General features: G+C 69.2%; 46 protein-coding genes and 3 pseudogenes (2 of these 49 only partly in view). 26 read left to right on the top strand and 23 right to left on the bottom strand.

Translation table 11 applies throughout. The annotated features are described in order from the left end of the window. From ACZ4SA_RS22105 to ACZ4SA_RS22090, 4 genes are all read right to left on the bottom strand, one after another. Positions 1–565, bottom strand: the 5' portion of a protein-coding gene (locus tag ACZ4SA_RS22105; RefSeq protein ID WP_468277093.1) for a non-ribosomal peptide synthetase. It extends 14,306 nt beyond the left edge of the window; only the first 565 of its 14,871 coding nucleotides appear in the window; the start codon lies at positions 563–565; its stop codon lies beyond the left edge, outside the window. A 336-nt stretch (positions 566–901) separates the two neighbouring features. Beyond that, positions 902–4,690 (bottom strand): SDR family NAD(P)-dependent oxidoreductase, encoded by a 3,789-nt coding sequence (locus ACZ4SA_RS22100; RefSeq protein ID WP_468277090.1) that lies wholly within the window; start codon positions 4,688–4,690, stop codon positions 902–904. After that, entirely contained in the window at positions 4,687–5,469 is a 783-nt protein-coding gene (locus ACZ4SA_RS22095; RefSeq protein ID WP_468277087.1) for a thioesterase II family protein, read from the bottom strand. The genes ACZ4SA_RS22100 and ACZ4SA_RS22095 overlap by 4 nt, the downstream gene beginning before the upstream one ends. Before the next feature lie 13 nt (positions 5,470–5,482). Next, positions 5,483–11,632, bottom strand: coding sequence for an amino acid adenylation domain-containing protein (locus ACZ4SA_RS22090; protein ID WP_468277084.1), 6,150 nt, complete (start codon positions 11,630–11,632; stop codon positions 5,483–5,485). 438 nt (positions 11,633–12,070) lie between these two features. Here ACZ4SA_RS22090 and ACZ4SA_RS22085 point away from each other — a divergent pair, with 438 nt between their 5' ends. The 5 genes from ACZ4SA_RS22085 (at position 12,071) to ACZ4SA_RS22065 (ending at position 18,808) form a co-directional block, all read left to right on the top strand. After that, positions 12,071–12,781 carry a thioesterase II family protein gene (locus ACZ4SA_RS22085; RefSeq protein WP_468277082.1) on the top strand — a complete coding sequence of 237 codons (711 nt, stop codon included), beginning with the start codon at positions 12,071–12,073 and terminating at the stop codon, positions 12,779–12,781. Between the two features lie 20 nt (positions 12,782–12,801). Next, positions 12,802–13,632: an SDR family oxidoreductase gene (locus ACZ4SA_RS22080; protein ID WP_468277079.1), complete on the top strand. Its 831-nt coding sequence runs from the start codon at positions 12,802–12,804 to the stop codon at positions 13,630–13,632. 50 nt (positions 13,633–13,682) lie between these two features. Continuing rightward, on the top strand, positions 13,683–16,604 hold the full coding sequence (locus tag ACZ4SA_RS22075; protein ID WP_468277077.1) for a non-ribosomal peptide synthetase: 2,922 nt from the start codon (positions 13,683–13,685) through the stop codon (positions 16,602–16,604). A 162-nt stretch (positions 16,605–16,766) separates the two neighbouring features. Continuing rightward, positions 16,767–17,315 carry a hypothetical protein gene (locus ACZ4SA_RS22070; RefSeq protein WP_468277076.1) on the top strand — a complete coding sequence of 183 codons (549 nt, stop codon included), beginning with the start codon at positions 16,767–16,769 and terminating at the stop codon, positions 17,313–17,315. An 806-nt stretch (positions 17,316–18,121) separates the two neighbouring features. Continuing rightward, complete coding sequence (locus ACZ4SA_RS22065; protein WP_468277073.1) at positions 18,122–18,808, top strand: LmbU family transcriptional regulator; 687 nt, start codon at positions 18,122–18,124, stop codon at positions 18,806–18,808. 130 nt (positions 18,809–18,938) lie between these two features. Here ACZ4SA_RS22065 and ACZ4SA_RS22060 read toward each other — a convergent pair whose 3' ends face one another. Next, a complete protein-coding gene (locus ACZ4SA_RS22060; protein WP_468277070.1) occupies positions 18,939–19,583 on the bottom strand; it encodes an FMN-binding negative transcriptional regulator in 645 nt (214 codons plus the stop codon). A gap of 325 nt (positions 19,584–19,908) precedes the next feature. Here ACZ4SA_RS22060 and argJ point away from each other — a divergent pair, with 325 nt between their 5' ends. The 8 genes and pseudogenes from argJ to ACZ4SA_RS22020 all read left to right on the top strand — a co-directional run bounded on the left by argJ (position 19,909) and on the right by ACZ4SA_RS22020 (position 28,939). Next, complete coding sequence (gene argJ, locus ACZ4SA_RS22055) at positions 19,909–21,063, top strand: bifunctional glutamate N-acetyltransferase/amino-acid acetyltransferase ArgJ (protein ID WP_468277068.1); 1,155 nt, start codon at positions 19,909–19,911, stop codon at positions 21,061–21,063. After that, positions 21,060–21,935, top strand: a complete 876-nt coding sequence (argB, locus tag ACZ4SA_RS22050; RefSeq protein ID WP_468277065.1) for an acetylglutamate kinase — start codon at positions 21,060–21,062, stop codon at positions 21,933–21,935. Before argJ ends, argB begins: the two co-directional genes overlap by 4 nt. After that, positions 21,932–22,515: pseudogene (locus ACZ4SA_RS22045) on the top strand (aminotransferase class III-fold pyridoxal phosphate-dependent enzyme); the annotation flags it as partial. The gene argB and the pseudogene ACZ4SA_RS22045, both read left to right, overlap by 4 nt. Positions 22,516–22,902: 387 nt before the next feature. Then, complete coding sequence (locus ACZ4SA_RS22040; protein WP_468277062.1) at positions 22,903–23,493, top strand: hypothetical protein; 591 nt, start codon at positions 22,903–22,905, stop codon at positions 23,491–23,493. A gap of 109 nt (positions 23,494–23,602) precedes the next feature. Beyond that, the gene (locus ACZ4SA_RS22035; RefSeq protein WP_468277059.1) at positions 23,603–25,849 is read left to right on the top strand and encodes an MMPL family transporter; all 2,247 of its coding nucleotides are present in this window, start codon (positions 23,603–23,605) and stop codon (positions 25,847–25,849) included. 642 nt (positions 25,850–26,491) lie between these two features. Then, entirely contained in the window at positions 26,492–26,752 is a 261-nt protein-coding gene (locus ACZ4SA_RS22030; RefSeq protein WP_468277057.1) for an isocitrate/isopropylmalate family dehydrogenase, read from the top strand. A gap of 605 nt (positions 26,753–27,357) precedes the next feature. Then, complete coding sequence (locus tag ACZ4SA_RS22025; protein WP_468277055.1) at positions 27,358–27,633, top strand: helix-turn-helix transcriptional regulator; 276 nt, start codon at positions 27,358–27,360, stop codon at positions 27,631–27,633. 496 nt (positions 27,634–28,129) lie between these two features. Then, positions 28,130–28,939, top strand: coding sequence for a hypothetical protein (locus ACZ4SA_RS22020; protein ID WP_468277052.1), 810 nt, complete (start codon positions 28,130–28,132; stop codon positions 28,937–28,939). Here the strand turns inward: ACZ4SA_RS22020 and ACZ4SA_RS22015 are convergent. The 8 genes from ACZ4SA_RS22015 to ACZ4SA_RS21980 form a co-directional block, all read right to left on the bottom strand. Continuing rightward, positions 28,936–29,334, bottom strand: a complete 399-nt coding sequence (locus ACZ4SA_RS22015) for a 5-carboxymethyl-2-hydroxymuconate Delta-isomerase (protein WP_468277049.1) — start codon at positions 29,332–29,334, stop codon at positions 28,936–28,938. The genes ACZ4SA_RS22020 and ACZ4SA_RS22015 overlap by 4 nt on opposite strands. 62 nt (positions 29,335–29,396) lie before the next feature. Then, entirely contained in the window at positions 29,397–30,503 is a 1,107-nt protein-coding gene (locus ACZ4SA_RS22010) for a prephenate dehydrogenase (RefSeq protein WP_468277047.1), read from the bottom strand. Between the two features lie 86 nt (positions 30,504–30,589). After that, positions 30,590–31,528 carry a DMT family transporter gene (locus ACZ4SA_RS22005; RefSeq protein ID WP_468277044.1) on the bottom strand — a complete coding sequence of 313 codons (939 nt, stop codon included), beginning with the start codon at positions 31,526–31,528 and terminating at the stop codon, positions 30,590–30,592. Further along, a complete protein-coding gene (locus ACZ4SA_RS22000; protein WP_468277114.1) occupies positions 31,525–32,772 on the bottom strand; it encodes an aminotransferase-like domain-containing protein in 1,248 nt (415 codons plus the stop codon). Before ACZ4SA_RS22000 ends, ACZ4SA_RS22005 begins: the two co-directional genes overlap by 4 nt. A 61-nt stretch (positions 32,773–32,833) precedes the next feature. Beyond that, positions 32,834–33,754 carry a phytanoyl-CoA dioxygenase family protein gene (locus ACZ4SA_RS21995; protein ID WP_468277042.1) on the bottom strand — a complete coding sequence of 307 codons (921 nt, stop codon included), beginning with the start codon at positions 33,752–33,754 and terminating at the stop codon, positions 32,834–32,836. Then, positions 33,751–34,920 carry an alpha-hydroxy acid oxidase gene (locus ACZ4SA_RS21990; protein ID WP_468277041.1) on the bottom strand — a complete coding sequence of 390 codons (1,170 nt, stop codon included), beginning with the start codon at positions 34,918–34,920 and terminating at the stop codon, positions 33,751–33,753. Before ACZ4SA_RS21990 ends, ACZ4SA_RS21995 begins: the two co-directional genes overlap by 4 nt. Then, entirely contained in the window at positions 34,917–36,026 is a 1,110-nt protein-coding gene (gene hppD / locus ACZ4SA_RS21985; protein ID WP_468277040.1) for a 4-hydroxyphenylpyruvate dioxygenase, read from the bottom strand. Before hppD ends, ACZ4SA_RS21990 begins: the two co-directional genes overlap by 4 nt. 566 nt (positions 36,027–36,592) lie before the next feature. Beyond that, positions 36,593–37,357 carry a DeoR/GlpR family DNA-binding transcription regulator gene (locus ACZ4SA_RS21980; RefSeq protein WP_468277038.1) on the bottom strand — a complete coding sequence of 255 codons (765 nt, stop codon included), beginning with the start codon at positions 37,355–37,357 and terminating at the stop codon, positions 36,593–36,595. Between the two features lie 168 nt (positions 37,358–37,525). Between ACZ4SA_RS21980 and ACZ4SA_RS21975 the strand changes: the two genes are divergently transcribed. The 4 genes from ACZ4SA_RS21975 (at position 37,526) to ACZ4SA_RS21960 (ending at position 40,395) form a co-directional block, all read left to right on the top strand. After that, on the top strand, positions 37,526–38,758 hold the full coding sequence (locus ACZ4SA_RS21975) for an MFS transporter (RefSeq protein WP_468277036.1): 1,233 nt from the start codon (positions 37,526–37,528) through the stop codon (positions 38,756–38,758). A gap of 3 nt (positions 38,759–38,761) precedes the next feature. Further along, the gene (locus ACZ4SA_RS21970; protein ID WP_468277033.1) at positions 38,762–39,376 is read left to right on the top strand and encodes an HAD family hydrolase; all 615 of its coding nucleotides are present in this window, start codon (positions 38,762–38,764) and stop codon (positions 39,374–39,376) included. Continuing rightward, the gene (locus ACZ4SA_RS21965; protein WP_468277031.1) at positions 39,373–39,960 is read left to right on the top strand and encodes a GPP34 family phosphoprotein; all 588 of its coding nucleotides are present in this window, start codon (positions 39,373–39,375) and stop codon (positions 39,958–39,960) included. Before ACZ4SA_RS21970 ends, ACZ4SA_RS21965 begins: the two co-directional genes overlap by 4 nt. A gap of 273 nt (positions 39,961–40,233) precedes the next feature. Next, positions 40,234–40,395: a hypothetical protein gene (locus ACZ4SA_RS21960; protein WP_468277028.1), complete on the top strand. Its 162-nt coding sequence runs from the start codon at positions 40,234–40,236 to the stop codon at positions 40,393–40,395. Between the two features lie 275 nt (positions 40,396–40,670). Here the strand turns inward: ACZ4SA_RS21960 and ACZ4SA_RS21955 are convergent, their stop codons facing one another. Next, on the bottom strand, positions 40,671–42,818 hold the full coding sequence (locus ACZ4SA_RS21955) for a DUF1996 domain-containing protein (RefSeq protein ID WP_468277026.1): 2,148 nt from the start codon (positions 42,816–42,818) through the stop codon (positions 40,671–40,673). Positions 42,819–43,552: 734 nt separating this feature from the next. Then, on the bottom strand, positions 43,553–44,164 hold the full coding sequence (locus tag ACZ4SA_RS21950) for a TetR/AcrR family transcriptional regulator (protein ID WP_468277023.1): 612 nt from the start codon (positions 44,162–44,164) through the stop codon (positions 43,553–43,555). 80 nt (positions 44,165–44,244) lie between these two features. Between ACZ4SA_RS21950 and ACZ4SA_RS21945 the strand changes: the two genes are divergently transcribed. Continuing rightward, positions 44,245–44,667 carry a DUF1707 SHOCT-like domain-containing protein gene (locus tag ACZ4SA_RS21945; protein ID WP_468277021.1) on the top strand — a complete coding sequence of 141 codons (423 nt, stop codon included), beginning with the start codon at positions 44,245–44,247 and terminating at the stop codon, positions 44,665–44,667. Between the two features lie 183 nt (positions 44,668–44,850). Here the strand turns inward: ACZ4SA_RS21945 and ACZ4SA_RS21940 are convergent, their stop codons facing one another. The 4 genes and pseudogenes from ACZ4SA_RS21940 to ACZ4SA_RS21925 all read right to left on the bottom strand — a co-directional run bounded on the left by ACZ4SA_RS21940 (position 44,851) and on the right by ACZ4SA_RS21925 (position 48,092). After that, positions 44,851–45,324: a diadenosine tetraphosphate hydrolase gene (locus ACZ4SA_RS21940; RefSeq protein WP_468277018.1), complete on the bottom strand. Its 474-nt coding sequence runs from the start codon at positions 45,322–45,324 to the stop codon at positions 44,851–44,853. Positions 45,325–45,597: 273 nt separating this feature from the next. After that, complete coding sequence (locus ACZ4SA_RS21935; RefSeq protein WP_468277017.1) at positions 45,598–46,692, bottom strand: hypothetical protein; 1,095 nt, start codon at positions 46,690–46,692, stop codon at positions 45,598–45,600. 365 nt (positions 46,693–47,057) lie between these two features. Then, positions 47,058–47,267, bottom strand: a complete 210-nt coding sequence (locus tag ACZ4SA_RS21930; RefSeq protein WP_468277015.1) for a DUF397 domain-containing protein — start codon at positions 47,265–47,267, stop codon at positions 47,058–47,060. Beyond that, positions 47,249–48,092, bottom strand: a pseudogene (locus tag ACZ4SA_RS21925) (helix-turn-helix domain-containing protein). The gene ACZ4SA_RS21930 and the pseudogene ACZ4SA_RS21925 overlap by 19 nt, the downstream one beginning before the upstream one ends. A 216-nt stretch (positions 48,093–48,308) precedes the next feature. On the opposite strand from ACZ4SA_RS21925, the gene ACZ4SA_RS21920 reads away from it, so the two are divergent. From ACZ4SA_RS21920 to ACZ4SA_RS21910, 3 genes are all read left to right on the top strand, one after another. Continuing rightward, positions 48,309–48,557 (top strand): hypothetical protein, encoded by a 249-nt coding sequence (locus ACZ4SA_RS21920; RefSeq protein WP_468277012.1) that lies wholly within the window; start codon positions 48,309–48,311, stop codon positions 48,555–48,557. After that, the gene (locus tag ACZ4SA_RS21915; protein WP_468277010.1) at positions 48,554–48,784 is read left to right on the top strand and encodes a hypothetical protein; all 231 of its coding nucleotides are present in this window, start codon (positions 48,554–48,556) and stop codon (positions 48,782–48,784) included. The genes ACZ4SA_RS21920 and ACZ4SA_RS21915 overlap by 4 nt, the downstream gene beginning before the upstream one ends. A gap of 629 nt (positions 48,785–49,413) precedes the next feature. After that, a complete protein-coding gene (locus ACZ4SA_RS21910) occupies positions 49,414–50,580 on the top strand; it encodes a PP2C family protein-serine/threonine phosphatase (RefSeq protein ID WP_468277008.1) in 1,167 nt (388 codons plus the stop codon). Positions 50,581–51,041: 461 nt separating this feature from the next. Here ACZ4SA_RS21910 and pspAB read toward each other — a convergent pair whose 3' ends face one another. The 4 genes from pspAB to ACZ4SA_RS21890 are packed head-to-tail and all read right to left on the bottom strand — an operon-like array spanning position 51,042 to position 53,035. Next, a complete protein-coding gene (gene pspAB / locus ACZ4SA_RS21905) occupies positions 51,042–51,620 on the bottom strand; it encodes a PspA-associated protein PspAB (RefSeq protein WP_468277005.1) in 579 nt (192 codons plus the stop codon). A 19-nt stretch (positions 51,621–51,639) separates the two neighbouring features. Beyond that, positions 51,640–52,563, bottom strand: a complete 924-nt coding sequence (gene htpX / locus ACZ4SA_RS21900; protein WP_468277112.1) for a zinc metalloprotease HtpX — start codon at positions 52,561–52,563, stop codon at positions 51,640–51,642. 29 nt (positions 52,564–52,592) lie between these two features. After that, positions 52,593–52,871: a PspA-associated protein PspAA gene (gene pspAA, locus ACZ4SA_RS21895; RefSeq protein WP_468277002.1), complete on the bottom strand. Its 279-nt coding sequence runs from the start codon at positions 52,869–52,871 to the stop codon at positions 52,593–52,595. After that, on the bottom strand, positions 52,868–53,035 hold the full coding sequence (locus tag ACZ4SA_RS21890) for a hypothetical protein (RefSeq protein ID WP_468276999.1): 168 nt from the start codon (positions 53,033–53,035) through the stop codon (positions 52,868–52,870). Before ACZ4SA_RS21890 ends, pspAA begins: the two co-directional genes overlap by 4 nt. A 648-nt stretch (positions 53,036–53,683) precedes the next feature. On the opposite strand from ACZ4SA_RS21890, the pseudogene ACZ4SA_RS21885 reads away from it, so the two are divergent. The 5 genes and pseudogenes from ACZ4SA_RS21885 to ACZ4SA_RS21865 all read left to right on the top strand — a co-directional run. After that, positions 53,684–53,844 (top strand): annotated as a pseudogene (locus ACZ4SA_RS21885) (Lrp/AsnC family transcriptional regulator); the annotation flags it as partial. 58 nt (positions 53,845–53,902) lie between these two features. Then, positions 53,903–54,550, top strand: coding sequence for an ABC transporter permease (locus tag ACZ4SA_RS21880; RefSeq protein ID WP_468276996.1), 648 nt, complete (start codon positions 53,903–53,905; stop codon positions 54,548–54,550). Continuing rightward, positions 54,543–55,829 (top strand): ABC transporter ATP-binding protein, encoded by a 1,287-nt coding sequence (locus ACZ4SA_RS21875; protein WP_468276993.1) that lies wholly within the window; start codon positions 54,543–54,545, stop codon positions 55,827–55,829. Before ACZ4SA_RS21880 ends, ACZ4SA_RS21875 begins: the two co-directional genes overlap by 8 nt. Positions 55,830–55,927: 98 nt before the next feature. Then, complete coding sequence (locus tag ACZ4SA_RS21870) at positions 55,928–56,695, top strand: ABC transporter permease (protein WP_468276991.1); 768 nt, start codon at positions 55,928–55,930, stop codon at positions 56,693–56,695. Beyond that, on the top strand, positions 56,695–57,671 hold the 5' portion of the coding sequence (locus tag ACZ4SA_RS21865) for a glycine betaine ABC transporter substrate-binding protein (protein ID WP_468276988.1). 13 nt of this gene lie beyond the right edge of the window; only the first 977 of its 990 coding nucleotides appear in the window; its start codon is at positions 56,695–56,697; its stop codon lies beyond the right edge, outside the window. The genes ACZ4SA_RS21870 and ACZ4SA_RS21865 overlap by 1 nt, the downstream gene beginning before the upstream one ends.

Raw genomic sequence — 57,671 nt, 5'->3', positions numbered from 1 at the left:
GCACGCTCCCCGGATCGTCGGCCTCGCCGAGCACCTCCCGCTGCCACAATGTGTAGTCGCCGTACTGCACGGGCAGTTCGGGCCACTGCGGCTCCTCGGACCGCAGGCGGGCCGCGTAGGCGGAGGCCAGGTCCCGGCCCAGCGGCACCATCGACTCGCCGTCGGCGGCGGCGTGGTGCACGACCAGCACCAGCACATGCTCCTCGGGGCCGCTGCGCAGCACCTGTGCCTGCACCGGGATCTCGGTGGAGAGGTCGAACCGGTGGGACGCCGCCCGGGCCACCAGGGCGTCGATGCCGTCGGACCCCACGTCGACGACCGGCACGGCCGACAGCAGGCCCTCGACCGGCTGGACCTGCTGCACGGGCATGCCGTCGCCGTCCTCGACGAACAGCGTGCGCAGGCTCTCGTGCCGGGCGACGACATCGCGCAACGCCGCCGACAGCGCACCCACGTCCAGCGCTCCGCTCAGATGCAGCACGAACGGGATGTTGTACGTCGCTGAAGGTCCCTCGAACCGGTCTATGAACCACAACCGCCGCTGCGCAAAGGACAGAGGGATCATTTCGTGTCTACTCCTCGATCGGTCATCCTGCGCGGACGTGGACGGCGGCCCGGTCACACGCAGGCCTCGGCGCCGATCGCGCGTGACAGTTCGACGGTCGTGGGTTGTGGAAGTTCGAGTGAATGAAAGCCCGGATTCCCGTTTCACATCGCACTGCGCCGCATCTTCGATTTCGGGGACGGCAGTGGGATTCCCACGTCGAATACTTTCCGGTCTGCGCGCTGTGGGGTCAAGCGCATTCGCCGCGGACGAGCGCCCTGCCCGGCCGGCTCATGTCCTGTCGACAGGACGCCGTTCCCTGCAGGGCTGCTCACCCGCGGCCGTTGTGCGGGGCGTTCAGTTCGCTCCCTGCCGCGCAAGGATCTCCGCCATCCCTGCCACGGTCGGGTTCTCGTAGAGTTCCTGCGTCGAGACACGGACCGCGAACGTGTCGTCGACCAGCGCGAGCAGACGCGTTGCCCGGATCGAATTGCCGCCGAGGTCGAAGAACGAATCCTCCCGGCCGATTTCGGGGCGGTTGAGTGAGTTCGACCAGAGGAACGCGATACGGCGCTCCAGAACGGTCTCGGGTGCCGTGAACCGGCGCCCCGGCTTGTCGGACGCGGCATCGAGCAGCAGCTGGGCGGTGTCGACACCACCGCTCATGTCCCGCGGGATGTGCGGCACTTCGACCAGGCGCACCGGCACCGAACTGTCACGTATGCTCGGTGCCACGGCCGCGCGGACGGCCTCCGGTTCGACGCCGTCGGCGGTGTAGGCGACGACAAGCTCACTGGCCCGCAGTTGTTCCGGCACCAATTCGTCGACAATCGACGGATTTGCCAGGTCGAGGCCGACGATCAGACTGTGGTGGGGCGCCGCGATCGAGTCGAGAAACAGCCGCAATCCGTCAGCCGGTTCGATGGAACGGAATCCACGACTGTGGGCCGGCGTGGCCGACTGCGTACGGTTCATTCCGATGCCGGTCCACATGCTCCAGGACAGACAATGCACCCTGCGGTGGCGTTCGTGGTACCAGTGGTCGGCGAATCCGACGAGGAAACCGTTGGCCGCGGAATAAGCGCCGAACGAATGCCCGCCGAATTCCCCGTTGACGGAACCGAAGAGCACCAGCGAGGCGTCCGGGCGTGCGGCGAGCACCTCTGCCACGGCGACTGTGCCGGCGACCTTGGCGCGATACTGCGCGGCGAAGTTCTCCGCCGACTCGTTGGCGACCGTGTGCTGTTCGAGGTCGGCCCACTGTGCTGTCGGGTCCGCTCCCGCCAAGTGCAGTGCGCCGTCGAGCGGGCGCCCCCAGCGTGCCTCGGCGGCGGCGACCGCCGCTGCCAGCGCGGCCGCGTCGGCGACATCGAGCTGCTGGTACACGACATCGCCGAGTGCGGCCAGTTCGGCGAGCCGGCCGGCCTTCTCGCCGTCGGCCGGCGAGCGGCCCACGAGCAGCAGGCGCGCCCCGTAGGCGGCGACCAGGTAGGACGCGATGTCGTGCGCGATGCCTCCGAGCCCGCCGGTGACCAGGTACGTTCCGCCCGCGATCAGGGACGGTGCCGCGGTGTTCGGTCCGCTGTCCTCCTCGACGGGCGACAATCGCGGCTGCCACCGCCGTCCTTGCCGTGCGGCGATGATCCCGGCGTGGTTCCGGTCGGCGAGTTCGGTGCGTACGGCCTGCGCCCATGTGCTGGTGTCGGCCGGCAGGTCGAGCTGGCGGACGACGAGTGACGCGCTCTCACCGACGGCGGTCCGTACGAGCGCGGGCAGGGCGCAGGTACCGAGGTCGACGGTGTCCCCGTCGTGCACATGGACCGCGCCCGCGCTGAGGACGAGCAGCAGCGGACGGTCGAACTTTCCATCGTCGAGCGCTCCGACCAAGGAGGTCAGCTCCGCGGTCGCCGTCGTCAGCCGGGTGAGGGGGTCGCCGCCGGGAGCCAGGGGCAGGGCATGGACGACGGTCGACACCGGACCGTGCGCCGAGGTCACAGCCGTGAGCAGCCGCCGCACGTCCCCACGGTCATCGGTTCTGATGCGGTAGCGGTCCGGCGCCTCCTCGGTGAACACCTCGCCCCGGCGGACGGCGACGAACGGCCCGTCGAGGCCCAGGCGCCTCAGGTCGTCGTCCTCGGCGAACACGAGCCGGACCCCGGAGTCGCCCGTCGCCTCGTCGGCCCGGGGTACTTCGGCCCACTGGCGCCGAAAGAGCCAGGTGTCCGCCTGCTCCTGCTCCGGCCGGGTGCCGACCACGCGGCCGTCGAAGGTGCCGGCACGCAACTCGTCGACGAGCGCGCCCCGTTGAATCTTGCCGCTCCCTGTCTTCGGGAACTCCGTCTCGGTGACGGGGACCAGCAGGTCGGGTGCGGTGCCGACTTCGCGTACGAGGGTGGCCCGTACCGCCTCGGTGGTACCGGCGAGGGCGTCGGTGTCCCACTGGAGCGGCACGAAGAAAACCACGAGCTGATCGGAGCCCGCGCCGGGCTCACGCACCCCGGCGGCGGCCGCGAAGGTGACCCGCACCCCGGCGACCTGCTCGACGACGCTCTCGATCTCGTGCGCCATGTAGTTGATGCCGCGCACGATGATCTGGTCTTTCTTGCGGCCCGCGATCACGACCTCGCCGTTGTGCACGAACGCGAGGTCGCCGGTGCGGAACCAGCCGTCCTCGTCGTACGACTCGCGGTTGGCGTCCTCGTTCGCGAAGTAGCCGTGCATCATCGTCAGGCCGCGGATGCGCAGCTCGCCCAGCCGCCCCTCGGGCACCACCGCACCGGTGTCGTCCACGACGCGGATCCGCACCCCGGGAAGGGGCCGCCCCACCGAGGAGAGCACAACGGCGTCCTTGTCGTGCGGGTCGACGTGGCGGATGTTCCCGCTCAGCGACGAGGGGTCGACGGCGACGGTGCCCGCGGCCCTGTCGTCGAGGTGCTGGCGGGCGTACGTGACTCCCGAGCAGGTCTCGGACATGCCCCACACCGGACGCATCGCGTCGGCGGGCAGGCCGTGCGGCGCCAGCAGCTCCAGGAACCGGTGGCTGGTCGACGCGACCACCGGTTCACCGGCGTTGGTGATCTCGCGCAGGCAGGACAGGTCCCACGATCGCTGCGTACGGATCTCCTCGGCGTGTTCGTTGGCCATGGCGAAGGCGAAGTTCGGTGCCCAGGTGTTCGTGGCGCGGTAGCGGTCGACCCAGTCGAGCCACAGCAGCGGGTCGCCGAGGGAGTGCTCGATCTTTGCGTTGATGTGCATGCACCGCAGGAACACGTCGCGGACGTTGTACATGGCGACCGTGACATGGTCGAACGGCATCCAGATGAGGCTGATGTCGTCGCCGGTCAGACCGCAGTGCTCGGCGACGGCCAGCGACCTGGCGACGACGCTCGCGTTGGTGTGGTGCACGCACTTGGGCACCCCGGTGCTCCCCGAGGTGAGGAGGTTGAGCACCGGCGATTCGGGCGTGGCCTCGAACCACGCGGTGTCCGGCGGGAAGGCGGCCAGCTCGCCGACCGTCAGGATCCGCACCTCCGGCTCGCTCCAGAGCTCCCGGACCCCCGCGAGGGGACCCGCGGTGGCGTCGTCGGTGAGCAGCACGGGCCGCTCGAGCAGGTTCCAGGCGTTGTGCAGTTTCCGGTTGGTCTCGTTCGGTGCCTGGTACGTGGTGGCGACACCGACCGGTGTCGGGACGAATCCGCCGAGCACACAGGCCCAGAAGGCGGTGAGATAGGCCTTGTTGGCGTCGAACTGGAACAGCGCGGCGTCGCCGGGGAGCAGACCGGCGGCACGGAGTCCGGCCAGCACCCGTTCGGCTTCGGCGAGCAGCGCGGGATAGGTCTGCAGCACGTCTTCATGGCCCTTGGTGATGAAGATCGAGCCTTTGTCCGGCGCCAGTTCGGCCGCCGCGCGCAGAGCCTCCTGCAAGGTGGCGGGTGCACCGTCCGGGATGTGCAGAGGGCCGCCGTCGAGATCGGCCGGCGCAGCGTCCGTGAGATCCGACTCCCGCGGGGCCGGTTCGGCGGCGCGCTGCGGCACGGCTGCCCGTACGCCTTTGCGTACCACGGCGACCGCGTCGTCGACGCCGGGGACCTTCAAGGCTGCTGCGATGATGTCGTCGAGAACGCCGACCGCGTCCAGGGCTGTCATACGGTCCTCCCGTTCGCCGAGGGGGCCAGCATCTTCCCGGCGATGAGCGAGATCACTTCCGCGGGCTTCTCGAGGAAGTAGAAGTGGCCGCCGGGATAGAAGTGGGTGCTGAAGCCGGCGTTCGTCTGCCTGCTCCACTCGCCCACCGTCTCCTTCGGCGCCCGCGAGTCGGAGTCGCCGGCGAGGACGGTGATCGGGCAGTCCAGCGGGGCCTCCGGAGCCGGGGTGTGCCGCTCCCAGAGGCCGAAGTCGGCGCGGAGCACCGGCAGAAGGGAGCCCATGACGAATTCGTCACCGGCGATCTCTTCGTCGATGCCGCCGAGTCCGATCATCTCGGCGCGGAATTCGTCCTCCTGCAGGTCGTGCAGATGCCGGATCCCGATGACACCCGGGGCGGGCTGAGCGGAGAGGAACAACTGCTCCGGACCCTGGCGGCCCTGTGCGCGCAGCGCCTTGGACAGTTCGAAGGCGAGTGCGGCGCCGCAGGAATGGCCGAAGAAGGAGAACGAGCCGCTGAGCACAGGGCGCAGCGCGTGGGTCAGCACACTGACGAGCGGGCCGACCGCGGTGAAGGGTTCCTCGGCGATGCGGTTCTGGCGGCCGGGCAGTTGCACCGCGATCAGTTCGATCTCCGGCGGCAGTGACGGGGCCCAGTCGGCGTATGTAGTCGCGCCCGCGCCCGCGTGCGGGAAGCAGATCAGCCGGTGGCGGCTCCCGGGTTGCCTGGCACGCCAGATGTACGGGGTCTCGGAGACAAGTTCCGTGCTCTGTACGGTCATTGCTGGGGGTTTCCTAACTCCTCTTGCGCAAGCGGGGACCGCTCGCTGTGGCGATGTCGTCCCAGTGCGAGGCCAGTTCGGCGATGGTCGAGTGGTGGAAGACGGACCGAATGGAGACCTCCGTCCCGAGCTCGTTGCGGATCCGGCCGATCAGCCGTGTCGCGAGCAGGGAATTTCCGCCCAATGCGAAGAAGTCGTCGTCGATTCCGACATGGTCCCGTCCGAGGACATCGGAGAACAGCCGGGACAGGAACTCCTCGCGCTCGTTGCCCGCCGTCCGGCGTTGTCCGCCGGCGGCTTCGGGCAGACGCTTGTGATCGAGCCGTCCGTTCGCCGTCGTGGGCAACCGGTCCAGTGCCACGACCGCGTACGGCACGACGCGGTCGGGCAGGTACCTGGCGACGAACGCCCGCAGTTCGTCTGTGGCGATCTCCACGTGCCCCGCGGCCACGACGTAGCCGACGGTTCCCTCCGCAGCAGCGACGACCGCGGCCTGTGCCACGTCGGGATGGGTCAGCAGGACGGTCTCCACGGCCTGCCGTGCGGCCTTCGCACCCGGGTCGTCGATCTGTTCCAGCCCGCCGTCGGCAGTGATCCGGGCGCGTACACCGGTCCGGTACATGCGGGAGCCCGCCGCGCCGAACGGATCCGCGACGAACCGCGTCGCGGTGAGTCCGCTGCGCCGCGGGCAGCCACGCCCGAACTCCCCGGCCACGTACAGCTCGCCCACGGCACCCGGCGCGGCCGGTGCGAGGGACGGGCTGAGCACATGGACGCGCGTGCGGTCCTCGGACGCGTGCACCACCGGGGCACCCGTGTGCATCTCGACCGTACGGCCTGTGCAGAGGGCGAGCAGGAGGTCCGTCGGCCGCGTCCCCGGGCCGGCCTCCAGGGGTGTGGCGGACGCGAACCGGGGGACATCGGCGGCCAGGCCGCCGTGCGTGACCGCCACGCCGTACGGTTGCGCCGACGCATCCGGTGCGTAGTCGAGGAGGGCCAGGTGACCGGGCAGCGGGCGGCCGTGGCGACCGCCGTCCGCAGGGGCGCTCTCCACGGCGTCGGGCGCGATCCGGATCCGGGGCAGATCGCCCCACAGCAGCCCGTCCGCCGCCTTGTCGACGACCACCGCCACCGGTCCGGCATCGCGCAGGACCGCGTCCGACCACTGCGGCGGGTCCTTCGGGTCGACGGGCAGTGCGCAGGCGCCGGCCTTCAGCACGGCGAGTAGCGCCACGACCTGGTCAACCGGGTCCGAGCAGCAGACCGCCACCACGGAGTCCGTGCCCCGGACGCCTTGGACGAGTTCGTCGGCGAGGCGGTCCGCCCGGGAGTTCAGCTCCTGCCGGCCGGTCGGCACGTCGTCGACGACGAGAGCGACAGCATCCGGATCCGCCGCCGTCCGCCGTGCGAACAGCGCCGGGATCAGCTCGTCGGGTGTGTGCGGCTCGGTCGTCAACGCGGTCCGTTCCTCGGGCGTGAGTACATCCACCTCGCCGACCAGGCCGTGAGGGTCGGCGAAGAAGGCCCGCAGTACGCGGAGCAGCCTGGCCCCGATCCGGTCGGCCGTGTCCCGGTCGACGGCGCTGCGCTTGTACTGCAGGCGCAGCCGGAGGTGGGGGTCCTGCTCCGCCATCACGACGAACGGGTAGTGCGATCCCGCGATGTTGCGGAAGGCGGGGACGGAGAGCCCGGCCGCGGCGCTCGCCTCGGCGATTCCGGCATGGTCGAACGGATAGGACTGGAAGACGACGAGGGTGTCGAAGAGCACCCCGAACCCGGTCGCCTCGTGGGTGTCGGCCAGACCGCAGTGATGGTGCTCCAGCAGGTCGGCCTGCGAGGTCTGCAGCTCGGTCACGACCCCGGCGAGGGTCTTCCACGGCGCGCAACGGATCCGTACGGGCAGGGTGTTGATGAACAGTCCGACACTCGTGTCCACACCGGCCAGCGCGGGCGGGCGGCCGGAGACCGTGGTGCCGAACAGGACGTCGGTGCTGCCGGTGAGTTCGGCGAGCACGATCGCCCATGACGCCTGCACGACGCTGTTGAGTGTGCTGCCCGCTTCCACGGCACGGACAGCGAGTTCCTGCGCCTCGTCGGGTGCGAGGTCCAGGTCCAGTTCACCGAATCCGACAGCCGCGCCCGTGGTACCGGCCGGCGCGAGCAGCGTCGGCTCGGTGACGCCTTCGAGGGCACCCGCGTGGACCCGGACCGACTCTTCGTGGTCACGCCGGGCGAGCCAGGCGAGGAAGTCCTTGAAGGAACGCGGCCTGGGCAGGGCGTGGGCATGGGAGCCGTCCGCGGCGTACAGCCGCAGCAGGTCCTGGAGCAGAAGCGGTTCGGACCAGCCGTCGAAGAGGACGTGGTGCGCGGTGAGGACCAGTTCGGTGCGGCCGGTGCCGATGCGGACCAGTGCCATCCGCATCAGCGGAGGCGTCGCCGTGTCGAACGGCACGGTCCGGTCCTCGGAGAGGAACCGCTCGAACTCCTCGTCGGACAGCCGGATCTCGCGCCAGGGCAGCGCCACATTCTCGAGCGCCAGCTGTACGACGTCACCAGCGGCATTGGGCACATAGGCGGTGCGCAGGCTCGCGTGCCGACCGAGCAGGGCCTGCCCCGCGGCCCGCATCCGCGAGGCGTCGACATCTCCCTCGAACCCGAAGACCAGCTGCACCTGATAGGTGTCGACATCGGTGTCCGCCAGCATCGAGTGATGCAGCAGTCCGGACTGCAGCGGGGTCAGCGGCCATACGTCCACCAGGCCCGGATACTGCTTCTCCCACGTCTCGAGCTCGCCCTGGGCCACGGAGACCAACGACACGTCCGAGGGCGTCAGGCCGCCCGCACCCGGCGCGGCGGTGTGCCGGACCAGTCCTTCCAGCGCGTCCTGCCACAGCCCGGCGAGCTCGCGGACCTCCGCGGGGGACAGCACTGCGGCAGGGGCGCCGAACACCGCGCCCAGCCGGGGGCCGTCGGCGGTGTCGGTCACGGTCGCGTTGATGTCCACCTCGGACAGCGCGGGCATGGCCGCGTCGTGTCCCGCGTCCAGCTCGGCCAGTTCGGTGAACTCGGCCAGTTCGGCGGTCTGGGTCCAGCCGAGTCCGCGCAGCTCCTCCGGCATGTCGGCGGCCGAGAAGCGGCCCAGGTAGTTGAACCCGATCTGGCCGATCGCGTGCTTGCGCAGCACCTCGGCGGTCTCAGGGTTCAGATACCGCAGCAGCCCGTATCCGAGACCTCTGCCGGGCACGGCGAGCAGCTGCTCCTTGACCGCCTTGATCACGGCACCCGCCGCGGGACCGCCGGCGAACGCCTCGTCGAGGTCGGTCCCGGCCAGGTCCAGGCGCACCGGGAAGACGCTCGTGAACCAGCCCACGGTGCGGGAGAGGTCCGCGCCGGGCACGGCGTCCTCCTCTCGGCCGTGCCCTTCGAGCCTGAGCAGAGTCGACGACTCGTCCACTCCCCTGCCGCGACGCCACTTGGCGACCGCCATCGCCAGTGCGGCGAGCAGCCCGTCGTTGACTCCACCGTGGAAAGCTGCAGGCACCGCGGTCAGCAGCGCGTCGGTCACCGGCACCGGCAGCTGCACCCGCACCTTCTCCACCGTGGACTGCACATCGACGGCCGGGTCGAGCCGGCGTGTCCCGAGGACCGGGTCCGGGCCGTCGACGATCGATCCCCACTGCGCGAGCTCCGCCACCCGCTCCGGGCGCGACGCCTCGTCGACCAGGGCGTGCGCCCAGCGCCGCACCGATGTCGCGGGCGGCGGCAACTCGGGGGTCTCCCCTGCCCGTACCGCCTGCCAAGCAGCCGCGAGGTCGGGCATCAGGATCCGCCACGACACCCCGTCGATCACCATATGGTGGAGACCGACCAGCAACCGGCCGGGCCCGGACGGCGGTCGGAACCAGACGAACTGCGCTACGGTTCCGGCTGCGGGTTCCAACCGCCCTGCCAGCGCGTCCAGTTCCTTCACGAGCAGCGCACGCCAGGACTCCCCGGTCCACTGTCCGTCGCAGGCGACGGTCCGGATCAGCGGGTCCACGTCCACCGAGCCCGGTGGCCCCACGAGCATCCCGTCGGGCAGCAGCCTCGCGCGCAGCAGGTCGTGCCGGTCCAGTACGGCGGTGAGGGTCGCGGCCAGTCCGAAGCGGTCGATGCCGTCGGGCAGTTCCAGGACCACCGCCTGGAGCAGCCGGTCGAAGCCCGGGCCGACCTCCTGGATCCAGTGCGCCACCGGCATCAGCGACAGCCGTCCCACACCGCCGCCGTCGAGCTCGGCCAGTACCGGCCCCCGGCCCGCCTCCGCGTTGGCGGCAGCGGCCTCGGCCAGCTCGGCCACGGTCCGGTGCCGGAAGATTTCCCGTGAGCTGACGAGCACACCCTGGGCCCTGGCCCGCGACACCACCTGGATGGACTGGATGCTGTCGCCGCCGACGGTGAAGAAGTCGTCGTCGATGCCGACACGGGTCCGGCCGAGCACCTCGGCGAAGACCCCCGCCAGGGTCTCCTCGTCGGGAGTACGCGGCGAGCGGTAGGCGGCGCCCGTGAACTCCGGTGCCGGCAGCGCCGCACGGTCCAGCTTGCCGTTCGCCGTCAGCGGCAGCCGATCGAGGACGACGAGGGCCGCGGGGACCATGAACTCCGGCAGTCGGTCCGCCACGAACCCCCGCAGTTCGCCTCGCAGCGCGGCGATGTCCAGCGCGGTCCTGTCGGCCGAGAGGGCGTCGGTGCCGGGCGCGGTCCCATGGTCCTGGGCGGGCACCACATAGCCGACGAGCTGTCTGGCCGTGCCGGCGCCGCCGTCCTCGCGGGCGACCACCACGGCGTGCGCCACCGCAGGATGCGCCAGCAGCGCCGCCTCGATCTCGCCCGGTTCGATCCGGAAGCCGCGCACCTTCACCTGTGCGTCCGCGCGGCCCTGGTAGACGAGATCGCCGTCGGCGTTGCGGATCACCAGGTCCCCGGTCCGGTACATCCGCTCACCGGCTGGGCCGAAGGGGCAGGCGACGAACCGCTCCGCGGTCTGCGCCGAACGGCGCAGATAGCCGCGCGCCACACCCGTACCCGCGACACACAGCTCGCCAGGCGTGTCCGGTGCGACGGGCCGCAGTTGCGCGTCCAGCACGTAGGCGCGCATGGCTTCCAGGGGACGTCCGATGGGGACGTCCGCGGCCGGCGGCTTGGCGGGGTCGACCCGGTGGCTCGTGGCGAAGACCGTGGTCTCCGTGGGTCCGTAGCCGTTCACGAACACCGTGCCCGGGCAGGCCGCGATGGCCCGTTCCACCGCGGGCGGTGAGACGCGGTCGCCGCCGACCCACACTTCGCGGAGCCCGGTGAGGCAGCGTACGTCCTCCTCGACAAAGAGGTTGAACAGCGCGCTCGTGAGCCAGACCGAGGTGACGCCGTGGCGTGCCACCTGCTCCGCCAGCACGTCCGGAGTCAGGTCCGCGGACGGGTCCACGACGACCCGGCCGCCGTTCAGGAGCGGCACCCACAGTTCGTAGACCGAGGCGTCGAAGGCCAGCGGCGAGTGCAGCAGCACCCGTTCATGGGCGCCGCCGTGCCATCGCCGGTCCGTCGCCAGGCCCACCACATCGCGGTGGGTGACTCCGATCCCCTTGGGGGTACCGGTCGATCCGGATGTGTAGATCACGTATGCGAGCCGGGCCGAGTGCTCGCGGCCGTACTCCGGTGCGCGGTCGCCCTTGTCCAGCATTTCCAGCTCGTCCAGCACCACGGCGGGGCAGGAACCGGGCAGGTCCTCCGCCGCGCCGGCCGTGGTCAGCAGGAGTACCGGCCGCGCGTCGCTCAGCATGAACTCGACCCGCTCGGCCGGGTAGTCGGGATCCATGGGCAGATAGGCGGCACCTGCCTTCAGCACTCCCAGCAGAGCCACGACCGACTCGGGGGACCTCGGCAGCGCGACCGCGACGACCGATTCCGGCCCCACGCCGCGCAGGACCAGGCCGTGCACCAACCGCTCGGCTCTGGCGTCGAGTTCTTCATAGGTCAACGAGATGTCGCCGGACACCACCGCGATCGCGTCCGGGGTCAGCCGGACCTGCCGCTCGAACAACGCCGGAATGGTCGCTTCGTGGATCCGTTCGGCCGTTTCGTTCACCATCGTCAGCAACCGGTCCCGCCCCAACGGATCATGCACATCCATCACCCCACGCGAACAAGCGGATCGGAGAATCGGTTCACATCGCCATGCTGTCCACGGCATCAATTGCCGGACAGGAAAAAGTCTCTGGTCGTACCGCCGATGAAATTCATGAGGCGCGTCGTCCAATCCCAGGACTTCCCACACCTTCATACCTGAGGGCTGCTGGGTCAAGCAGGGAGCCTACCCGGACGCCATGTCCGCGAAGGCATGGTGTCCCGTCGACAGGACACGTGAATCCCTTTACGGTGTGGCGGGCGGGGTTATGCCCCTTCGGGTTATTCGAGTTCACTCCGGAAGTCGATGGTCACCGGCCCTGAGCAGCCCGGATCCTCCCTGAGCCGACCTGCCTCTCCGTCCTGTCGACGGGACAGGGGCCACTCCTGCTCCGGACGCCACTGCCCACAGCCGTGCAGTCCGCAGTCAACCGCTCGAGAAAGAATGGGGAAACCATTGCTGTCAAAGCATTTTCCGCTGGTTTGCTTGCCCTTTGCCGGGAGCGGCGCGGGATTCTACCGCGCATGGACGGAAGTATCAGGGCAGGACATCAAGGTGCTTCCCGTGCAACTGCCGGGACGCGAGGAACTTTTCCTGGACGAGCCTTTCACCGACGCGATCGAAGCAGCCGGACATCTCGCACCGCAGGTTGCCGAACTCACCGCGGAATTTCCGGCCTTCGGGCTCTTCGGTCACAGCCTGGGGGCCGTTCTGTGCTATGAAATCGCGCGGGAACTCCAGCGGCTCGGCCACCCGGGTCTCACGCATCTCTATGTGAGCGGTTCCCCCGGCCCGTGGAACGGACGTGACTCCAGGGCGACCGGTCTGAACGACGACGAATTCGTCGAGCGGGTGCAGGAGTTCGCCGGATACCGGCACGCGGCGTTCGACAACCCGGATCTGAGGGAGCTGCTGCTGCCCGTGCTCCGTGCGGACGTGGCCATGCACGAGAACTACAAGCCGTCCTCGAACGAGCCTCTCACCGTCTCGGTCACATCGCTGCGCGGCGAGGACGACGCCCTGGTCTCCAGGGAGCACGCACAGCAGTGGCGCGAGATCACGAAGGTCGAGTTCCGGTACGTCGAACTGCCGGGCGGACACATGTATCTGGCCGACTCGGCCGAGGCGCTGCTGCGCATCGTCGCCGGGAGCTGAACGGAACGGGACTGGGAGCCATGGGCACGTTGCTGGAAGGCAAGACCGTCGTGATCACGGGAGCGGCCCGTGGTCTCGGCCGGGAGTGCGCCGTCCGGTTCGCGGACGAGGGCGCCGATCTGGCGCTGCTCGACATCGCGGGCGATCTCGACGGTGTGAGGTATCCGCTCGGCAGCCGGAGCCAGTTGGAGCACACGGCGGAGCTGTGCGAACGGCGGGGCAGTGCCGTGGTCGCTGCCGCGGTCGATGTGCGCGACACGGCTCAGGTCGAGACCGCCGTGAAGGAGGCCCTGGCCCGGTTCCACACCGTCGACGTGCTCGTCAACAACGCCGGCATCGCGGCGCCGTCGGGTGTGGTGCTCCATGAGATCAGCGAGCCCGACTGGTCACTCATGCTGGACGTCGACCTCTCGGGCGCCTGGAGAATGATCAAGGCGGTGGCGCCGGCCATGGTCGAGCAGAAGTCCGGCAGCATCATCAATGTCTCCTCGACGGCCGGGCTGGTCGGCTACCGCAACTTCAGCGGATACGTCACCGCCAAGCACGGCCTCATCGGCCTGACGAAGGCGGCGGCGCTGGACTACGCACCGCACCGGGTCCGGGTCAACGCGCTGTGCCCCGGCTCGGTGCGCGACAACCCGCTGGTCGAGGGCCGCATGCTGGTGGAGATCGCGCGCTCGCTCGATGTCCCCACCGGGGAGTACGAAGACCTCTTCCTGCGCGACCAGCCGATGAACGCGCTCATCGAATCCTCCGACATCGCAGGCGCCGCCACCTGGCTGGCCGGTGACGACTCCCTGCAGGTCACCGGCTCGGTGATCACCGTCGACGGAGGATTCACCAGCAGGTGAGCGCGTCTGCGGCGCACGAGACAACTCCGAGACCGGCAGGAGACCGGACCATGGCGCATACCGAGAACACAGTTGATGAGATCGAGCTCCGCGCCGCTGCGGCATCCGGCAGAGGACACCCCGTGCTGCCGTATCAGCAACGCCTGCCCGACCGAGGACGTGCCTGCCACGCTCTGATCGCGGGTCTGCCGGCGCCGGTGGACACCGCGGCGGTGCGCCGGCGGCTGGACGAAGCGACTCAACAGTGGGGCGTCCTGAGGGAGTTGGAGCTGTGGGAGACCGCGGTGCCGGCGCCGCAGGACGCCCCGGCTGCGCAAGAACGATTGCGGAAGGAGATGCTCCGCCCGGTTCATGACGATCTGCTCCCCGCACGCGCCGTCCTGCTGCGGTACAACGACGGCGCCGCGCATCTCGTATTCGTCGCCGACCGCAGACGGGTCGCGCGCACCGCCCTCGACCGGCTGGCCGACGCGCTGTCCCGCACCGATCAGGCCGAGAACGTGCCGTTCTCCGTCACCGAGGCCGCATCATCTCCCTCTGCGCCGTGGGCCCCGGTCGACTGGGGACTGGGGGATCCGGGCCGTCGCGGGATCGTCACCGGCCGTCAACTCGCCCTGCCGCATGCCGCGGTGAGCGGCAAGCTGCTGCTGGGTGCCGTCGCCCTGACCACGGCCAGGTACCGGGGGGAGCAGACCGTCGAGGTCGGGTATCTCGACACGGACTCCGGCGGCGCGACCACCGTGCTGCGCGTCGGGGAGATCGACGAGGAGCAGGGACCCGCCCGGCTGCTCGCACTGCTGGAGGGGACATCCCCCTCGCCGGCGGGACCCCGGCTGCCCGCGGTCGGTCTCCTGGTGTCCGGCGCGGACGACCACACGTATGCGCCCGCTCTGGCGCCGGTCTTCCCGCTCACGTTGCACTGCGCGGAGCGGGAAGACGGCACCGTGGAGGCGTCGGCCTGGTTCGACGAAGGCGTGGTCTCGCCGCAGGTGGCCGAGCTGTTCTGCGGATCAGTCGAGCGGCTGGCCGCCCTGCCGGCGGAGGAACCCGGCGAGTCCGCCCTGACGGCCGTACCTCTCATGACCCCGCAGACCACGGCGGAGATCCTGCGACTGGGAGGTGCCGGCCGCAGGCTCGGTGAGGGCGGGCGGATCGACCGTCGCTTCGAGGACGTGGCCCGCCGCTTCCCGGACGCGACGGCTCTCGTCGACGAGGACGGCGAGCTGACCTACCGTCAGCTCGATGAGGGCGCCGACGCCGTCGCGGCGGGACTGCGCGACCTCGGCATCGCTCCCGCGACCAAGGTCGGCGTCTGCCTGGACCGCGGCACTCCCCTCGTCGTCGCACTCCTCGGCATCCTGAAGGCGGGCTGCGCCTATGTACCGATGGACTTCCGCTACCCGGCCGACCGGCTGACGTACATCGTCGACGACGCCCGGCTGCCTGTCGTCATCGGCGACGCCGAGCAGTTTCCCGACATTCCGGATGTACGCGTCGTCGGCCTCGACGAGCTGGGCAAGCCCGGCGACCTCGTCGGAGCCGCGGCGACCGAGCGGGACGCAGGCCCCGACGACGCCGCCTACGTGATCTACACCTCGGGATCCACCGGCCGCCCGAAGGGTGTGGTCGTCCCCCACCGGAACGTGACCGCACTCCTGCAGGCCACCTCCACGGACTTCGCGCTGGGCCCCGACGATGTGTGGACCCTCTTCCATTCGAGTGCCTTCGACTTCTCGGTGTGGGAAATCTGGGGCTGCCTGCTCACCGGCGGGCGACTCGTCGTCGTCTCGTACTGGACGGCACGGGACACCGACGAGTTCCACCGGCTGCTCGCCGACCAACGGGTCACCGTGCTCAACCAGACCCCTTCCGCCTTCGCCCAGCTCGTGCGCGCCGACCAGTCGGCGGCGAGCGAACTGTCCGTACGGCTGCTGGTGTTCGGTGGCGAAGCGCTCGACGTACGACTGCTCGCCCCTTGGTTCGCCCGGCACTCCCCCACCTGGTGCCGGGTGGTGAACATGTTCGGCATCACGGAGACGACCGTCCATGTGACCGCGAAGACGATCACCCCGGCCGATCTCATCGCCGGGTCCCGCTCGGTCGGCCGCGCGCTGCCCGGCTGGTGGCTGTCCGTACGGGACACGAGGGGACGTGTCCTCCCCCCGGGTGCGGCGGGGGAGATTTACGTCGGCGGCGCCGGTGTGGCGGACGGTTACCTCGGCCGGCCGGAGCTGACGGCGCAGCGTTTCGTCGTCGACGAGGAAACCGGTGAACGCCTCTACCGCAGCGGTGACAAGGGACGGCTGCGGCCGGACGGGCAGCTCGACCACCTCGGCAGACTCGACAACCAGGTCAAGATCCGGGGGCACCGCATCGAACTGGACGAGATCCGGTCGGTGCTGGCCCGCGACCCGGCCGTGACCGCCGCAGTCGTGGTCGCCAACCAGGCGCCCCCCGGCGACTCCGCGAGCAGCCGTATCGATGCGTACGTCGTTCTCGACCCGGAACACGCGCAGAACACCGGCACCCGGCAAGTGCTCGACAACGCCCGTTGCATCCTGCCCGACTACATGGTTCCGTCCACACTCACCGAGATTGCCGCCGTTCCGCTCACGGCCAACGGGAAACCGGACGTGGCACAGCTCCCGCCACCCGCTCTCGCCGGGCCTGCGAACCGCGGGCACCCGGCCGAGGAGAGGACCGGGGCACCGTCCGGCGGCCTCGCCCAGGAGGTTCTGGACATCTGGCAGCAGAGCCTGAAGACGGACGTGGGCCGGGACGACAACTTCTTCGAGCTCGGCGGCAATTCCCTCCTGGTGGTGCACGTCCTCACCACGATGCGCGAGCGGGGGCTGCCCAGGATCGCGCTGCGCGATTTCTACGCCAACTCGACCGCCGGCCAGTTCATCAGGCTCGTCGAGGGCCTGCACGACAGTGCCGTAACGAGCGGGAACGGAGCGCCGCTCACGTAGCGCCATGACGCAGGGGCGGACACAGGGCGGGCCGGTGTGATCCCTTCGCACCGGCCCGCCCTGTGCCCGCCCGGCTCCCGGCCGCTCGGCGTGGCGCGGGGGCGGTGATCACCACCGCGGACGGACTTGCACATCGCGCCACGTCAGCGTGAGGATGACGCCATGGAACTCATGCGGTATGTCGACAATCTGCGGCAGGAACTGATCGCCGCGGCCGAGGCAGGTGACGCGCAAGCACGCGAACTCGCCGAACGCCTCGTCGCGCCGCTGTCCTCCGCCGTCCGGCTCGTTCTGCTCGATGCCCTGTCGGCCGCCGCGGACGAGATCACCCGGGAGCTGGCTCCGGGGGCCGTCGAGATCCGGCTGCGCGGACTGGACCCCCGCTTCGTCGTCACGCTGCCGCCGTCCGAGGATGCATCGGAAGACGCCGAGGACGACTTCGCGCGGTCACGCCATGGCGCCCTTCCGACCCTGCCGGCCCCACCGCCGCCCGCAGCTGGCGCCAAGGAAGGCGCCACATCCCGCATCAACTTCCGGCCGCCCGAGCAGTTGAAGGCCAGGATCGAGGAGGCAGCAGGCCGCGAGGGGCTGTCGGTCAACGCCTGGCTGGTCCGTGCGGCCTCCGCCATGCTGACCTACGACGAGCCCGCCCGACGTCCCGAACGCCGCACTCCGCAGGGCGGCCAGAGCTACACGGGCTGGGTGAGCTGATTCGCCGGGGAGTGCCTGGCTCACGGCCCGGAATATTCTCTGTACCGTCCGTGACAGGAACACATGGCGGCTTTTCCCCGCCTGACTGACTCGTGTACGCGTGCACGAGTCAGGCCGAATGATCTCTTTCGCTGGCCGGAACCGAGCGGGACGCCCCACACTCATTCCGCGGACTATAACGGAATGTAATCCTCCGATAAGGAGAATTCGTGCCGCGGGAGTGCCACGCTCTTCGGGCCTCGAAAATTCGTGCCCGGCGGTGGCAATTTCCTTGAATCCTCAGCCGGTCCCGGGTTCTACTGGAATGACCTTGAAAGAGGATCGCTGGGGATCCTCTCGATGCTGGCAGGCACACGCGCCGGCAGCTGCCATGTCTAGGGGGACTTGTGGTCGAGGCGTACGGGGCGACTGGTTGCTGGGCGCTTTCCTGCAGATGCCGACCTGAGCGACGCCTCCACAGACCCGAAGCACATGCCGAGCGGCAGGGACTTCCCCTGCCGTGTACGGTCGATCGCCGCGCCTCTGTGATGGCGATCCGTAGGCCGGACGCGAGCGTACGCCCGCGTCCGCGGCCCCCGGTCAGCAGCTGACTGGAAACAGGCACGATCGGATTCGGCGAACGGCCAGAACACAGCCCTCGTCCGATCGTCCGGCGACAAGTGAACGCTCAGTTCTGTATCGCCGTGCGCGAAGGTGATCAATACCGCGCCGAATCCAGTTGTCACTGTCAGATCCCTCTGTATTTGCTCCTGTTCGGGAGCGGGCCGATATGCCCTCACCCCATGGACGTACATGCACATGGAGGCATGATGATGAATCAGGCTGGCGACCTCGACGGATCCAAGGTCGTACTGTTCCGCAACAACCCGGACCGCGTGCCACGGCAGCGGAGAACAAGCGGCGACGAGCCGCGCAGCCAGGTGCTCACGACGAACGTGGGGCTACAGATCCCCACCGGACTGACGTTCGACGACTGGGAACGCGCGGGGAGGCAGCTCTCTGGAATAGTAAATTCCTCGTCCTGGTGGCTCGGCGACTGGCTGGTCTACGGGAAGGATCACTACACCGACCGGTACCAGCGCGGAATCCGCGCCGCCGGTCTGCAGTATCAGACACTGCGGAACTATGCATGGGTCTCGCGGCGCTTCGAGTTACATCGCCGTCGAGCGGGACTGACCTTCCAGCACCACGCGGAACTCGCCTCTCTGTCGGTCGGGGAACAGGACTTGTGGCTCGACCGGGCCGAGCAGATGGGGTGGACCACGAAGCAGTTGCGCAATGCCATCCGGCTGGCCCGTGAGGACGAGAGGCACCAGGGAAAGCAGGTCGAACCCACCCGGCAGCTCGCCGTACCGGGAAATCGGCTCCAGTGGTGGCACAAGGCCGCTGAGCAGTCGGGAATCGACTTCGAGCAATGGGTGCTCGCCACGCTCGACAACGCGGCCGAACGGGCCCTGGAGGAAGTGGAGGAACAGGCAGGCATCAGCGCCTGATCCGGTCGAGCCGAGTTGACGGGGGAACAGCCTCGCCGGAGCCCGGACAGGACGACATGAGACGCAGGGCCCGCACTCCTGACAGAGTGCGGGCCCTCGCCGTTCCCACAGCGCTCCCGTGCCACAGCCGTCACGGCAACTGACTCATGAACGCGGCCGTCTCGCGGTGCCGGCCGCACTCCCGCCCGCTGAACTCCTGCTGCACACGGTCGCGGACCTCCGGCTTCTGCTCCTGGCTGAGCTTGAACATGCCCTCGGCCCCCGACACAGTGAGTCGGAACGCCCCGACGCCGGGCACGATCCTGCGGAAGTAGTCGAGCGATTCGGTCATGTCCCAGTCGGCACCGAAATCCGCCTCGAAAGCCCGCACAGTGGACTGGACCACTTCCAGGGTCTCCTCGGTGGAATCGATTTTCTCCACCACACCGCGCACATGCACCGAGGTGAAGTTCCACGTCGGCGCGGCCGGTGTCACCTTGTACACCGTGGGCGAGACATAGGCGTGCGGACCGGTGAATGTCAGCAGGACAACGTTGCCACTTTCCAGGGCCTTCCATTGAGGATTTGCCCTGTTCATATGCCCCAGCAACGTGGCGCCCGACAGATCGGCGGACCACTCAGCGGTCATCGCGGGGTCTGGAATGACGGGAAGGTGTGTGGCGAACGGGGCATCGGTCACGGCTCCGTTGCTCACCATCAGCGCCAGTGGATTGTTGCGGAGCAGATCGACCATCCACGAACTGTCCGGTTCGCGATATTGACTGGGAACGAACATGCGACTCGCCCTTTCGGTGATCCGACACGTAAGGAATGGCTTCAAGTCGGGGACGTTATCAGTGCCTTGAGCTTCGAAGTCAAATAGCGGGAACCGTCGCGCCGCTGTCCTGTCGGCGGGACAGCGACCCATGTTTCCGGACCAACGGAAACCGCATCTCTGCCGCTTCCGGTATGGTGCACCGACGTTATCCGGCGTAATACTGAATTGCCCTGGCACGGCGCGTCGGTTGATTCGACGGCAGCGTCTTCCGGATTGACATTCCTGTCACGCACAAGGGCGCTCCGAGTAACGAACTGTGGCCTTTCACCGGAGGAGTTGCACCATGAGTGTCACGGAAGCACGCGGATTCTCGGCAGCGGGTGTCGCCGCCGGGATCAAGGCCGACGGCAAACCGGATCTGGCGCTTGTGGTGAACAGTGGCCCGCGCAGGGCGGCGGCCGGTGTCTTCACTTCCCACCGGGCGAAGGCGGCGCCGGTGGTGTGGTGCGAACGTGCCATCGTGGATGGCGCCTTGAGCGCCGTCCTACTCGACTCCGATGGCACCAACGCCTGTACGGGGCCGGAGGGCCTGGAGGACGTCCGCGTCACCGCGGAGAAGGTGGCCGGCGTGCTCGACGTCCATGACGCGACCGATGTCGCCGTCGTGTCCACCGGGCTCATCGGTGTCCGGCAGCCGATGGACAGACTGCTCACGGGAGTCGAGAAGGCAGCCGCGGACCTCTCCGCGGAGGGCGGGGAGAATGCCGCGATCCCCATCAAGACCGCCGACAGCGTGCACAAGACCGCCGTGGCCGAGGGCGACGGCTGGATTGTCGGGGGCATGGCAAAGGATGCGGGCATGCTTGCACCCGGTCTCGCCACCACGCTGGTCGTCCTGACCACTGACGCGGACCTCGACGGGGAAGCCCTCGGCAGCGCCCTGCCTGCGGCGACCCGTACGACCTTCGACCGCGTCGACTCCGACGGCTGCATGTCCACCAACGACACCGTGCTGCTGCTCGCCTCCGGGGCGTCCCGGGTCGTCCCCGCGTACGAGGAGTTCGCGGCGGCCGTGCACACGGTCTGCGAGGACCTGGCGCGACAGCTCGTCGCCGACGCCGAAGAGGCTTCCAGGGACATTCGGATCGACATCGTCAGCGCGGCCTCGGAGGACGATGCCGTCGAGGTCGGGCGGTCGATAGCCCACAACAACCTGCTCAAGTGCGCCCTGCACGGCGAGGATCCCAACTGGGGCCGGGTGTTCGCCGCGATCGGCACCACTTCCGCGGTCTTCGAGCCGGACCGGCTGAATGTCGCCGTCAACGGCGTCTGGGTGTGCAGGGGCGGATCGATCGGCGAGGACCGCGACACGGTGGACATGCGCGGCCGGGAGGTCGTCAACACTGCCGACCTCGCGGCGGGAGACGCCGCGGCGACTGTCTGGACCAACGACCTGACCGCCGCGTACGTCCACGAGAACAGCGCGCACTCCTCATGAGCGCACTTCGGCACAGCGCTCCGGCCGCCGCCCGGCCCGCCCCCGGACAGCGCGGGACGGTCGTCATCAAACTGGGCGGAAACGCCATGGTGGACGAGGAGCACAAAGCGTCCTTCGCCGACGACGTCGTGCGGGTGCGAAACGGGGGGCTCAGCCCGGTCGTCGTGCACGGCGGTGGCCCGCAGATCAGCGCGGAGCTCGAACGGTACGGGCTGAACTCGGAGTTCAGGGCAGGCCTGAGGGTCACCACTCCCCCGGCGATGGACGTGGTCCGGATGGTGCTCGCCCGGGTGCAACGCGACTTGGTCGGACTGATCAACCGTCACGGGCCGTACGCGGTCGGCATGACCGGCGAGGACGCGGACACCATCACGGCGGTCAGACATCTGCCCGTGATCGACGGCGAACCGCTGGACATCGGGAGAGTCGGCGAGATCAGCGAGGTGGACACCGGCGTCCTCGAGGCGCTGCTCGCGGACGGCCGCATTCCTGTGGTCTCGTCGGTCGCCCGCAGCGCCGACGACAGCCACGTCTACAACGTCAACGCCGACACGGCGGCCGCCGCGCTGGCCACCGCGCTCGGCGCCCGGGAACTGCTCCTGCTCACCGATGTGCAGGGCCTCTACGCGAACTGGCCGCACAGCGACGAGTTGATCGACAGCCTCACCGCCACCGAACTCGAGAAGCTGCTGCCCGAGCTGACCCACGGCATGGTGCCGAAGATGGCGGCCTGCCTGCACGCGGTACGTCATTCGGTCGCCAGGGCGCGGGTGCTGGACGGGCGCGTACGGCACTCGGTCCTCACCGCGATGTTCACCGACGAGGCGTCCGGCACCACGGTCGTGGCGGACGAGGAAGGGGGGCTGCGATGAGCGGGACGGGGAACACTGGGCTCACCGAGCGCTGGCAGGCGTCGCTGATGGACACCTACGGACCCCGCGGGTGCCGCTGGTACGCGGCGAGGGTGCCGCGTTCTGGGACGCCGACGGCAAGCAGTACCTGGACCTCCTCGGCGGTATCGCGGTCAACTCCCTGGGTACCGCGCACCCGGACGTGGTCGCTGCGGTGCGCGAGCAGATCGGCCGGCTCGGCCATGTCTCGAATCTCTTCGTCGCCGAGCCGCAGGTCCGGCTCGCCGAACGGCTGCTGAAGCTGTCGGGCCGAGCTGGACGGGTCTTCTTCGCCAACTCCGGCGCCGAGGCGAACGAGGCCGCGTTCAAGGTCGGGAGGCTGACCGGGCGCAGCCGGATCGTCGCGGCCCAGGGAGCTTTCCACGGCCGCACCTTGGGGGCGCTCGCGCTCACAGTGCAGCCCGCGAAGCGGAACCCGTTCCAGCCGCTGCCCGGCGGGGTCACCCATGTGCCGTTCGGGAACGCCGAGGAACTGCGGGCAGCCGTCGACACCGACACGGCGCTGGTGGTCCTGGATCCGGTCCAGGGCGAGAACGGCGTCACGCCCGGGCGATCCGCCTCGCCCCGCCGCTGATCATCGGTGACGACGGTGGCGGCGTCCCTCCGGGCGCTGCCGGGTGTGCTGGCAGGTGTACGAGGAGAGGGGCATCTGACCGGCGAGACCACCGTGGCGCCACACGTGGCGTCAATAATGAGTCGCTGACACCATTCGACCCCTGAATCCCGCCCGACGAGAGGCCCGCCGCCATCCCGCGCCCACTGACCCTCAGCTCGTCCATTTACGCAGATGAGAGACCTGATCAAATGCGGTATCGCATCGCTGGCGTCCCCGTCGCACGGGTACGGGGAGCAGGCGCGTTTCGGTCAAGCTCACCCACGCCGCCATGACCACCAGAGGATGGCACCACAGATGTGCCATGATGGCGTCATGGATCTCACGCCGTACGTCGACTACCTCCGACATGAGCTCGTGGCCGTCGCCGACGCGGGCGGCGACGAAACCCGTGCCCTGGCCGACCGGCTCACCGCTCCCCTGGAGTCCGCAGCCCGCCTGGCCCTGCTCAACGCACTGTCCGAGGCCATGGGCCGAGTCAGCCGCGATCTGGCGCCGGGCTCGGTCGTCCTGCGACTGGACGGTCTCGCACCAGAGTTCGTGGTGACACCCCCGGCGAACCGGCAGGGACGTGGAGGACATGGCGGCGACAACTCGGCGAAGGCGCCGGGCCCCACAACTCCCGGCGGGCACATCCGGCTCCAGTTCGCCGACCTGCGCGGATTCGAATCGGCCGCCGCCGCCTTCGACGCCGTGACAAGCGACAACGCCGCACTCGCCGTGTACATCCCCACGGACGGCGGCATCCCCGCGCTCCGGGCGGTCCTGGACGTCCTGGACAACGAGTCGATCAAGGCCGAGACGCTCACCGTCCACACCCCCGACCTCGACAACGTCTTCCTCACCTGCACCGGCCGGTCCCAGCCCGACGACGGCCTCAACCTGCGGAAGGAGAACCACCCGTAGCGGCCCGGCGCCCCTTGGGCCGGACTCGTCCCTCCCCCGTGGACTGTGTCGTCACCGCAATCCCCGACCCCCACCGTTCACCGGCGAATCCGATAGGAGCTCTTTCGCTGTGGCTACCCTTCTCTACAAACTCGGCCGCCTCGCCTTCCGGCGCAGGGGCACGATGGCACTGCTCTGGGTGCTGATCTTCATCGGCGCGATCTTCGCAGCCTCCTCCGCCCCGCCTCTTCCCGCCGACACGTTCACGATGCCGGGCACAGAGACGCAGAAGGCCTACGACCTGCTCAAGGACAAGTTCCCGACCCTGAGCGCCGACGGGGCCAAGGCCCGGGTGGTCGTACGCGCGCCCGTAGGCAAGAAGCTCTCCGACCCCGGCGAGAAGCGGAAGGTCGACGCCCTGGTCGCCGACCTGGACCGGGCCCCCGAAGTCGTCAGCGTCGTCGACCCGTTCAAGGGCCAGGCCGTCAGCAAGGACGGCACCACCGGCTACGCATCCGTCGCCTACGAGGTCGGGGCCACCCGGGTGAGCCCGGAGGCACACGAAGCGCTCACCAAGGCAGTGGAGGACGCCCGCGACAGCGGCCTCACGGTCGAGATGGGCGGCGATGCCGTGCCCCCGTCCCAGACGATGGGCTCCGGAGAGATCATCGGCATCGCCGTCTCCGCCGTCGTACTGCTCATCACCTTCGGCTCACTGCTGGCCGCCGGAATGCCACTGCTCACCGCCATCATGGGCGTCGGCGTCGGTATCTGCGGCATCGTCACGCTCGGCAGCACACTCGGCCTGTCGTCCACGACGTCGACGCTGGCACTGATGCTCGGCCTGGCGGTCGGCATCGACTACGCCCTCTTCATCCTCTCCCGCTACCGCGCCGAGATCGCCGATGGCAGGGACCGCCAGGAGGCCGCGGGGCGAGCGGTCGGCACCGCGGGCTCCGCGGTCGTCTTCGCAGGTCTCACCGTCGTGGTCGCACTCGCGGGTCTCGCCGTCGTCAACATCCCCATGCTCACCAAGATGGGTCTGGCCGGCGCGGGCACCGTGGTCGTCGCCGTACTCATCGCGATCACGCTCGTCCCCGCGCTGCTCGGCTTCGCACCCGTCAAGGTCCTGCGCCGCAGGGACCGGGCGCAGCAGTACGGCAAGCCGCTCTCGCCCCGTCAGCAGCGCAAGGCAGCGAAGCGTGCGGCCCGGCAGAAGCCGAACCTGGGCACCCGTTGGGCAAAGCTGGTCCTGCGCCACCCCGTCGCCATTCTGCTGGTCGGCGTGGTGGGTCTCGGCGCCGTTGCCGTGCCCGCCGCGAGTCTGGAGCTGGGGCTGCCGTCCGAGGGGACGATGGCGGCCGAGACCACCCAGCGCAAGGCGTACGACATGGTGTCCGACTCCTTCGGCTCCGGCTACAACGGCCCGCTGATGGTGACGGTGGAGGCCAAGGACGCGGCGGCCGCTGCCGACAAGGTGGGCAAGCAGCTGCGCAAGGAGAAGGGCGTCGTCTCCGTGAGCCCGGCGGACGCCAACAAGGCCGGCGACACCGCGATCCTGAACATCATGCCGTCCACCGGACCGGCCGACCCGAAGACCGAGGACCTGGTCAAGTCGCTGCGTGCCACGGCGAAGGGCATCGAGGCGGACACAGGCACCCGAGTCCTGGTGGCCGGTCAGACGGCGATGTTCATCGACTTCTCCAAGACCCTCGACGAGGCACTGCTCCCCTACCTCGCCCTGGTCGTCGGCCTCGCGTTCCTGCTGCTGACGCTGGTCTTCCGGTCCATCCTCGTCCCGCTCAAGGCCGCCCTGGGCTTCCTGCTCTCCGTGGCCGCGGCCCTCGGCGCCGTGGTGGCGGTCTTCCAATGGGGCTGGCTGGCCGACGTGTTCGGCGTCGACGAGCCGGGTCCGGTGATGAGCACGATGCCGATCTTCATGATCGGCGTGGTCTTCGGTCTCGCCATGGACTACGAGGTCTTCCTGGTGACCCGGATGCGCGAGGCGTACACCCACGGCGCGCACACCCGCGACGCGGTCGTCACCGGCTTCCAGCACGGCGGCCGGGTGGTCGCGGCGGCAGCGCTCATCATGACGAGCGTCTTCTCCGGCTTCATCATGGAAGACAACGACTTCATCCAGATGATCGGCTTCGGCTTGGCGATCGCGGTACTGTTCGACGCGTTCATCGTCCGCATGGCCATCGTGCCTGCCCTGTTCGCGCTGCTGGGCAACTCGGCGTGGTGGATGCCGAAGTGGCTCGACCGCCTGCTGCCGAACATGGACGTCGAGGGCGAACGACTGTCACGCCTCCAGTCCCCCGAACCGCACCTGCCGCATCGCCGCCGGGAGACACAGCCGCACTTCTCGGACTGACACACAACCCTGCGGTGTGTGCATCAACTGGCACTCGTCCCCTCCCGGTCCGGGCAGGAACGTCGAGGTACCTCTGCTGACGCCGGCCGGCGACCACGGCACCGGATCCCCGGTATTCGACGCCCGCCGCGCTCCCGGCCAGCACGCACGTGGCGCACGAGAAGCACTACGGCCGAACTCGGCCCTTTTGCCGCGCCCTCCGAGGGGCCGTGCGTCAAACGAGCGTCACCAGCGTCGGCGTGCGTCACGGTCAGGCTCGCTGCTCAAGCTGCACTGTCCTCCGGAGACAGCCCAGCTCAGGCCAGCGGAAACAGCTGCGGCGCCGCCGGCCACACCCGGGAAGGGTGTGGCCGGCGGCGCCGAGGAACCGCAATGGGCGAGGTGGGCTCACCGGTTGCGTGCCGCAGTCGTCGAGCTGGAGGCAACCCCCGCTGGAACGATCAGCTGGGAATCGAGCCGCTCCCAGGCTCCGAGGACCGCTTGGTGAGCATCGGCGGCGAGGTGCGCGTACCGCTGTGTGGTCCGGTAGCTCTCCTGCCCGAGGAGGTGATGCACCTCGTACAGCGAGACACCTTCCGGCGGTGACGATGATCCGGTGGAAGGGCGCCGTGTCGGCTCGTACCCAGCCTCGGCGAGGAGGTGGTGTTCGCCGGCCTGGAGAGCTACATGGGGCGGTCGACGCAAAGGTCGCCAGATCGTGCCGGGCAGGGCCTGGCCAACCCGATCGGCGCGGTCGGCAGCGCCGCCCTGATGCTGGAGCGCTTCGGCCTCCCCGACCAGGCGGCCCGCCTCCACAAGACGATCGAGGCTACGACCGCCGTCGTCATCCTCACCCGCGACGTCGGCGGCACGGCCACGACCGAGGACGTCACCAAGGCCCTCATCGACACGCTCAACCCCTGACGGCGGGTGAGGACGGGATCCCCTTCGGGCCGCCGATGGGGATCCCGGTGGGCAAGGGCGTGGGATCCGTGATCTCCGAAAACACGGAGCAGACCGACCGTCACAATGACCTAACCAGACAAAGCCGCTACATAGGGCTTTACCCACAGTCGAGCTGACAGTCCGTCAGAACGTACGTCATTCGTGCGTCAAGACTCACAGCAGTCGGGCAGCGCCACCACGCGAAACACTCACCGAACACCAGAAACCGCAGGTCGGACCGCGACCCCCGCTTTCACCTGTTGTCCATCCCGAAGCAGGTCGAGCGGACCACTGAAATCAGAGAACCGCAGGTCAGGCGCCCTTCGCCGCAGGCCCAAGGATCACGACGCACTCCACGTGAGCGTCATCGGAAACACGTGGAGACAACGCCGACGGCCCCAACCAGCAATGCTGGCGCCGATTGGGCCCGTTGCAACTCATCCCTAACGCTGAGCGGAGCAGGGTATCCGCCAATGGCCGGTTACCGAATCCGGTGATTCCTCGGACTATTGGCAGTCCACCGCATCTTCCCGCTTCCCCACCGCCCCGGAAGCAACCAAACCCGAAAGGCACTGCTGACACGAATGCCCAGCCAGAGCAGCGAAACGCATCACGGCCCGTTCAGCCCCGAGCACATCCGCGCCACCTGGAGCGGGACCGCGAGCGTCGAGGATGCCGCCCAGGCGTTCGGCTTGTCGAGATCGAAGAGCTACGACCTTGTTCGCCGCGGGCAATTCCCCTGCCGCGTGCTGCCGATAGGCCGCACCGCCCGCGTCGTCACCGCCTCGCTCCTCCGCGCACTCGAGAGCGGCGAGCCGGAGTACAACGGAGCCTCCAGTGCAAGCCCAAATCCGCCTTGACCAACTGCACGACGACGCCCCGCCGGAGCAAGCCGACGGGGGCCCTCACGTGTCACAGGCGTGTCACCAACCCCACGGACGCACTCACGCCACAAGGCCCTGACCTGGACCTACGCGCTCACCCTGGGCCAGCTGGACGCCCATGGACGGTTTCTACGACATGTGCCATGTGGTGCCGAGGGACGGTCCCAGGACCAGGACCGGGGCGTCTTCCGGCCCGTCAACGCGGTATTGCAGGGTCTTCGGGGGCAGATGCGTCTGCGTCTCACTCACCCGCTCACGCTCCCACATCTCACAATTTCTCACCGACAGGGGTCGGGACGCTGGCCAACCTCCCCACGCTTCTGCCGCCGGGCGCAGATCCTCCACGTCCGGCTTGACGTACCACTTCTTGGTCGTCTTGACCGGAACTGCCCGCCCTGAAGATGGTCGACCGGACCGCCGGTAAGGGTGCCTCTGCCGTCATCCACTGCGCGTCCTGCGACAGCGGCGCCCGATGAACGAGGCCCAGGGCGAGGCGGGCAAGGCGAAGCTGCCGCAGTGCCGCGGCCGCCACCCGCACCTGGACGCCTTCGAACCCAAGGGGTGCGGCAACGACACCAAGCTGATGCTCGTCGGGGCCGCCTCCAACCTATGGTTCCCGGCCACCCGGTCGATCATCGTCATGCCGGAGTCCCAGGAAGAGAAGGCCAGCGACCTGGCCGACCGGGTGCGCACCGCACTCGGCGACGAGCTCGCCAAGTACCGCGCCAACCTCGACCTGATCAGGGATCTGCTCGGGATGGACGGCGGTGTCGACGTCACCGGCCTGTCTGACCACGACCTGCAGCAAGTCCTTCATGCCGCCTCCGCACCGACCGACACGCCGGAGGAGCAGGAAGAGAGACTCCACGACTGGGATCCGGTCGACCTCCTCGTCCCCGAATGGCGATACTTGCTGCGCGATATCGTCGGCACTCGCGTCGAGGACCTGTTTCCTGTCACACCTGCGTTAATGCAGCTCTTGGTGGCATCGGCAATGCCGGGACAGCAGAAGCCACACCCTCGAACTCAGCGGCGTCTGCGGCAACTGCCTACGCAATGGAGACCGGCACGATACGCGGTGAGCCGGCCCTCACGGTCGCGAATGATCACGAGGGATGCTCGGTTGCGGCGCGATTGCTCCACCGCGTGGGAGACACTGCCGTTGAGGTCGCTGTCCGGCTCGCCGCCGAACACACGCCCAGCGAGCCGACCAGCCCCGCCCGGACCGACTCGCCCTACCGCACTCTGCCGCCCCCGTCGGGTGACCTTCACTGGGCGCTAGCTGCTCAACGAGCTGCCCGTGCCCCGGCTGCCGCCGGGCGTCACATGCTTGGTGTACGCCTCGTCGAGGTCCCAGACGTCCACGGAAGCGTGTACCGCCGCGCCGGGCACGGACGCGGTGTGGCGGCGTACCAGGTCGAGTACCACTTCGCTCAGCCCCCGCTTGGTCTCGGCCGTGCGGCCGGGCAGGATGGCGACATCGACGTGCATCAGCGCCTGGCCGGGGCCTCCGTCGGCGATGACGACCTCGTCGACGCGCCGGAAGCGGGTCTTGCAACTCTCGATCGTGATGCCGTCGACCGTTTTCGCTGCCAGCGCGTGCAGTTCGAGCGCGAACCGTCGGCGGTCGAGGGCGGCTTCCACGGTGCTGTCGTAGTCGACGATGAAGTGCGGCATTCCTCGGTGCTCCTTTGTTCGTCTTCCGGATGTCCGGGGCGGACCGGTCACGTCACGCCGGGTCAGGCCAGAGCCGCGACCTGCTGGACCGCCCATCCTCGGTCGCGCAGGGCCTCGGTGAGCGGGCGTGCGCTTTCGGGTGCCACCTGGATCTCGACCGTGTCGTGCGGTGGCGCCCCGTCGTCCGGCAGGACCATGCCCTCCAGATCTATCCGTGCCGCGCTCACGTCGTCCAGCAGCCAAGCCAGCGGCCGGTTCCGGCCGACGAGGGTGACGGAGAGCGAGGTGTGGGGCACCGTCGTCCCTCCGTAGCCATGAGTGGTGACGATCCGGGACCGTCCCTCGCTGCCGCGCCGCAGGATCTCGGTCAGGTCGGCCAGTGCTCCGTCCTGGCGGTCCCGCTCACCGTCGGTCAGCCTCGCGAGCGCGTCAGCCGCTCTTCGCAGGTCGTGGGTGAGTTCGTCGAGCAAGAGTCCGACCGCCGCCGCGTTGCACGCGAGTATGTCCGCCCACAGACCGGCGTTGCCGGCGGCGATCCGGGTGACGTCCCCCATGCCACGGCCAGCCAGCCGCACGGCATAGTCCTCGCCCTCCAGCAGCCGGGCGGCGGTGAGGCTCGCCATCAGGTGGGGCAGGTGCGATACGAGAGCCACGGCCCGGTCGTGGTCACGGGGGTCGAGCAGCACGGGCACGGCGCCGCACAGCGACACCAGTTCCAGAACGCGGTTGAGTGCGTCCTCATGGGTGTCCGTGGCCGGGGTGAGCACCCAGTGGCGGTCCTGGAAGAGATCGGCACGGGCCGCCAGCGGGCCGGAGCGTTCCCGCCCCGCCAGCGGATGCCCGCCCACCAGGACGGTGGTGTCGCACCCGAGATCCAGGCATTCGTCGTACACCAGGGCCTTCACGCTCGCCACGTCCGTGTAGACCTTGGCCAATTCGGCTTTCTGGTGTTCGGCAAGGGTTTTCGCTACCTGCGAGGGCGGGACAGCGATGACCGCGATGTCCACCGGCTCCGAAGGAGGGTCCGGTGTGCCCGCTCCCCGGGCGGCGGCGAGGCGCACGCCGGCGGGGTCGCGGTCGATCAAGTGGATGGTAACTCCACGGCCCGTCAGCGCCAGGGCGATCGACGTGCCGATGAGACCGGTTCCGACGACTGCGGCGGTACGCAAGGTGTCGCTCCTCGACCGTTGTGGGGGTGGGTGGCGGGGCTGTCCGGGCCGCTGGCGGGAAGGGACCGGACTGGCCGTCGGCCGGGCTACCGGTCGGCCGGGGCGGGCGCCGTCGGCTCCGCCGCGGGGAAGCGGTCGCCGGTCAGGCGCCGGAGCAGTGCCGGGCTGGTCAGCATGACGAGGTTGCCGACAAGGATCAGGACGACGCCCGCCAGGTCCCGTACCGTCCAGTGGAAGTCTTCGAACAGCGTGGACAGCAGGAGCGCCACGATCGGGAAGAGCACCATCGCGTAGGCGGCGCGCTCACCGCCGATCCGGCCGAGCAGGGTGAGATAGGCCCCGAAGCCGATCACGGAGCCGAAGACGACGAGGTAGAGGAGCGAGCCGGTGTATTCCAGGGTGAGTTCGAACAGTGTGCCGTCGCCGAGGAACGCCGCGAAGGGCGCCATGAGCAGCGCCCCGTAACCCATGGCGTAACCGGTGCCCTGGATGACGGGTATGCCCGCGGCCTGGGTCTTGCCGGAAACGACGTTGCCCAGGCAGAACACCAGAGTGCCGATGGCCGAGAGCACGATGCCCCGGCCAGCCCCGGAGGAGAAGCTGAACGTCTGGAATTCCGGCCAGAAGACCGTGGCGATGCCCAGCAGCCCCACCGCTCCTCCGACGAGTGTTTTCGCTGTGATCGTGCGCCGGAAGAAGATGCGGGCGAAGGCGATGTTCACCACCAGCGACATGGCGAAGATGATCGAGACGAGACCGGTGGTGAGGTGGTGTTCGGCGACGTAGAAGCACAGGAAGTTCGTGGAGAACATCAGCCCGCCCATGAGTGCGAACTGTCCGTGCACGCGCGCCGGGTAGCGCAGCGGCAGTCCGCGCAGGCGGGCCCACACCAGCAATATCACAGCGGCCAGGGCGAACCGGTAGGCGATGGACGCCGTGGGGTGCACATCTCCCAGCTGGCCCTTGATGGCCAGCCAGGTAGAACCCCAGATCAGTACGGTCACGACGTAGAGGACGGCGTTCACAGGCAACTCCGTTCCAGCAGGTCCACCAAGCGGCGGGCTCCCTCGGCGACTTGTTCCGGCGAAAGGTAGCTGAGGGAGAGCCGCATCTGATGCCGGCCGCCACCGTCCGGATAGAAGTAGCTCATGGGGGTCCAGATCACACCGTGCTCGCGGGCGGACACTTCGAGGAGCGCGTTGTCCGCGGGAACGGGGAGGGTGAGGGTGAGGAAGAACCCGCCCTCGGGAGAGTTCCAGTGAATCCCGGCGGCTTCGCTCCGTCCCGGCGGCAGCAGACGCTCCAGGCTGTCCAGCAGGAGCGCGAGGTTGGCGGCGTAGAAGTCGGCGGCCGGCTTGTTGGCCTCCCGCAGCCTGAAGTCGTGCGTCAGGAGCATGCCCCCGATGACCGCCTGGCTCAGCGCCGGTGTGTTGACCGTCACCATGCCCTTGATCTTCGACAGTTCGTCCGCGAGGAGCGTACGGCCGCCGTCCGTGGACTCAACGAGCTGGTCGGCGACGACGTAACCGACTCGGGCCCCAGGGAAGCACGTCTTGGCGAACGAGCCCAGGTAGACCACTCGCCGCCGGACGTCCAGCGCCTTGAGCGTGGGACTCCAGGTGCCGGTGCGGGTGAAGAAGCCGTACGGGTTGTCCTCCAGGAGGAGGAGGTCCTCTTGGTCGGCCAGGTCGAGCAGCCGGTGCCGCGCGGGCAGGGGCATGCGGGTGCCCGTGGGGTTGGAGAAGTCCGGCACCACATAGAGCGCGCGTGGCCGCTTCCCGGCCGCGCGGAGGCCGGCGACCGTCCGCCGCAGGGCTTCCTGGTCGACGCCGTGTTCGCCCTCGGGCACATGCACCGTCTCGATGTCCAGCAGCCGGGCCGCGCCGGTGATCCCGACGTAACAGGGCGAGGAGACGAGGAGGACGTCCGTGGGCTCGGCGAACAGCGCGCGCAGCGTGAGGAACATGCCCTCCTGGCATCCCACGGTGACCACGAGCGACTGGGGGTCCGCCTCGATGCCCTCGTCGTTGCGCAGGGTGCGGGACACCAGTTCGTGGATCTGGCCGTTGGTGCGGCCGTACTGGAAAAGGAGGGTCCTGACCTCGTCAGGGGTGCGGCCCAGGTCCTCGGAGAGGTGCCGCTTGTAGGCGTCGAGGTAGTCGCCGATCCGCTCGACCTCGAACAGGCCCTCGTACGGGCGGCCGGGGCCGAAGGAAATCGCGTCCGGGTGGCGGGTGGTGACCTCGTTGAGGAAGTTCATCACCTCCATCAGCGGGTCGCCGAGGGAACTGTGGAGGTCGTGGGCGGCCAGGACGTGGGGCCGGGAGCCGTCAGTCAACGGGGGTCTCCCACAGGACGGGGCAGAAGTCCGGGTCGGTGTAGTCGGGGTTGCCGTGTTCATCGCTGCGGACGAGCACGTCGTTGTTGTAGACCACGCGGTCACCGTTGGAGAGGTCGAAGGGCCGCCACTGGTTGCTGCGGTCCTGGAGGTGCAGGGATATGGCGCGGCGCGGCCGGTCGCTGACGTTGTACCCGCTGCCGTGATAGGTGCGGCAGTGGTGGAAGCTGATGTGTCCCTTGGGAATGTTGACGGGGACCTTGCGGACCTCGGCCGCGTTGTGGGCGGCGTTCTCCGCGAGCACTTCCTCCAGCTCCGACCGGTCGCGCTCGGCGAAGTGACGGGTGGTGGTGTCGTCTCCGCCGATCTCCTTCCAGCGGTGGCTGCCGTCGACCATCGTGATGGTGCCCATCTCCTCGTCACAGTCGTGGAAGGGGATGAAGGCGGTCAGCATCTCGTCGGAGGAGCAGGTCTGCCAGTAGTGACGGTCGAAGTGCCAGGGCACGATGTTGCGGGCGTCGTCCGCGCGCGGCGGCTTGTGGATGAGGGTGCTGTTCCACAGGCGTATCTGGCTGGTCTGCGCAATGCGCGCCGCGACCGCCGCGATGAGCGGCTTGGTCAGGATGCTGCGGATGGTGTCGTCCTCGTAGAAGATGTAGTCGTTGTGACGGTGCACATCGCCCTGGCTGGGCTCCCAGTAGGCCAGGCGCGGGGGGCGGGTCGGCAGGGGGCGGTCCCGGTGCCCGGCGTAGAAGCGGTCGCTCGCGGAGTCGAGAAGGTCGACCTCCTCGTCGGTCAGCAGCTTCTTCGACAGGTACCAGCCGTGTTCCTGGTAGAAGTTCACCTCGTCCTCGGACGGCAGGAGCTCCTGCTCGGCGGCGGTCAGCGAGAAGCGTGTGTCGTGCTTCGTCATGCCATGTCCCTGTCGTTCGTGTGGTGGTGGTGAGCGGCGTAGCGGTGGAGAAGGTCTTCGTTGATCGTGTCGAGGCGGGGCCGGCCGGTGAGCGCCATCGCTTCTTCCAGTTCCGCGTGGAGGGTGGCGAGGACGTGGGCGACGCCCGCCTCGCCGTCGACGGCGAGGCCCCACAGGACGGGCCGGCCGACCAGCACCGCGCGGGCTCCCAGGGCCAGCGCTTTCAGGACATCCGTGCCGCGGCGGATGCCGCCGTCCACGAGGATTTCGCAGTGTTCCGGTACGGCCGCGGCGACTTCGGGGAGAGCGTCCAAAGCGGCGACGACGCCGTCGAGTTGGCGGCCCCCGTGCGTCGACACGATCAGTCCGTCGACTCCCAGGTCGGCTGCTCGTCGCGCGTCCTCGGCGGTGAGCACCCCCTTGAGCACCAGGGGCAGGCGGGTGAGGGTGCGCAACCGCGCCAGGTCCTGCCAGGTGAAGGCGGCGTCATGGTGGCGGGCGGCGTGCTCGACCAGGGTGGAGCGGGCACGGTGGCCGTCGTGCAGCCCGGCGGCGTGTTCGTCGTCGAGATTGACCGGCCTGATGTGCGGCGGCAGGCTGAAGCCGTTGCGCAGGTCCCGCTCCCTGCGCGCCATCCGCGGGGTGTCGGCCGTGATGACGAGGGCCCGGTAGCCGGCGGCTTCCGCCCGATGCACGAGCGACTCGGTGGCTTCCCTGCGGCGCAGCATGTAGAGCTGCAGCCACAGCGGGCCGGTCGCGGCCGCGGCCATCTCCTCCAGGGTGGTGCTCGCGAAGGTGCTGGCGACGGTGAGTGCGCCCACCGCGCCCGCCGCTCGTACGGTGGCGGTCTCGCCCTCCGGGTGCACCAGGCGGTGGTAGGCCATGGGCGCGATGCCCACGGGGAACGCCACGGGGCTGCCGAGGAGCGTGGTTCCCAGTTCGCAGCGGGAGACGTCGACGAGGGCGCGCGGACGTAACCGATATTGGCCATAGGCCGCACGGTCGCCGCGCAGGGACACTTCGTCACCGCTGCCGCCGGCGATGTAGTCCCACACCGGCCGGTCGAGCCGGGCTCGGGCGGTCGCAGCGTAGTCCTGCCAGGACATGAGCGTGGTCGGATCCACGCCGTCGAGGGGGGCGGGCCGGGCGGCGGGGGGAGCGGTCATCCGCCGGCCTTCGCCATCGCGCCGAACGGCGCCGCCGCCTGCGGCTGATCGGCACGCTCGCGCTCCACGGCCTCGTAGAGCGCCTTGATGTTGCCGCTTCCGAAGGTACGGGCCTCCAGACGCTGGATCAGCTCGAAGAACACCGTCTTGCGTGCGTAGGGAGAGCGGGTGAAGACCTGGACCAGCTGGCCCCATTCGTCCCGGTCGGCCAGCAGGCCCAGTTCCTGCAGTACGGCGGGTTCGATGTGCACCTCTATGCCCCGCTCGGCCAGCGCAGCGTAGTAACCGGCCGGTGTGGGGAGCAACTCCGCTCCGGAGGATCGCAGTTCGCGCGCCGCGCGGGCGATGTCGTCGGTGCCGTACGCCACGTGCTGCACGCCGGGGCCGTCGAAGCCGTCAAGGAAGTCGTCGAGCTGCCCGCGGGCGCCGGCGGGGGCCGGTTCCACCATGGTGAAGGTGACGCCTCGGGTCTCGTCCTGCACGACCTTGGAGGTCATGGCCTGACCTCCTACGACGATGTACTCGTCGTAGGTGTGACTCAGGCCCAGGGTCCGCCGGTAGAAGTCGACCATGGTGTCCAGCGAGCCGGGGCGCAGGCACAGGGCCAGGTGGTCCACCGACCGGAGCAGCTCGGGTCCCGGAGCGCCGACGGCGGCCGACGGCAGGTAGCGCCCCGGCAGGAAGGTCTCCGTCGATCCGTCGCGCTGCACGAGGGTGTGGACCAGATCGTTGGTGGCGGCGATGGTGGCGCGGACGACGCGGCCGTCGGCGTCCTCGAACGTCTCCGGCTTCGCGACGGCCTCCGCCCCGGCGGCCACCGCGCGGTCGAAGTCCCCGGCGGCGTCGGTGGAACGCAGGGCCACGTCACGCACGCCGTCGCCGTGCCGGCACACGAACCGTGCGGCGGCGTGGTCGGCGTGCAGGGCGGACGTCAGCACCAGGCGTACGCCGCCGTGTGCGAGGACCAGTGAACGGGCCCCGGCGAGGCCGGTGTTCGGGCCCGCCTCGGCCACCACGCGGAACCCGTAGGTACCGCAGTAGTAATGGGCCGCCTGGTGGGCGTCCCCTACGAAGAACTCAACATGGTCGACTGAATGAACGGTCATGCTGATCCGATCTGTGCTTGAGGTGATAATCGGGCGCCGACGGCCGGGCTGCCGCGTCGGCCGCTACGGGCCGGGATCGGCCTTGCCGACGATGCGCGGCGGGCCTGGAGCAGTGGGGCTGGGGAGACATTCACCGGGCCCTCCGACCTGGTACCAAGGGGCTGTTGCACCGGAGAGTGGTCTCGCGCAGCCTCGGGACCCGAACGAGATACGGCATTGCCGAAGGCCTGCGGAGAGCAAAGCTCAACGACCCCGACCCCGTCAAGCGCCTTCCTCAGCGGGGCCACCTGGAACGATGTCACATGAACCACCATGCCTGGCCAGCGAGTTGATGAACACTCAACAGCAAAGAACGGCCGGAGTGCCCCCGCCCCTCCACCGTGACGTCACCTATAGTTCGGCATTGCCGAACGTGATTCAGATCCGTAGAGTCCTGACTCTGATCTTCTGAGGGCACGCGTGACACCGGCAACCCGCCGGCGAGAGGCCGGGTTTCGCGCGGCGGAAAGGACGGACAGACGTGAGACAGCCACCACCGTCGGCCGGGCCCTTCGTCCTCCGCCTCACTACTCCGCCGGGCGTACCACCTCCACCCCCTGGTCCCGCAACTCCTGCACCACCGAGGAGTCGTCGGGGGCGTCCGTGACGATGAGGGCGATCTGCCCCATCGAGCAGATACGACCGAGCGCCGCGCGACCGAGCTTGTCGGCGGTCGCGACGAGGATCACCCGCTGCGCCGCCTTCACGGCGGCACGCTTCACCTGTACGTCGTCCAGGTTGTAGGCAGTGGCGCCCTGGACCGGGTCGACGCCACAGCAGCCCAGGATGAACGTGTCGAAGCACAGGTCCTTGAACGTCTGGACAGGGGTGTGGCCGTAGAAGGAAAGCTCCTCGGGCCGCACCTGCCCGCCCGGCATCAGCAGCTGGATGCCGGAGTGCCCGGAGAGAGCGAAGGCGGCGTGCAGGGAGAGCGGGGTGACCGTCAACTGACGGCCGGTCATGGCCTTGGCGATGGCGACGGCCGTCGTGCCGGTGTCCAGAGCGACCGTCTCGCCGTCGGTCAGCAGCTCGACCACCGTGCGGGCAAGCCGCTCCTTGGCCTGCGCCTCCGACATGGCACGAATGGCGTACGGGGGCTCGACGCCACCGGGGAGGTTGCTCAGCGCACCTCCCCGCACCCGCCGCAGCGCGCCCCGGGACTCCAGGACCTCCAGGTCCCGGCGGATGGTCATCTCCGACGCCCCGGTGGCCCGGGCCAGCTCGGCCACGGTCGCGCGGTTCTCCTTCATGAGCAGCGCCACGACGAACTCGTGCCTCTCCATCACGTTCATGTGTCTGCTTTAGCACAGAAGAGTGCCCTCGCGAGCATACGCACATCAGAACTGTTGATACGAACAACTTCAGTGAGTAGTGTTCGGTCTCGCTGCGTGAATCCGAAGCATGTTTCGCACGTCGGTCATGTTCGTTCAATAGTCAAGGATGAAACGACGAGGAGAGCGATGCCCGCAACCAGTAAGGCCGACCTGCCGGACGCGGGAAGGCCGCTCCTCACCACCGTCGCGATCATCGCCTCGTGCGTGGCGTTCGTGGTGATCGGAGCCCTGCAGGCGCTCTACGGTCCGGCGATCCCGGCGCTGCGTGACGAGTACGGCCTCAGCCCGGCCGTGGCCGGGCTGAGCCTCAGCGCACACTTCATCGGCGCACTCCTGGGTGTGCTGATCTACCACGTACTGCGGGGCCGTCTGAGCAACCGCGTGCTGCTCGGCGGCTCCTACGTGCTCATGGCGGCCGGCGCGGCCGGCTTCGCGTTCTCCCCGAGCTGGAGCCTCGCCCTGATCGGCACTTTCGTCATCGGTTTGGGCTTCGGCGGCATCGACTACGGCCTGAACCAGCTCTTCGCCATCGGCTTCGGCCGCCGCAGCACCGCCATGCTCAACCTGCTCAACGGCCACTTCGGTGTCGGCGCCATCGCCGGCCCGGCCCTGATCGGCTGGCTCGGAGCGGCGAACTACCCGGCGATCTTCATCGGCATCGGCGTGCTCTGCGTGCTGATCCTTTTCACGCTGGGCGGGGTGGCCGCCAAGGAGCCCGAGCCGGCCGCGGTGGAAGGCGCTTCGGCCGGCGGGGCCCGGGTCCTTCCGATCATCGCCGTGTTCATCGGCATCTACGTGCTGCACGTGGCCATCGAGACCGGGGTCGGCGGCTGGGAGCCCACCCATCTCGAAGCGGTGGGCTACGGCGCCGCCACCGCCGCGACGGCGACGTCGGCGTACTGGGCCGCGATGACGATCGGCCGGTTCATCGCCGCCCCGCTCAGCCTGCGCTTCTCCGCACCGGCGATCCTGATCGTCTGCTGCGCCGGCATGGCGGGCTTCCTGCTCCTGGCGACCGTTCCGGCGCTCGCCCCCTACGCCTACCTCGGCGTCGGCCTGATGATCGCGCCCATCTTCCCGACCTGTCTGCCCTGGCTGAACCGCGCCGTGCCCAGCGTGGCCGCCGCCGGCGCCTATGTGATCGCCGCCTCGATGATCGGCGGCGTGGCCTTCCCGCCGCTGCTCGGCGGGGTGATCGACACAATGGACGTCAAGGCGGTGCCGCTGGTGCTGTTCGGGCTCGCCGTGGCCTGCGCGGTGCTGAGCCTGTGGCTGCGCAAGAACGCACCCGATCCCGACGGTCTCTCCCGCCCACGCGAAGCGGAGCGGACGAACGCCGTCGCAACCCAAGGAACCTGAGGCATGAAAGCCGTTCTCTTCGACATGTTCGGCGTCATAGCGCGCGTCCAGTCACCCGAGTCCCAAGCCGTGCTGGAACGCACGGCAGGCGGTGAACGGGACCGGTTCTGGGAGGCGTACTGGTCCCAGCGCGCCCCCTACGACCGCGGCGACGTGACCGGTCCCGCGTACTGGAAGGGAGTCTGTGCCGCGCTGGGAATCCCGTTCGACGCGCGCCTGACTGACGACCTGATCGCCGCCGACCTCGCCAGCTGGAGTGAGGTCGACCCGCGCAGCGTCGACCTGCTCGGCACCCTCGCCGGCCGCGGAATCACCTGCGGTCTGCTCTCCAACATCCCCGAGGAACTGGCCGTCCGGTACGAAACCAGCCAGCCCTGGCTGGAGCACTTCTCGGTGGTCGGCTTCTCCTGCCGGATCGGCAGCGCCAAGCCCGAACCGGCCGCCTACCAGTGGTGCGTCAGGGAACTGGGACTGCCCCCTGAGGAGATCCTGTTCGTCGACGACCGGGCCGAGAATGTCCGGGCCGCGCAGGAACTGGGTCTCCAGGGGCACGTGTTCACCTCCCCCGCCGAACTGGAGGCCGCACTGCTTACCACGCTGGAGGCTGCGTCGCAGTGACGGCGACACCGTTGCTCTTCGCGCTCTGCGCCGCCACGCAGGGCTGTTTCCCGCCACCGCGCCGGGAGATCGAGACGGGGCGCGGTCTGGCGGGAGCGCTCCTGCTCCAGGGCGCGCTGGCCGGCCGGCTGGAACTGTACGCGGACCGGGTCCAATTGACAGGATCGGGCGGCACAGGTGATCCGGCGCTGGACGATGCGCTGGCGCAGCTCGGCCGCTCAGCCCGGCAACGGGACCCGGCCGACTGGGTGGAGCGCCTGGGCCCCTGGGCACTGGCCCGGCTGCACCCGGGGTCAGCCCTGCGCCCGAGCCGCGCTGCCCCGGACCTGGCGCTGACGCAGGTGCGGGACGCGGTGCGGGAGCCGGCGGGCGAACGGCTCCCGGCGGTCGCCGCAGGGGCCCTGCTGGCGGCTTCCGGACTGCACGGCGTGGGATGGCCCGGTCTGACGGCGGCTGAGGCGGAGCGGCGTACCGCACGGGCGGTGGCCTCGCTCGGGGTCGCCGGCGCGCCCGTGGCCCGAGCCTCGGCGGCCGTCGCCGATTCCCGGGCATCCTCGGCCGCCGCTCTGGCCTTTTTCGGTTAGCCATTCCTGTCTGCCGCGGACGGCGCCGAGACGCTCCGCGAGCGTCGGCCAAACTAGATTCATTGCCCCAAGATCCCTCTTGTCAGGGCCGGTTCGAATGTTTTCGTATGAGTGAGCAGGCGGCACCGAGAAACTCCCCAGTGCACCGGGTGAGAAAATCCGGACCGCTCCCATCCGGCATCAAGCCGCATTCCTTTCTATTCCCTTGGACGTGACGTGCGTTATTTTCCGTCCATATCTCGACGTTTTGCGTGACCCGTGTGAGAGGGACCGATGGATACCAAAGATGTTACCGACCACATCTATTACCCCGTCAGCGACCGCAAGATGGACCGCGGTGAGGGCGTCTACCTCTACAACGAGGACGGCAAGCGCTACCTCGACTGCGCATCGGCGACCTTACGCACCGCGCGACGGCGCAGCTCAAGCGGGTAACGGGAAGGTCGTGCCATGACTCAATCCTTACACGGAATCGAGGCCTCCACCCGACACGGGGCGGTTCACGGTGTCACTCCCGGCGCCGTCGGAACGATGCTCGGCATCCACTCCGGCGGTGGGCTCGCCGGGGCCCTGGTCGCCGCACGGGCCCACCGATACTTCACGCCGAAAAAGGTGAGCCGCGATGACGGGCGGGGCCCCGACGCCGTGAGCCCTGGACGGACCCGCGAGACTCCGGGTGCGGCCAGGGCCGGGTCACACCGTTGGCGTCCTCAACGTCCGGCGGTCCCACGTCGGTTGCTGGTGCGCAGAAGCACGATTCCCACGATCAGCAGCATTGCTCCGGCCGCGGAAGGCCACAGCTGAGCGCCGGTGGCGGCGAGTCCGCCGCCACCGCCCTGCGGTTGGCTGCCGGCTTGGGTCTCGCTGCCGGCCTGGGTTCCGCTGCCGGCCTGGGTTCCGCTGCCGGCCGGCGACTCGCCGCCGGCGCCGGGCGCCGGGGCGTTCTCACCGGTCTGCGGTGTGGCCTGCGTACCGGGAGTGGGCTTGGCCGACCCGGTGAGCACCCCGGGCTGCTGAGCATCGTCCGCCGCGTCCGGCTTGGCCTGACCGCCAGTTGTGCCGGGATCCGAGCCGGTCGAATCCCCCGGCTCCTGCACGTCACCCGTGGCATCCGGCTTGGCCTGCCCGCCGGTTGTTCCAGCATCCCCACCGCCACCCGCGGGCCCTCGGTTGCCCGTCGACGGGTCCGCCGGTTTGCCGGGCTCAACGGGGTCACTGGGCTCGGCGGGCTGCCCGGGGTTCCCAGGGGTTCGGGTCTCGCCAGGCTCAGTCGGATCGCCCGGATCCGCGGGGTTCCCGGGCTCAGCGGGCTCAGCGGGCTCAGCGGGCTCAGCGGGCTCAGCGGGATCCTCACCGTCACCGGTTTCGATGGGGTTCGCAGGTTCGCTGGGTTCCGCGGGGCCGTCGGGCCCGCACTCACGGCCGTCGTTGATGCAGTCCACCAGCTCCCGCATAAGACTGTCGTCGAAGACGTTGATGAAATCGCCGTGGTCGGTGACCGGCTTGTGCAGCTGCTCCGGGAAGGAGTCGACCGCGAACGCGGACCGGTTGTCCTTGTCGAAGACGGGGGGCGGAACGTCGTAGACGATGCGCTGCACCAGCTGCGGAATGGTCCGGAAACCGTTCTGGCATCTGCCGTTCTCGTCCGCGAAGGCGACATGGGTGCGGTGATTGGCGCTGTCGGTGTTCTGGCCGTCCCAGCAGCTCTGGAACTTGAACGTCCGGACGACCTTGCTGCCCTGCGGGCAGACCGGGTACTTGTCCTTCAGCTGACGGTCCTCGAATCCGGTGCAGCTCCAGGACGCGTTGGCGTTCGCGTTGCCGTTGACGAAAGCCTTGGCGTCACCGGTGATGATCCGCAGAAATCGCGGCATCGCCGTGACCTTGGAGACCGGACTTCCCACGAATTTCAGTGTGACCTGGGTCGGCGTCAGGATCTTTCCGACGTTCTTGTCCTTGCCGCCGCCGTCGGCCTGGGCGTCATTCTCGTCCTGTCCGTTCTGCAGTCGCAGGACCGGCCAGTAGTAGGTCGACCTGTCGCCCTGGTTACGGCAGGTGGTGGCGCCGCCGGCGAGATCGTCGTCGCTCGCGAACGCGTCGTTCGCCTGGTTGCCCACGTAGTCGTGCATGTGGTGCGCGCCGTTGCTCACACCGGGGGCGACGATCACATTGTCCGGGTTGAACTTGCCGTTCTCGTTCCGGCCGCAGTCCGTGGCGAAAGTGCCGCGCGAGGCGTCGCCGAGTTCGCGAGGGCTGCGCACATTCGGCTGGACGGAGGCGATGTCGACGAAGTCGGACGCCTCGGGGCCATTGCCGGCCTGACCGCCGCTGCCCTGGTCTCCCGCACCGTTACCGTTGTTCTGGCCACCCTCGCCGTCGCCGTTGTTCTGCCCGTCGCCCTGGTCCTGGCCGTTGCCCTCTCCGCCGCCTGTGCGGTCCGCGTCATCCACCTGCAGGGTGCACGGGGCCATCGCCTCCAGCCCCTGCGGGCGCTCCCCGGCCACACTACCGATGGCTGTGGCAATGCGGTCGATGCTCGTCGTGCGCTTGCTCTTCAGCGGTTCGAGGATGGCCTTCCGGGTGAACTCCGGATCCCGCTCAACCTGTTCCTTCTGGTCGACGAACCGCTCGTACGCCTCGGTGATCTGGCTGTCCAGCGTGGCCAGTTCGCGGTCGACCTCCGGCCTCGCCGCATCCGGCACCTCGAGGAGCCCGTTCGCGACCTCGGGACACTTGATGGTGGAAGCTTCGGCTCCGAAAGTCTGCGTCTGCTCGTTGCGACCGTCGGACCGGAGCCCCCAGCCCTCGCCGGCGGAAGCATAGGAGTTGACCGCGATCAGTCCACCTCCGCCCAGCATCAGCGCGATTGAGGCAGCGAATACTCTGCCGCCGCTCCTCGAGCGTCTTCGCGAGGTACGTGTCACGGGAACTCCTGTGCGTCGTTGCTGATCGGCAGATGGAGGCTGCGCCCAAAATACATACGGAAGCGGCCCCCTTCGTGTTCAACGCACACTGCAATTCACAACTGCACAGCCATCCGCAGCTCGCCACGGCCTGACGGTAGTGCGCCTCTCATACGACACCAACTGGCGCACCGTACAACGACGTGCGGACCTGACACGACGCCTGCCCCTCCTCCCCCGACCGGACCGCTGCCACTCCTGACTCGGCCCGGGTCACCGGGCCGCGGAAGAACCCGGTGTGCGAAGGGCCCGGGATCGCGGTGAGTCGGGACGTCCGACCACTCGTCAGCCGTTGAGCGTGGGGACGGCGCACAGTGCCAGGCGTCTCGCCCTGGGCGAGCACGTGTACGCGTACGGTGCCGGGCACTGCCTCGTGGGCCGGCTGTTGCAACCTGGTCAGGGCAGGACAGCCACGGAAGTGGGCACGGAGTGGCGCAGGCGGTGGCGTCCTGCCGGATCCGTGGAACCCGGCGCCCACCCGACGCGACAGCCGGGCCATCAACCGCCCACGAGCAGAAATCCCCGATCTCAACGAGCAGAAAAGGGTCCGTCAGCAAGCTGACGCCGCAGGCACTCTGCACTCGGCATGCTCACACCCATCGAATTGGAGCTGAAGACGACCCCCTCGATCATCTGAACTCCGGCAACTCGACTCCACGCAAGGCGGGCACATCAGGCGGGATCAGGGTTTCGAGCGCCTGGTCGAGGACGGTGAGCAGGTGCTCGCATTCCTGCGGGGCGTACAGCATGCGCAGTGCCAGACCGTCGGACAGTGCGATGACGGCGTCGGCGATGGCCACGGTGCGGGCCTGGTGTCCGGCCGACTCCAGCCAGGCAGTGAGCGCCTGGCGGATGTCCTGGTCGACCTGTCGCCGGATCACGGCGAGGCGGGGGTGGTGTGCCGCGTGGACGGCGAAGGCCAGTTGCACGGTGGCCTCTGCGCGTCGCTCGGCGTCCACGGGGAGCGTGGCCAGGATCAGGTCAAGCAACGCCTGGCGCAGCGGCACTGCGGTGTTCACGTCGGCCATCCGACGCTCGATGCGTTCGCCGGCCAGCTCGGCGGCGAAGGTGAGCATCTCGTCCTTGGTGCGGAAGTACTTCTGCACGGCGCCGGGAGAGCGGCCTGCGGCAGCGGCCACGGTACGCACGCTGACCTCGTCGAGCCCGCGTTCCGCGACCAGTTGAAGCAGGGCCGCACCGATCTGCCGGCGCTGTTCCTCCCGGTCGACGGTCCTTGGCATGAGTCACGCTCCCACCTTTAGAATACAATCGTATCCTAAAGCTCATCGATTCAGGCGCACAGCGCCGAAGGGGGAGAGCGATGGACGACCGACACGAAAGAGCCGTACCTGCTGTGCGTGTCTCGGACCATGACCGCGACGACGTGCTCGCTGCGCTGGCGGCGGCGCTGGCCGAGGGACGAATCGACCCGCACGAGCATGAGACCCGTTCGCAACGCGCCCTGCGTGCGCGTACCGCCGATGAACTCGCCGCGCTCACGTCCGACCTGCCCGCACCAGCGCCGAGCCGCGCGGAGCAGGACCGCAAGGACCTCAGGGAATGGCTGGCCGAGTGGCGCTACTGGCTCGGCGGTGCAGTGATCATGTCCGGGATCTGGGGCGCCCGCTGTGCACAGAAGGGAGAACTGACGTCCTACTGGCCACTGACACCGCTGGGCGTGTGGGCGGCCGTTCTGATTGCCGTCGCCATCTGGCCGCGTGGTGCAGACAACCGCCGTGAGTAGGCCGGGGACCGCTCTCCCCGTTGCAGGAGCGCCGCCCACCGACGCGCTCTGGCTGCCCGCACCTGCCCGGTCTGCGAGGGCATCTTCACCGCGAAACCCCGACTCCGGCAGATCGACTTCGGCTGACCGTCACCGATGACCGGGCCCGCCGACCTGACGGTCGGCGGGCCCACAACGGTCAGGTCAGGAGCGCAGCTGGTCCAGTTCGCTGCTGATCGCATCTCGCAGCACGTCATGCTGCGGACCGAGCCTGAACTGCTCGTCACTCCACCGTTCACGCGGATAGAGCCACACCGGAGCACCCACCACATCGGCCGGCTCCCAGTCGAACCGCGGCCAGACATGCGCATGCAAAAACCGGTCCGTGTTCCCCAGGATCTCCAGGTTGACCCGTCGGAAAGCCGGGTCCAGCCGCCGACAGGCACGTTCGACCGCCTCACCGAGCTGGTCCATGTCAGACAGGAACGACAGCCTCTTCGCCTTCGGCAGGTCCGACAGCCGCTGCACATCCGGTTCGTCCACGAGCAGAACCGAGTAGCCCGGCAGGAACTGAACATCCCCGATTGCCGCGAACCCCGACGTCAACCGTCGCAGCACGGTCGGGTTCTCGCCCCTCAGCGCCGTCCCGATCCGATCCATCCGCCAGTCACCAGTCATGGCCAAAACCTACATTCCGGGGTTCGACCGCCCTGGGCGTCCTCTCCGGCGGCAACCACGTCGACGAGCCCTGCGGGGACTCGGACGGGCAAGCTGACCGCCGCTCCTATTTCACGCAGCGTACGGAGCCCAGTCCCGCCGGGTCGGCGGGAAGGTGCAGGGCGGCCGCGGTCTCGGCGAGTTCGGCCGCCGCACGGTCGGCCGCTTCACCGCCCGGGCAGCCCTGGCTGACGCGCTGCGCCCGGAGGCATGCGAAAGGCTCATCGAGGGCCGTCAGCGCCAGTTCGGGTGGACGGTGCGGCCGGGGAGCTCCAGGCCGGTGCAGCCCCGGAGCTCGGCCTGGTCCGCCGCGAACTCGTTGAGGAGGTGCCGCACCTCGCTCATCAGCAGCACCGATCGGGAGCTGTCCCGGGCGTAGCTGTTGGCGAGGTAGTTGGCGGACTCCCCGCCACATCGAGCCTTGGCCCGGCCGAAGTTCTCGCCGAGCAACGCGTCGCTGGAGCTGTGCCCCTTCGGGATCCGTACGTTGGCCGAGAGCAGCCTCTCGAAGGGCTCCTCCGCCCAATCTCCGTACCAGCCCGTGAAGTTCACGGCGGACTCGCCCGTCCCGGAGTCGATCAGCGAGCAGCTGGTGATCGGGGCCCTCTCGTCCGTGGGCGCGACCACCTGCCACTCCTTGCCTGACGGACTCCTGGGCAGCGTGTCCAGGGCCAGCCAGCCGCACATTGTGCCCTCCGCCTGGCTCAGGGACAGCTTCCGGACGGGTTCGACGCGGCCCGGCAGCGGCAGCGGGTCGGCCCCGCAGCCGAGCTCGGCGTTGGCGCCGTTGGCGATGCGTACGGCCGTGCGCAGGGACTGCGGCGAGGGGCCGCTCTCCACCCCGTGGGTGTACACGTTGGTGACGAGGCGTGGCTTGCGGCCCTCGGCGTCGTGGCCGAGCTTCGGACACTCCTGAATGATCACCGGGCCGAACCTGCCGTAGAAACCAGGCACGGATCTGGGATAGGCGTAGTGGAGGTCTCTCGGGATGGTGAACTCCATGTCCAGCGGACCCAGCGGCTCACCCGTGTCGGTCTCTGCCTCGACCTTGAGGACGAAGTGCCGGCCGTCGCTCTCGTTCACCCCGCATCTGAGCATGCCCTGCCCGGAACCGAAGGTGTCCTTGGCGGCCTGCAGCCGTTCGTTCGGCAGCAGTTCGGCGAGATCATCGCCCGACAGGTTTCCCCCGCACAGCATCGCGGCGTACCACCAGGGCTGCCACACCGGCTTGGCCGACCAGCCGACGCCTGCCACGACGGCGAGCACCACCGCCACGATGCCGAGCACCCGCCTGCTGGGCAGCCACCGCCCCCGTATCCCCGTTGCCATGACCTGCACTCTCTCCTGTCCCCAGCCCTCTCTCGACGAGCGCAGCCTATGTGGCACGCGCACTCGACGGGCCGCGGGGTCAGGCATCGGTCAGCTCATCGGTCGGATCACCAATCGACAGGTGCTCCGCCGGCAGCACACCCCGGAAGCGTGGACCGACCTGCTCAAGCGTCATGGATTCAGCAACATCCATGCCTTGGTGCTCGATGCTCCCGAGCCGAACAAGCTCGGCACCCTCTTGGTGCGGGCCCACACCAGCGCATGAAGGGACAGGCGCCGTCGTCGCCGAGTACAACTGCTGCGCGGTGGCGGCGGACAGAACGGCTCCGCGACCGGGACAGATCGCGGGGCCGCTGCCTTGCGTTTCAGTCGCTCAACTGCCCGTCCCTGATGGCCGAAACGAAGGAAGTCCAGCCGACGGTCGGGAACACGAGGACCGGGCCGTGCGGAATCTTGCTGTCTCGTACCGGGACGGCCGCGGCGATGTCGTCAGAGACCTCGACGCACGCCCCACCGTCCTGGTTGCTGTAGCTGCTCTTGCGCCAGGACGCGGCAGTCAGGTCGATGGATCGCACGTTGCTTCCTCCAACATCCGCAGGATGAACTTGCGCGACTCAGCTGGGGTGAGTGCCAGGTCGCGCACCGCATCGTACGTCTTCTGCAAACGCACAACAGGGCCGGAGTCCTCGATGAGTTCGCCCTGATAGCCATTCTCGGTATACGCCACGGTCCTGCCTTCCGGAAGAAGGAGATACCACATGTCGGCGCTCACGAGGCCGTGCAGCCCGGCACTCTGAAGAAGCACATGGACTGTCACATTGGGACGCTCCGCCGCCTCCCCCAGATACTCAAGCTGCCCCCCGCCATTCCCCCACATCCCGCAACGGCGTCCGCAGCACCGCCTCCGACAGGATCGTCCGGAACGGCGGCGCATCCTCACCCTCCAACAGCTCCCGCCGCCCCATCCGCGCCTCGACCTGCTGCTCAAGCTCCTTCCCCTTGAGCCCGCCCGCCGCCAGCACCTCCCGCGCGTACCCCGATGTCTGCAACAACCCCGGCAGCACGCTCACCGCGAAGTGCCACAGGCTCACCGCCTCCGCCTCCAGCGCCATGTACCGCCGGTACCGCTCGCGGAACTGCGTATGGTCCCCGGCGGCCAGCTCCCACAGCGCCAGCAGCAGCCCCGGCGTCCCGTAGTGCGTGTCCAGCGCCTGGACGACCTCAGGGCTGCCGAGCGTCTCGCCCTTCTCCATCTTGCCGAACAACGACCAGTCCCAGCCGAGCCGTTCGCCGAGCGCCCGCAGGCTCGTCCCGCTCCCCGCCCGTAACGTCCGCAGCTCCTCGGCGAACCGCTGACGGGGCTCCTGGCTGCGGCCGGTGACGACGCGTCGCTGCGGCATACCGCTGCTCCCTCCGGGACGTGCGTGTGACCGATGTGGAACGTGTGGAACCACCTCCGTGCGACGGGGAAGCACCACCCCGTCCACGACCCGGTCGCCCACATCCGGACGCATTCTCGTAACGACCGGACTACACAGCGTAATTCAGCCGGCGCTACCCGGTCGTGGAATCAGCGGAACCGCACCGCCCCGCCCACCCCACCGACGAGGACCCACATGAACCCCACCGCTCGCACCCCCCACACTCCCCACACCCCCAAGATCCAGGAAGCGATCGAAGCCCGCGACGCCCTCGCCGCCGCCCTGTCCCAGGCCGGCATCCAGCTCCCCGCGATGGACATCCGCACCCCCTGGGCCGACGACCGCAAGGCCGACGCCCAGTACGCGCTCGTCCACCTCGGCGTGTGCTCGGCCCCCGTCGCCCATCTGCTCGCGGACGTGATCACGAAGGGGATCGCCGGGTGACACAGGACGCCGATGAGACGCCCACCCTCGGCGTGGCCGTCCACGACAGCGCACACGACCGCGTCGGACGCGTCATGGGCCACGAGGGCCCGTACGTCCAGGTCCGCCCGCTCGCCGGGGGCCGCGCATGGGACGCCGAGCCCGACCACCTCCGCCCCCTCACCCAGGACGAGCTGCTGAGCGCCCTCGTCGCCGAAGTGAACGCCCGGAGCAGACAGCCCGGATGACGGCACCACTCCCGGTCCGAAGCCGCACCCCGTCACCCGCCCGCCACCCCGCCCCGGCCGGCTCCGTGCCGATCCCCTCCCCGTGATCGACTGCGGGCCCTGCAGCCCTGGCGAGAACCGCCACCGGCACATCGGGAACGATCAGGTCCGGGGAGCTTGCGAGCGTCCCCGGACGGTCGTTCGGCGCAACTCCCGTGGCGACGCCCAACTCCGATTTCTGGCGTCCTGTTCATGCCCGTGCCGGGCCGTGCCCGGCACGGGCGGATGAGGAGTGGACGGTCCTCGCTCGCCGGTACCCCTGGCCCGGACGCTGACCGCACGGACGGCCGATGCGTAGCTCATCTGCCGTCACCAGTGCGCCTACTCGCACACCACGGGCGTCACCACCGCCTCTTCCCCGGCCATCACCGCACCACCCCGCTCATCAAGGGCCGTGGCAGCGGCGCCGGCGCCTCCACCGGCGGGATTCGCGCGGCCCTGGCACGTCGAGACATACGCGCCTGGGTGCCGCAGCGCCGCGTCCGTGGAGCAAGGCGCCGTGTTTCATGTGAGGCCTGGAGGCCGACGGCGGCGTCGGCGCACAAGGGCGTCAAGTGGAATGCTCAGCTTCAGCGAGGGAGGCTGTACCCATGGGGTTGCACCTCCGCTCACCTTTGCGACCAGGGGCAGGCGGTCACGGCCAGATCCTGTTCGCTCTGGCGCGGTGTGTGCCGTTCGCGCTCGCGCTGGCCGTGCTGGTCATGGAGTTCACGCCGGCACACTTCGTCTATACGGGCCCCTTTCTCGTGGCGACGCCTGCGCTGGCCGCGGTGACAATGGGCCCCAAGGGCACCCTCTCGGCCGCGGCTCTCGCGTTGGCGATCAGCGTGACCACGGCCACCTACAACCAGGCCTGGGGCACCCTGCAGGTCTATACCAACTTCTTGGCTCTGGCCCTGGTGACCGTGGCCGGATTCCTCACGAGCCGCACCGTCCAGACACGCAGGGACGGTGAACTCGACCAGGTGCGCCGGATCGCGGTGGCAGCGCAGATGGTCATCCTGCGCCCCGTCCCCGAGTACCTGGGCCAAGTGCGGGCGGCCAGCCTGGGCCTCGCCGCTGGGACGGGCGCACAGATCGGTGGTGACCTGTACGCGGCCGCGAGTACGCCCTACGGCGTACGGCTGATGGTGGGCGACGTCCGAGGCAAAGGGCTGGGCGCCGTGCACGCGGTGGCGGTGGCGCTGGGCGCGTTTCGAGAGTTCGCACACTACGAGGACGACCTCGTGGAGGTCATGAACCGCTGCTCGGCTGCGCTGCGACGGGAGGTCGCCGTGCCGGGGACCTACAATCAGGAAGTGCAGATGGAGGGATTCACCACCGCGCTCCTCGCCCAGGTGCCGGACGAACACGTGGTGTACCTGGTCAACCGTGGTCATCCGCCTCCGCTGATGCTGCACCAGGGCAGGGTCGAAACCCTGATGCCCGCCTCGCCACTGCCGCCTCTTGGCCTGGAAGACCTCTTCACCGGCCCTCCCGCCAAGCCCCAGAGCTATCCGTTTTCACCCGGTGACCGCCTGCTGCTGTACACCGACGGCGTGATCGAGGCCCGCAACCGCGACAACGACTTCTTCGCCCTGACACAGGCCATGGAGGAGATACCCGCAAGCACCACCCCGTCGGAGTTCCTGGAAGAACTGCACCAGGCACTGATCCGCCACACCGAGGGCCCCCTGGCGGACGATGTGGCGGTGATCCTCGTTGACCGGCTCGACGAAGAAGACGGCAAGCACGGCGGTGCAGTCGCCGCCCGATGATGTGACAGGCCGCATTGACTGTCCCTCCCGCGCACAGCCCCGTCCTGGGGCTCGCTTCAAGCAGCGGGCATTGCCCGGGGCAGACCAAGGGCTCGGAGCCGGGCCGGATGCACCAAAGTCCAGCGGCAGCCTCACCGTCACCATCAGTGGCTCTGGTTACGCTGCGCGACCCAGTCACGGCGAGCCTCGGGGCACCTGTGCTGCAAGACCCGGGCGATCCGCACAGAGAAGGCCCGAAGGGCGTCCTCGCCCAACTCCACTCGGCAGACTCCAGGGGGACAGAAGGCCCGCCGTCACGGCCCGAGGGCCCGGCACATGCGGCCCCGGTGGTCGGGGCGAGTACCACCGCACTCACCCGACGGTCCCCTTGCCGCCGCACGTATCGTCGACCGGCGGTGCTGCTTCGGCCCGGACCCGCATACCGCCGATGACGCCGACGGCTCGACGCCGGTCGCCCCTTGTCACAGGCCCGGGGCGCCCCAGAGCGGGAACCAGCGGGTCAGGTCCTGCTCGATGCGCAGGTCGTCCCTGAGTACGGCCTTGACCTGGAGTTCCAGCGGGTTGTCGCGCTTGTTGCCCGGCAGCGGGGCGAACGGGTAGAAGGTGCCGCGCTTGTAGAGGTAGACCAGCGCGAGGTGACGCGGCCCCGCGTCGTGGAAGGCCACCAGGGAACAGAGGAGTTGTGGGCCGAAGCCGCTGTCCTGCAGGGCGGTGTTGACCGCGTGGAGGTCGCTCACGAGGGCGGGCAGATCGCCCGGCGGGCGGCGGGAGATCAGCCACGAGTAGCCGTACGTGTCGCGGCTGGACTCCACCGGTGCGCCGCCGCGTTCGGAGTCGGCGTCCAGGAGGGCCCGTACCTCCTGATGGACCTGGGCGAAGGCGCCGCCTTCGATGGCCGCGAAGCAGACCGAGCCCGATCCGGTCGGGGTGAACCCGGTCGCGGCCTGGAGGGTGATCGCCGCCGAGGGCAGGGCGAAGAGCTGGTCCAGGTCGGGCCTGGCCGGCTTGGTCCGGCCGAACAGGGTGTCCCAGAAACCCATGGGGCTCGATCTCCTTCCGTCACACCCCGTCCGGCCCGCCGCCCGCCTCTCCGAGCTGTGCGGAGAGCTCCGCGAGCGCCTCGAGCCGACGTTCCAGGGTGGGGTGGGTGGAGAACATGTTCGCCACGGCCGTGCCGGGCCCGAGGGCGGGGGTGAAGAAGAACGCATTGAACGCCTGGGCGGTGCGCAGATCCCGCGTGGGGATGCGGGCGATGTCGCCGCTGACCTTGGTCAGCGCGGAGGCCAGGACGGACGGCTTGGCGGTCAGCATGGCGGCCGCGCGGTCGGCCGCCAGCTCGCGATAGCGGGACAAGGCCCGGATGAGCAGGAAGCTGAGGGCGTAGACGAGGGCTGAGACGCCGATCACCGCCAGGAAGACGACGGCGGTGTTCTGGTCCCGCTGGCTGCGTCCGCCAAGCAGCTGGGAGTAGAAGGCGAAGCGGACGACGAGACCCGCGATGACGCCCAGGAACGAGGCGATGGTGATCACCGCCACGTCACGGTGAGCGACGTGGGAGAGCTCGTGGGCGAGGACGCCTTCGAGTTCCTCGGTCTCCAGGCGGCGCATCAGGCCGGTGGTCACGCAGACCACGGACTGGTCGGCGTTGCGGCCGGTGGCGAACGCGTTGGGCAGGTCCATGTCTGAGACGGCCACCCGAGGTTTGGGCATGTCCGCGGCGGCGCACAGCCGGTCGACGACCCCGTGCAGCCGGGGCTGCTCCTCGGGCGTGACGAGACGGCCGTGCATGGCGTACAGGGCGATCCGGTCGGAGTACCAGTACTGCGCGCCCAGCAGGACCGCGGCGATGACGACCACCAGGACGACGGACTTGAGCAGCACGATCAGTGCCGCGACGAACGCCACGTAGAGCAGGCCGAGCAGGAACATGGTGACCGCCATGCGGGCGGTCAGCTGCCGGTCGGGCTCGAAACGGCTGCGCATCGCCATCACCCCATCACTCCGTCACCCCGTCACCCCGGGATCAGACCCTCGTCGGAGAGCAGCTCGCGCACCTGCGGGAGGCTGGTCGTCTCATCGGGCAGCACCAGATCCGACGGTGTGATCCGCTCGTCCGGCAGCGGCGTGCCGAGGGTGCGTGCGGCGTCCAGCAGCGCCGACAGGGCGGACGCGAAGGCCGTCTCGTCTCCCGCGTCGGCGGCCGCCTGCAGGGCGGAGTCCAGCTGGTTGAGCCGGTCGAGGTGCTCGTCGGCGATGTCGTACTGGCCCTCGCCGAGAATCCGCATGATCATGACGTCTCCTCCCGCCGGGTCTCGGCGGCTTCGGTCGCCTCCGGGATCTGCACCTGTTGCCCGTAGGAGTGGTCCAGGACCTCGCGCGGGTCCTCCGCCTCGTCCAGTGCCTTGTTCGCCTTGGTCCGGAAGAGGGTGGTGATCCGTTGGGTGATGCTGGTCATGGTGGCCGCCTTCCGATCGAGGCCGGCGCCGCGTCACAGTGACTCCTCTTCCATTGTCCGGTCACGACACCCGCACGGCAGTTCGATCAGCAGCTCAGGATGGTGAGCACGGAGCCCGAGCCCACCTGGATGGTGGACGGGCCGTTGCCCAGCGCGCTCCAGACCTCGACGCGGATGGTTCCGCCGTCCAGATCGCCCAAAGCGCCAGAGGCCGAGTGCAGGCCCTGTCTGGCCGAGGATGACCCGCCGCCGCGGCGAGGCCGCCCGTGGATTGCCCGGTCAGGCAGCGCAGCCGTACTGCTTGGCGAGATTGGAGGCGACTTCCCGCACCACGGTCGCACTGTCCTTCTTGTGGCCGGGGGCACTTGTCGGCGTCCCCCATGCCGTTCTGGTACCACTGCTCGGTGATCGCCTGGAGGTGGTCCTGGTACTCGCCGGGGCTCGCGTTCAGCTCCTGTTTCGTGAGCCCGCGGAACGTCGCCGTCCCGCGCAACATGCCGAACACACCCGCCCGTGTTCTATCGCTCTGCCTGGCGCGGGAAGGGGCGATCGGTGTGACCGGGAGTGCTCCCGTGAGAGGGGCACTTGCCGAAGCCCGGCTCCGCCGGACTGCCGCCCGAACGCGGTACTCCTCGCCGCCGGCGGGGTGGTGACAGGCTGTGCCGTTTGGTGGCACGCTCGAATGCGGACTTGCGGCGCGTGATCGACCGGATGGTGGGATTCGATGGCATCGTGCGGGCCCCGACGGCGATCACGATGGAGATCCGAGGCCGCTCCGGATCACTCCACTGGTGCGCCAGGCGTCGCGGCAGGCGCCGTATGGACCGCTGACCGCTGGAGGACCGGCCTTGAGGGAGGGACCGAGAAGTGAGCTTCTGGGAGTACCTGGGCACCCGCTACCAGCAGCTGCTGGTGGACGCCGGTCAGCACGCCAGCGCCGTCTTCCAGTGCATGGTCGTCGCCACGGTGCTCGGGGTCCTGATCGGCGTCCTCACCTACCGCACCGAGTGGGCGGGAAACCTCGCGATCACCACGACCGCAAGCATCCTGACCATCCCCTCCCTGGCTCTCCTCGGCCTGCTCGTCCCGGTCGTCGGCCTCGGCGTCGCGCCGACCGTCATCGCGCTGACGCTGTACGGACTGCTGCCCGTGGTCCGTAACGCGGTCGTCGGGTTGCGCGGAGTCGACCCGGCCCTCGTCGAGGCCGCCAAGGGCATGGGGATGTCACGGTTCGCCCAGCTGCTCAGGGTCGAACTGCCCCTCGCCTGGCCGCCGATCCTCACCGGTGTCCGGGTGTCGACCCAGATGCTGATGGGCATCGCGGCGATCGCGGCCTTCGCCTCGGGGCCCGGGCTCGGCAACCAGATCTTCCGCGGGATCTCCAGCCTGGGCAGTGCGAACGCGCTCAACGAAGTACTGTCGGGGACGCTCGGAATCGTCGTCCTGGCCCTGCTGTTCGACGCCGGGTACGTGCTGATCGGACGGCTCACCATCTCACGGGGGATCCGTGTCTGACTCTGCCGAAATCGTCGAACCGACCTCCCCGACGTCCGGCGCCGCAGGCCCCGGCGGATCCGCCGGGCCCGACCGGCCGGCCGCCACCGGCGCGAGTATCCGGCTGGGCAACCTCACCAAGCGCTATCCGGACAGCCAAGCCCCGGCCGTGGAGGACGTGACCCTGGACGTCGCGGCCGGCGAAACCGTGATCCTTGTGGGGCCCTCGGGCTGCGGCAAGAGCACCACCCTCAAGATGATCAACCGGCTGATCGAGCCGACCTCGGGGCGGATCACCATCGGCGGCGAGGACGTCACCGGCATCAACCCCGTGGCGCTCCGCCGCACCATCGGCTACGCCATCCAGGCCACGGGCCTCTTCCCGCACATGACCGTCGCCGAGAACATCGCACTCGTGCCGAAGATGGCAGGCTGGTCCCGCGCGAAGGTGCGGGACCGGGTCGAGGAGATGCTCGAACTGGTCGGGCTGGATCCCGGGGAGTTCCGCGGCCGCTATCCGCGCCGGCTCTCCGGCGGCCAGCAGCAGCGGGTCGGGGTGGCGCGGGCGCTGGCGGCCGACCCGCCCGTGCTGCTGATGGACGAGCCGTTCGGGGCCGTCGACCCCATCACCCGCGAGCGCCTGCAAGACCAACTCATCCGATTACAGCGCGAGTTGCGCAAGACGATCGTCTTCGTCACGCACGACTTCGACGAGGCCATCAAGGTCGGCGACCGGATCGCGGTGCTGCGCGACCGGTCGCAGATCGCCCAGTTCGACACTCCGGAAGCGATCCTGGCCAGTCCGGCGGACGACTTCGTCGCCGGTTTCGTGGGCGCGGGAGCCGGGATGAAGCGGCTGCACCTCAAGCGCGTACGGGAGGTGGAGCTCGCCGACGTCCCGACCGCCACCGTCGACGACCCGCTCGAGACCGCCCTGCACCTGCTGGACGCGGGCTCCCCCGCCGCCGACCACCTGCTGCTACTGGACCGGGAGCGCCGCCCGCACTCCTGGCTGCGACGCGAGGACCTGACGCGCGCCCGGAGTGCGCAACCCGCCGGAGACCCGCTGCCGTTGGCGGCGGGCACCCCCGTGCGGAGCCGGATCGGGGTGGACATGACGCTGCGGGACGCGCTGGAGGCGCTGCTGGCCGACGGTGCGGGCCGCGTCGCGGTCACGGGACAGGACGGCGCGTACGCCGGCGTGGTGGACATGTCGACACTGCTGAACGCGATGCACGGGGCGCAGGGCGAGCGGGGAGCCGAGGAGGCTCGGCCGACCGGCCGGGGTGAGCCCGCGTGAGCCGGAGCGAGGCCGAAGCCGGGGACGGTGGCGGAGCCGCTCCCGAGGCCGGTTACGGGTCCCCGGCTCCAGGGCCAGGGCCAGGGCATGACGAGCCCGTGACCCGGCTCGCCGCACTGGACCGGGTCCCGCCCCGTATCACCTGGCAGAAGCTGGTGACGCTGCCGGCCTTCGTCGCGGTCGTCCTCGGCGCCACCGCGCTGTATCTCCGCACCACCGAGCTGGACTCGATCGCCAGGAACGCCCTCGCAGACGGCGCCGTGCGCACCGCACTCCTCCAGCAGACCGAACTCGTCGCGATCTCCACCTTCTTCGTGCTCGTCATCGCGATCCCGCTGGGCATCGCGCTGACGCGCGGGGTCCTGCGCCGGGCCGCACCGCCGTTCGTCGCGGTGGCCAACATCGGCCAGGCGACCCCGGCCCTGGGCCTGCTGGCGCTGCTGGTGATCTGGCTCGGCATCGGCCAACGAGCCGCCCTGGTCGGCATCGTGGCATTCGCGGTGCTGCCGGTGCTGAGCAACACCGTGGCCGGCCTGAAGGCCACCGACCCGGCACTCGTGGAGGCGGCGCGCGGCATCGGGATGTCGCCGCTGCTGGTGCTGTTCCGGGTCGAACTCCCCCTGGCCGTACCGCTGATCCTGGCGGGCGTACGGACCGCGCTGGTGCTGAACGTCGGCACCGCGACGCTGGCCACCTTCGGCGGCGGAGGAGGACTCGGGGACCTGATCTCCTCCGGCATCACCAACCAGCGCATGCCGGTGCTGGTGCTCGGCTCCGTACTGACGGTCGCCATGGCGCTGATCGTGGACTGGATTGGGATGCTCGTCGAGTTGCTGCTGCACCCACGCGGCCTGGAGGTGGACTGATGCGCCTGACCCGGGTACGGACGGCCGTCGCGGGCGCGGGCGCCCTGCTGCTCGCCGCCGCAGGGCTGAGCGGCTGCGGACTGACCAGCGGCAGCCCGCTGGCCGACTCGGTGCAGCCCGGCTCCATCGGGAAGGGGCGACCGCTGGAGGGCGCCCAACTGACCGTGACCTCCAAGGAGTTCACCGAGCAGATCATCCTGGGCAAGATCATGGGGCTGGCCTTCAAAGCGGCCGGCGCGGAAGTCCTGGACCGGACGAACATCCAGGGCTCGATCGGTGCCCGCGAGGCGGTCAAGTCCGGTGCGGCGGACGGGATGTACGAGTACACGGGCACGGCCTGGATCACCTACCTCGGTCACACCAAGCCGGTCGTCGACCCGTACGAGCAGTGGGAGGCCGTACGCGACGAGGACCGCCGCAACGGCATCACCTGGCTGCCCGCCGCCCCGCTCAACAACACCTACGCGCTGGTCGCGAACCGGGCGAATGCGCAGAAGTACCGGCTGCGCACTCTCTCCGACGTGGCACGTCTGACGAAGAAGGACCCGGGCGCGGCGACGATCTGCGGCGGAAGCGAGTTCTCGGTGCGCGAGGACGGCCTGCCGGGCGTGGCGAAGACATATGGATTCGCCCTCCGGCGCGGGAACTTCAAAAAGATGGACGACGGCGTCGTCTACACCCAGGTCGCCAAGGGCGCGGCCTGCACCCTCGGCGTGGCGGCCACCACCGACGGCCGCATTCCGGAACTCGGGCTGAAGGTGCTGGAGGACGACCGGCACTTCTTCCCCAACTACAACGCGGCACCCGAGATGAACAGCGCCACGATGAGGAAGTACCCCGCCATCGCCGACGTCCTCGCCCCGATCACCAAGCGGCTGACGGGGGCCGAGGCCCAGCGGCTGAACGCCCGGGTGGACGTGGACGGGGAGGACCCGCACGAGGTGGCGAAGGACTGGCTGGTGCGGGAGGGCTTCAT

The sequence above is a fragment of the Streptomyces sp. NPDC027962 genome (assembly GCF_055566095.1).
This window is presented reverse-complemented; position numbering and strand designations above follow the sequence as displayed.

What these genes read in the sequence shown, in the direction of transcription:
- ACZ4SA_RS22075 (WP_468277077.1), top strand. Translation starts at nt 13,683, where the DNA reads ATGGCGCATACCGAGAACACAGTTGATGAGATCGAGCTCCGCGCCGCT.
- ACZ4SA_RS22025 (WP_468277055.1), top strand. Translation starts at nt 27,358, where the DNA reads ATGCCCAGCCAGAGCAGCGAAACGCATCACGGCCCGTTCAGCCCCGAG.
- argB (WP_468277065.1), top strand. Translation starts at nt 21,060, where the DNA reads ATGAGCGCACTTCGGCACAGCGCTCCGGCCGCCGCCCGGCCCGCCCCC.
- pspAA (WP_468277002.1), bottom strand. Translation starts at nt 52,871, where the DNA reads ATGATCATGCGGATTCTCGGCGAGGGCCAGTACGACATCGCCGACGAG.
- ACZ4SA_RS21980 (WP_468277038.1), bottom strand. Translation starts at nt 37,357, where the DNA reads ATGAACGTGATGGAGAGGCACGAGTTCGTCGTGGCGCTGCTCATGAAG.
- ACZ4SA_RS21940 (WP_468277018.1), bottom strand. Translation starts at nt 45,324, where the DNA reads ATGACTGGTGACTGGCGGATGGATCGGATCGGGACGGCGCTGAGGGGC.
- ACZ4SA_RS22000 (WP_468277114.1), bottom strand. Translation starts at nt 32,772, where the DNA reads ATGGAGGTGATGAACTTCCTCAACGAGGTCACCACCCGCCACCCGGAC.
- ACZ4SA_RS21890 (WP_468276999.1), bottom strand. Translation starts at nt 53,035, where the DNA reads ATGACCAGCATCACCCAACGGATCACCACCCTCTTCCGGACCAAGGCG.
- ACZ4SA_RS22040 (WP_468277062.1), top strand. Translation starts at nt 22,903, where the DNA reads ATGGATCTCACGCCGTACGTCGACTACCTCCGACATGAGCTCGTGGCC.
- ACZ4SA_RS21995 (WP_468277042.1), bottom strand. Translation starts at nt 33,754, where the DNA reads ATGACGAAGCACGACACACGCTTCTCGCTGACCGCCGCCGAGCAGGAG.
- ACZ4SA_RS21935 (WP_468277017.1), bottom strand. Translation starts at nt 46,692, where the DNA reads ATGGCAACGGGGATACGGGGGCGGTGGCTGCCCAGCAGGCGGGTGCTC.
- ACZ4SA_RS22065 (WP_468277073.1), top strand. Translation starts at nt 18,122, where the DNA reads ATGATGATGAATCAGGCTGGCGACCTCGACGGATCCAAGGTCGTACTG.
- ACZ4SA_RS21970 (WP_468277033.1), top strand. Translation starts at nt 38,762, where the DNA reads ATGAAAGCCGTTCTCTTCGACATGTTCGGCGTCATAGCGCGCGTCCAG.
- ACZ4SA_RS21910 (WP_468277008.1), top strand. Translation starts at nt 49,414, where the DNA reads ATGGGGTTGCACCTCCGCTCACCTTTGCGACCAGGGGCAGGCGGTCAC.
- ACZ4SA_RS21950 (WP_468277023.1), bottom strand. Translation starts at nt 44,164, where the DNA reads ATGCCAAGGACCGTCGACCGGGAGGAACAGCGCCGGCAGATCGGTGCG.
- ACZ4SA_RS22060 (WP_468277070.1), bottom strand. Translation starts at nt 19,583, where the DNA reads ATGTTCGTTCCCAGTCAATATCGCGAACCGGACAGTTCGTGGATGGTC.
- ACZ4SA_RS22085 (WP_468277082.1), top strand. Translation starts at nt 12,071, where the DNA reads ATGGGGAAACCATTGCTGTCAAAGCATTTTCCGCTGGTTTGCTTGCCC.
- ACZ4SA_RS21975 (WP_468277036.1), top strand. Translation starts at nt 37,526, where the DNA reads ATGCCCGCAACCAGTAAGGCCGACCTGCCGGACGCGGGAAGGCCGCTC.
- ACZ4SA_RS22095 (WP_468277087.1), bottom strand. Translation starts at nt 5,469, where the DNA reads ATGACCGTACAGAGCACGGAACTTGTCTCCGAGACCCCGTACATCTGG.
- ACZ4SA_RS21990 (WP_468277041.1), bottom strand. Translation starts at nt 34,920, where the DNA reads ATGACCGCTCCCCCCGCCGCCCGGCCCGCCCCCCTCGACGGCGTGGAT.
- ACZ4SA_RS21955 (WP_468277026.1), bottom strand. Translation starts at nt 42,818, where the DNA reads ATGCTGGGCGGAGGTGGACTGATCGCGGTCAACTCCTATGCTTCCGCC.
- ACZ4SA_RS22070 (WP_468277076.1), top strand. Translation starts at nt 16,767, where the DNA reads ATGGAACTCATGCGGTATGTCGACAATCTGCGGCAGGAACTGATCGCC.
- ACZ4SA_RS22015 (WP_468277049.1), bottom strand. Translation starts at nt 29,334, where the DNA reads ATGCCGCACTTCATCGTCGACTACGACAGCACCGTGGAAGCCGCCCTC.
- argJ (WP_468277068.1), top strand. Translation starts at nt 19,909, where the DNA reads ATGAGTGTCACGGAAGCACGCGGATTCTCGGCAGCGGGTGTCGCCGCC.
- ACZ4SA_RS21960 (WP_468277028.1), top strand. Translation starts at nt 40,234, where the DNA reads ATGGATACCAAAGATGTTACCGACCACATCTATTACCCCGTCAGCGAC.
- ACZ4SA_RS22090 (WP_468277084.1), bottom strand. Translation starts at nt 11,632, where the DNA reads ATGGATGTGCATGATCCGTTGGGGCGGGACCGGTTGCTGACGATGGTG.
- hppD (WP_468277040.1), bottom strand. Translation starts at nt 36,026, where the DNA reads ATGACCGTTCATTCAGTCGACCATGTTGAGTTCTTCGTAGGGGACGCC.
- ACZ4SA_RS22020 (WP_468277052.1), top strand. Translation starts at nt 28,130, where the DNA reads ATGAACGAGGCCCAGGGCGAGGCGGGCAAGGCGAAGCTGCCGCAGTGC.
- ACZ4SA_RS22080 (WP_468277079.1), top strand. Translation starts at nt 12,802, where the DNA reads ATGGGCACGTTGCTGGAAGGCAAGACCGTCGTGATCACGGGAGCGGCC.
- pspAB (WP_468277005.1), bottom strand. Translation starts at nt 51,620, where the DNA reads ATGGGTTTCTGGGACACCCTGTTCGGCCGGACCAAGCCGGCCAGGCCC.
- ACZ4SA_RS22100 (WP_468277090.1), bottom strand. Translation starts at nt 4,690, where the DNA reads ATGACAGCCCTGGACGCGGTCGGCGTTCTCGACGACATCATCGCAGCA.
- ACZ4SA_RS21920 (WP_468277012.1), top strand. Translation starts at nt 48,309, where the DNA reads ATGAACCCCACCGCTCGCACCCCCCACACTCCCCACACCCCCAAGATC.
- ACZ4SA_RS21945 (WP_468277021.1), top strand. Translation starts at nt 44,245, where the DNA reads ATGGACGACCGACACGAAAGAGCCGTACCTGCTGTGCGTGTCTCGGAC.
- htpX (WP_468277112.1), bottom strand. Translation starts at nt 52,563, where the DNA reads ATGCGCAGCCGTTTCGAGCCCGACCGGCAGCTGACCGCCCGCATGGCG.